The organism is Alcaligenes sp. SJTW-7, assembly GCF_047716895.1.
Classification (GTDB): Bacteria; Pseudomonadota; Gammaproteobacteria; order Burkholderiales; family Burkholderiaceae_B; genus Alcaligenes; species Alcaligenes ammonioxydans.
On record NZ_CP136682.1, the window covers coordinates 971554 to 1029224 of the forward strand.

Here is a 57671-nt window from a genome sequence, read left to right on the forward strand (position 1 = left end):
TGGCATGGGTGTTATCCTGACTGAAGAGCCTGGCGCCAAGTCCTGGCCCATCACGTCGGCGACCTTCATCCTGATGCACAAGGTGCAGGACAAGCCTGAAAATGGTAAAGAAGTGTTGAACTTCTTTAACTGGGCCTTCGAGAACGGCGCCAAGTCTGCTGAAGAACTGGATTACGTGGCTCTGCCCAAAGACGTCACCGACAAGATCAAGGCGGCTTGGGCTGCTGAAATCAAGACCAAAGACGGCGCTGCGGTCTGGAAGTAAGATTCGTGTTCAAATATAGGTCAGTTGTAAATTGATCTTGCGAGACGGCCCACCTCTAGGTGGCGCCGTCTTTATTATGTAAAAATTACGGTTTTGTCTTGAACGCACAGCGCGTGACCTTATCGGTTTGCCGGACCTGTCCAGCCCTGGCTGTTACAGAATCCATAAATCGGTTGCAGTGCGTTTGTCCCATTCCGGCCTGACCCTTCATCTGTCTACATGAAATCAAATCAGAACGCCTTTATGGACGGCATTTTCAAGAACATGACGCGCTCGTTTGCGTTTCTCGTGTTCATTTTGCTGGCTGCCATCTCTATTTCCCTGATCTATGGAAGCCGGGAATCCATTGCCGAATACGGTTTCTCTTTTCTCTGGACGAATAATTGGGATCCGGTCAATAACGAATATGGCGCATTGGTACCTATTGCCGGTACCTTGCTGACCTCTTTTATCGCCCTGTGTATTGCCGTGCCAGTCTCGTTCGGGATTGCCATGTTCCTGACGGAACTGTCGCCGGCGTGGTTGCGTCGTCCCTTGGGGACGGCCATTGAAATGCTGGCTGCCATCCCGTCCATTATTTATGGCATGTGGGGCCTGTTTGTCTTTGTGCCCCTGTTTCAGCGCTATGTTCAGCCTGGCCTGATCTCCTTTTTTGAGGGGGTGCCCGTGCTGGGCCAGATCTTTGCGGGTCCTCCCTTCGGCATCGGTGTGTTCACCGCGGGGCTGATTCTGTCAATCATGGTGATCCCCTTCATTACCGCGGTGATGCGTGACGTGTTCGAGCTGGTTCCTCCCATGCTCAAAGAGTCCGCCTATGGTTTGGGCAGCACTACCTGGGAAGTGATGTGGCGGGTGGTTCTGCCATTCACCAAGAACGGGGTGATTGGCGGGATCATGTTGGGTCTGGGGCGCGCATTGGGTGAAACCATGGCCGTCACCTTTGTGATTGGGAACTCCTTTAACTTGCCCAGCTCGCTGTTTTCGCCCTCGAACTCGATTGCATCGGCACTGGCCAACGAGTTTAACGAAGCCGGTGGCATGCAGAAATCCGCCTTGCTGGAGCTGGGTCTGATCCTGTTCCTGATCACCACGGTTGTGTTGGCGATCTCCAAGCTGCTCTTGTTGCGTCTGGCCAAGAACGAAGGCACCTCGCGCTAAGGATCACCTACCATGTTTGATAAAAAATCTGCAATTAGTCTGAGCAACCCGATCTACAAACGCAGGCAGGTATTTAACCGTCTGATGCTGGGTGTGTCTTTTGCTGCCTTGATCTTTGGCCTGTTCTGGTTGTTCTGGATTATCTGGACCCTGATCGAGAAGGGCAGCAGTGCCATGGCCTGGTCCCTCTTGTTTGAAAGCACACCGCCTCCGGGTGGCGAGGGGGGGCTGCTCAACGCCATCGTCGGCAGTGTCATGATGGCTGGCGTCGGTACCCTGATCGGCACGCCTATTGGCATTCTGGCCGGGACCTATCTGGCCGAGTACGGTCAGCGCGGCTGGCTGGCCCCGGCGACCCGCTTTCTGAACGACGTGTTGTTATCGGCACCGTCCATCATTATTGGTTTGTTCATCTACGCCGTGTACGTGGCTCAGGTAGGACACTATTCGGGTTGGGCCGGTTCTTTGGCTCTGGCCATTCTGGTGATCCCCGTAGTGGTGCGCTCTACCGACAATATGCTGATGCTGGTCCCCAATGGCCTGCGTGAAGCGGCCGCGGCACTGGGCTGCCCCAAGTGGAAGATCGTGATGTCCATTTCCTACCGAGCCGCTTTGCCCGGTATCGTGACGGGGGTTCTTCTGGCCGTCGCGCGGATTGCGGGTGAAACGGCTCCCTTGTTGTTCACTGCCTTGAACAACCAGTTCATGTCCATGAATATGAACGCGCCGCTGGCCAACCTGCCAGTGGTCATTTTCCAATATGCTGCCAGCCCCTTTGAGGACTGGAACCGTCTGGCCTGGGCAGGTGCGGTGTTGATTACCTTGCTGGTGTTGGGTATCAATATCCTGGCTCGAAGCCTTTTCCGCCAAAAATAACGTTTTCACGGAGCGCCCTAGTCGGCCAACGCTATGAGTCAAATTATTACCTCCGACGAATCGACCAAGATTGAAATCCGTAATCTGAATTTCTTCTATGGCAAATTCCATGCCCTGCGCAATGTGAACATGTCTATCAAGGAAAAGAAGGTCACGGCCTTTATCGGACCATCCGGTTGCGGTAAATCCACCTTGCTGCGCACGCTGAACCGCATGTACGAGCTGTATCCCGGCCAACGTGCTGAAGGCGAAATCCTGCTGGACAATGAAAACCTTCTGACCTCCAAACAGGACATTTCCCTGATCCGTGCCAAGGTGGGCATGGTGTTTCAGAAGCCGACGCCGTTTCCCATGAGCATTTATGACAACGTGGCCTTTGGCGTGCGTTTGTTCGAACGCCTGAGCAAAGGTGAAATGGATGAGCGTGTGGAATGGGCCCTGTCCAAAGCCGCATTGTGGAATGAGGTGAAAGACAAGCTGCATCAAAGCGGTAACGGTTTGTCCGGTGGTCAGCAGCAGCGTCTGTGTATCGCTCGCGGTGTGGCGATCAAGCCCGAGGTTCTGTTGCTGGACGAGCCCTGCTCGGCGCTGGACCCTATTTCCACGGCCAAGATTGAAGAGCTGATTGCCGAGCTGAAAACCGATTACACCGTGGTCATCGTGACCCACAATATGCAGCAGGCTGCACGTTGCTCGGATTACACCGCCTACATGTACCTGGGCGAGCTGATGGAATTTGGTGAAACCGACCAGATTTTCGTCAAACCAGCCCGCAAGGAAACCGAAGACTACATCACAGGTCGTTTCGGTTAATCAGACACGGGCAGATCCCCTTGCCTTGGTGGCATGGACGAGCGTCTGTGCCACCGCCCCCTGCCTGTAGATTGCACAAGGGCTTTCCGTCTGAGCAACACCCCATGCATTGGATACGCATCCAGTTATTGGGGTGTTTCTTTATGGGGGAAGGAGAGGGGCAGACCCCGGCAACAGCCTAAAGCAAGGTCTCAACAGGGGCGTTCAGTCATGCTCGCTTCGCGCTTAAACGGGAGCCCTGACGTGCGCAGAGAGAGTCGGCCTCATGAGTGGGCTGGGCTTGCGTCAGGAAGCTCACTGCTCAGTGACCTGTTCCGTGCTGACACGGTAGGTAAGCAGCGTCGGGCTCAGGCGAGCGCTCATCGAGGATTGGCGATCGCCCGGCACCCGTGCGGCTATTGGCTTAATTTGCGTAATGCGTGGCGAATGACCTTGCCGGTGGTCGTCATGGGCAGGGCATCCACAAATTCAATCAAGCGGGGATACTCATGCGCTGCGACCCGTCGCTTGATGTGCTCCTGAATTTCCTTGATCAGATTCTGTGATGGTTCGACGTCCTCTTTGAGGACAATAAAGGCCTTTACGACTTCGGTGCGTTCCGGGTCGGGTACTCCGATCACGGCCGCCATCGCCACTGCCGGGTGCCCCATCAGACCATCCTCAATCGGGCCAGGGCCGATTCGGTAGCCGGAGCTGGTAATGACATCGTCGTCCCGGCCCACGAACTGGATATAGCCGTGCTCATCCTGCGTGCCTTTATCGCCGGTCAGTAGCCAGTTTCCTACAAATTTTTCTTTAGTGGCTTCAGGTCGCTGCCAGTAACCCAGAAACATGACTGGGTCAGGAGCCTGGACAGCAATATGGCCTTCGACACCGGCTTTTTGAATTTGCCCCTGGTCATCCACAATCGCCACCCTGTGGCCGGGCACGGGCTTGCCGATTTTACCTGCCTGACCGGGAAACCAGGCCGAGCAGGAGGACACGATCATATTGCACTCGGTCTGCCCGTAGAACTCGTTGATGGTGATACCCAGTTCCTGTTTGGCCCAATCCAGCAGTTGTGCGCCCAGTGACTCTCCGCCGCTGGCAATGGACCGCAGCTTCAAAGGCCATTGTTCGCGCGACCACTGGCTGCGGCGCAGCATTTTTAGGGCAGTAGGCGGCAGGAAGGTATGCGTTACACCCTGTTCGGACATCAACCTCCAGGTCGCCTCGGCATCGAACTTGGGAAAACGGTATGCCAGCACAGGGATACCGTGATGCCAGGCGGGCAGCAGGACATCGAGCAGGCCGCCAATCCAGGCCCAGTCAGCGGGTGTCCACATCAGCCCCTCGCCTGTGGGCAGGAAGTTGTGGGACATTTCCACGCCAGGCAAATGCCCCAGCAGGACCCGGTGGGCATGCAAGGCTCCTTTGGCCGACCCCGTGGTGCCGGAGGTGTAGATCAGCAGCGCCGGGTCGTCGGCGCGAGTAGTCAGTGTGCGCGGTGCTGGCTCAGGATGGGTGTGAATGGCGTGCCACAAGGACAGAGCCTGCTCCTGATCTTGCTGGCTGTCAGTCTGATAAAGATGCTTGAGCTGCGGCAGATGTTCGCGCAAAGGCAGTACCGTTTCCAGACCCTGTTGATCGGTAATCAATGTGCTGGCGCCCGAGTCATTCAAGCGATAACGCAGGGCCTCGGTGCCGAACAGGGTAAATAAAGGCATGGCGATGGCGCCAATCTTGTAAGTCGCCAAGTGAGCCAGGGCAGTTTCCAGACCTTGAGCCAGGAAAATGGCGATTCTATCGCCGGGCTGAATGCCTTGTGCCTGCCAGGCGGCCGCCAGGGAGTCGGACCAGGCCTTGAGCTGATCGAATGTGTAGCGTTTGACCTGCCCATCGGACAGTTGCTGGATCAGCGCCAGGCGCCCGGAGCCATCGGCCCACTTGTCGCAGGCATCATGGGCAATATTGTAGTGTTCAGGAATGGACCAGTGAAATTCCGAGTAGCTTTGTGAATAGGCAGAATCAGCAGACAGCATGAGAGGCACTTTTCCCGTAGGTAAGACAGACCTTCATCCTAACGTCTTGTGCGGGATGACCCTATCGGTACTAGCCAGTAGACACGAGAAACGGCGCTGGGCAGGCGCCGTTTCTCGTTCCGCTTTTTTTGCGATTAGAGCAATGACAAAGGACAAGCATCGATGGTTGAGGCTAGCCCTGTGTCGCGAGTCGCCCGCGCGGAGGGGGACGTCAGGGGAATCATGCGATTTGCGGGTGGTTTTAGCTCTTTTGCTGCTCGCTGGCAGGGGTTTGAGTTTGTTGACCCTTGCCATCGCGATGGCCGCGGCGGTGCTGGCCATCAGCTTTGCGCTCGACCACGGTGAAAGCACCGTTTTCACCTTCAGAGCGAACCCGGACCACTTTGCCGTCTTTATCCACGACCATGGCCATAATGCGATCGCCCCGCTGATGCAGGCTGCCCACCTTGGTATAGCCGGCCTCTTTCAGACGCTGGTAGGCCGGACCGATATCGGTGACTTCGTCGGCCGTCAGCGGCTTGTGGTCGCGGGCCTGGCGAGTTTGTTTCTGGGTGCTTTGCGTTGGGGCCGCGCCCGTGGTTTCTTGAGCGATGGCAGCGGTGCCGCCCAACAGACTTGCGCTCACTACCAGGGCAGAAAAAAGGGACATACGTTTCATATAAAGCTCCTTCATGTAATCAACAAGTAGTGCTGTCAGATTCCTGGGTAGCTTCCTTTTAAGAGGGAAGATGTGTGTGTCCTGTCAGCTTGGTGCCCATTATGGACAAGGGGCTCTGAATCTAAACTGAAGTTGCTGTTCATGTTATGTTCATCCGCAGCTTGCTATATAAGGGGGGGGTGACTTTTTTGATTCCTCTTTTTTGTTCTGCACGTACCGGTTCGTATGACCTCCATTAAACAGTCCGCACTGCTGATGTGTCTGGCCGCCGTTTGGGCGGCTGTGGCGCCTGGGGCGGCGGCTCACGCTCACGACTCTTCCGCCTGCGACCGTCAGAAACGGCAAGGCGTGCCCGCGTGGGACAGGACGGAGCATTCGGATTGGTCAGGGCATGATTATCTGGGCGATGACGATTGCCTGCGCCGTTTGCCGGCCGCTCCCCCCGCACCCGCAGCACCGCCTCCCAATGAGCGTTTTGGTCCCAGTCCCTACTGGCCACCGGGCCCGGCCTATCGGGGGCATGACCAGGCGCGTGAAGCGGTGCGTCGGGGCGAGGCTTTGCCACTGCGGGAGGTCTTGCGCCGGGTTCGGGAAGATTATCCGGGGCGGGTGCTGCGCGTGCAGTTTGAATATGACGAGCGTCTTGAACTATGGGTGTATGACTTGCGCATGCTGGTCGATGACAACCGCCTGTTGCGCCTGAAAGTGGATGCCTTGAGTGCCGAAGTGCTGCTGGTGCGTGGGGTCAAGCGTTCTCATTCGAAAGGACATTGAATAATGCGGATACTGGTTGTCGAAGATGAACCGACCCTGGCGGGGCAGTTGCAACAGGCTCTGGAGCGGGCGGGCTATGCCGTTCAGGTCGCTCATGATGGCGAGCAGGGTCATTATCAGGGTGAGGTGGAAGCTTTTGATGCGGTGGTGCTGGACCTGGGTCTGCCTGGCATGGATGGCGTGTCGGTGCTGCGGCGTTGGCGCGCCTCGGGCCTGACCATGCCCGTGCTTATTTTGACCGCCCGTAATGACTGGCATGACAAAGTCGAGGGAATGGACGCGGGCGCAGACGACTATGTTGCCAAGCCCTTTCACATGGAAGAGCTGTTAGCCCGCATTCGCGCCTTGCTGCGCCGTGCCGCGGGACAGGTGAATCCGCGCTTGCAACTGGGCCAACTGGAGCTGGATGCGCGTTCGTCTTCAATTACCTGTGCAGGCATGGTGCTGTCGCTGACCAGCCATGAATATCGCTTGCTGGCTTTCATGATGCACCATCCTGCCCAAGTCCTGTCGCGTACCCAACTGACCGAGCATATTTATTCGCAGGACTTTGAGCGCGACTCCAACACCATCGAGGTGTTCATTGGCCGTCTACGCAAAAAGCTGCCGCCCGGCTATATCGAAACCGTGCGCGGCATGGGCTACCGTTTGGTAGACCCGCAAGCATGATTGCCGGGCGTGGTCGGGCCACCCTGGGCTCCTTGCGCAGCCGGCTCTTGCTGGGAACCCTGGCCTGGATCTTGCTCAGTATCATTCTGGCCGGGCTGGGGCTGAACCGTTTGTTTCAGGACCATGTGTATCGCCAGTTCGAGCAGCGTTTGCAGACTCATCTGGACCAGATCATGGCAGACGTCAATCTGGACGCGGCCGATGGTGTCACTTTGCAGTCGCGCCTGAGCGATCCCTTGTTTGAGCAACCTTATTCGGGCATGTACTGGCAAATTGCCCGGCGCGAGGCCGGCAGCCCGCAATGGACGGTGGCTTTGCGCTCGACCTCCTTATGGGATGAGGCCCTGGATGTGAACGCGCCCGATGCGCCCGGGGGCGTGTTGTCTTTGCCCGGCCCGGAAAAGCAGCGCTTGGTGGTGTTGCGCCAGGAGCTGGACGAGGTTAACGACAAGGGCCAAAGCCTGCAGATCATGGTGGCAGGCAACCGGGAGCTGCTGGCCGAGCCCTTGGCCCGTTTTGAGCGGATTCTGTTCCTGTCTCTGGGCGGTTTGGCCGTGGGTCTGATTTTGGCGGCCATCTTGCAGGTGGTGCTGGCCTTGTATCCCTTGCATCTGTTGCGACGCCGTTTGCTGGATGTGCAGGAAGGGCGCGAACCGCAAGTCAGCGGCAATTTTCCTAGCGAAATTCAGCCCTTGGTGGACGATTTCAATGCAGTGCTCAGTGCGAATGCAGGCATGGTGGACCGCGCACGGGCTCAGGCTGGCAACCTGGCCCATGCCGTCAAAACCCCGTTGACGATTATGGGCAACGCTGCTCAGGCGCACGATCCGCATCTGGCAGCATTGGTCAGCGAGCAAGTGGCCTTGGCCCAGCGACAGGTGGACCACCACTTGTCGCGGGCAAGGGCTATGGCGGTACGCGCCATTGGTGTGCGTACGGATGTGTCGGCCTGCCTGCAGTCCCTGTGTCGGGTGATGGGGCGTTTGCATAGCGACAAGCAGATCCATCTGAATCTGCCTGATCAGGAACTGCTTTTTAAAGGCGAGGAGCAGGACCTGCAGGAGATGGCCGGGAATTTGCTGGATAACGCCTGCAAGTGGGCGACGCAGAATGTGTGGTGCCAGGTGTGGCAGCAGGACAATGTGCTGCATCTGGTGGTGGAAGATGATGGCCCCGGCCTGGACCCGGAGCAACTGGAGCGTGTGTTTGGCCGTGGTCAGCGCGCAGATGAACGACACCCCGGTTTCGGTTTGGGACTGGATATTGTCCGTGAGCTGGCGCGCAGCTATCAGGGCAAGGTGCAAGCCAGCGCATCGGAGAAGGGGGGGTTGCGGCTGGATTTGACCTTGGCGAGTTAGGGCAGGAAGTGGAGGTGGTTCGCGGATGGAGTGGCGGGTGCGGTCAGGGCTAGGGGGCGGTACTAATCACCCATGAAAAACGCCCGGCGAAGCGGGCGTTTTTTAAAGATCTGACCTCAGGCCAGCATTAGTTCCACGGGCCAGCATCGCCGCCCAGGCTGTAGCGTCCGGCACCAATCAAGCCTACGGTCAATGCGCCGATCAAGAACATGCCTTGTAGCTCCAGAACCCAGATGCCTTGGGCGTTAAAGCTGCCGATCTGGTTGCTGTGGGCCAGGAGCAAGGCAATAAGCATGTTCATGGCTACAATCAAACCGCCTGCACGAGCATAAAAGCCCAGGATCATCAGGACAGGAGCAATCACTTCGCCTATGTACACGCCCCAGGCCAGAAAGCCGGGCATATTATTGGCGATCAGCATTTTTTCGATGCCTCCAATGCCATAACGTATCTTGGCAACGCCGTGCAGCAGGATCAGTACACCGACCGTGACACGCAGCAAGAGTTTTCCAAGGTCATCGCGAGACATAGAGACGCTCCATTCATGTTGTGGGACAGCAAGGTGCGTTATTGTAGAAGACCGGGTTCTTAAAAGTATGACGGAGCATTTACATGACACAAAAGCAGGCTGTCGCAGCAGAACTGGCCCCCAGCGGGGTTTTGCGTGTTGCCATGAATTACGGCAATCCCGTCCTGGCCCAGCGCGGTGCCCATGAGCAGTCCCCTAAAGGTGTTTCGGCGGATCTGGCTCGCAGTGTGGCTCAGGAGCTGGGCCTGCCGGTGCAGTTCCATGGCTATGATGCAGCCCAGGCCGTGGTTGAGGCGGTGTACCGTGACGAGTGGGATCTGGCCTTTCTGGCGATTGATCCCAAGCGTGCGGAGAAGATCCGCTTTAGCGAGGCTTATGTGCATATTGAAGGCACGTATCTGGTACGCGAGGAGTCTGCCTTTCAGACCGTGGACCAGCTGGATCGGCAGGGCGTGTGCATTGCGGTGGGCAAAGGCGCAGCCTACGACCTGTTTCTGAGCCGACATTTGAACCACGCAGATCTGGTGCGGGCGACAACCTCTGCCGATGCGATTGACCTGTTTGTAGAGCAGGAACTGGATGCCGCTGCCGGTGTGCGTCAGCCTCTGGAGCGCTATGCGCGTTCCCGCAGCGGTTTGCGTGTATTGCCCGATAGTTTCACCGTCATTCGTCAGGCCATGGCGGTGCCATCGGAACGTACGCTGGCCCATGCCTGGATCGAGGCTTTTATTGCCCGGCAGAAAAAAGAAGGGATGGTGGCGCAGTTTCTGGCGGACAGTGGTCAGGCCAACGTCACCGTGCCGGAGTAGGGTGAAGGCGGGTGTGGAGCGCGTTTTGCAGCGCCTGCCTGAACAGGGCTTGAGCCTTGCCGGCTTCCTGACCCTTGGCTTGCAGCAGATAAATGGGCAAGTCCAGGCCATTGCTGCCCGTTGAAAACTGGATTCGTGCCAAACGCCCAGACTTCAATGAGGGACCCAGGCACGACAAGGGAAGATTAGCCCATCCCAGCCCCCGTTCCACCAGTTCCAGTGTCATGGCCAGACTATCCGTTTTCCATTGACGAAGGCTGAGCATGGATCGGTCTTTGCCGGTGTCGTTCTGCGGGCTGCTGATCACGATTTGTCTGTGGGCTTTCAACTCTTCCAGCGGGCGGGGGCCATTTTGCAGCAGGGGATGGCCGGGCGCAGCCACTGCGCTGATCGTTTCGGTCCACAGGGACTGAACAATTCCCACACTTTCCAGCTCCAGTCCGCCATAGGCAATGCACAAGTCCAGCTCGCGTTTTTTCAAGGCCTCGATCAAGGTGTCTTGCGCTGCCGTTCGCAGTTCGATGTCCAGGCCGGGATAGTGTTGCTCCAGAGCTTGCAGGGCGGTCAACGCGGGCTTGGGGTCGACATCACAGACCAGGCCCAGGCGCAAATAGCTTTCCAGACCTCCCGACAGTTCCTGCAGGTGAAGGCGTAAGGCCTGAAGGCGGCTGGCGATCAGTCTGGCATCGGGCAGCATGGCCAGCAGCTCGGCGGTGGGGACGGGTTCTCGACGGCTGCGATCAAACAGGGTCAGGTCCAGCTCTGCCTCCAGATTGGCGATGGCCATACTGACGGCGGACTGGGTGCGCCGCAACGTCCGTGCTGCTGCGGAGAAAGAACCGTGCTCCACCACGGCTAACAACAGTTCAAGATGGTCACTGGTAAGCATGGCTAAATCATCAGAAAAATTGATGGAATCTGACTTTTTCTAAAAGCTGTACTGCGGATAATCATGCTTTCTACGGTTTTAAGCAAGGATGTGTATCGTGCAGGGATGGAAAAGAAGAGTGGTGTATATCGGCCTGTTTGAATTGCTGGGCATGATGGTAGCGGCGACGGTCCTGGCTCAGTTAAGTGGCGCGGGGCCCATGCAAAGCGGTGTGCTTTCGTTCATGATCAGCACTTGCGCGGTAACGGTAAACCTGTTCTACAACATGATGTTTGAGGCCTGGGAGCGTCGTCGTCATATACAGGCTCGTACGTTCTGGCACCGGGTAGTGCATGTGGCCGGTTTCCAGCTTGTGCTGGTGTCCTTGCTGATCCCCTTAATCGCCTGGTGGCTGGATATCAGCTTGTGGAAGGCGTTTTTAATGGAGGCGGTATTGCTGGCGTTCTTTCCGCTGTTTGCCTTTTTCTATAACTGGGCATTTGATTGTATTTTTGGTCTGCCCGATTCGGTCGGCCTGAGCCCCAGCCAGACCCGCTAAGGACAAAAAGCTCCTATCCCCGTGGTTAAGGTGGGACAAGGCTTAAGAGAACCAAAACAAAAAGGCCTTGCAGATTGCTCTGCAAGGCCTTTGAATTTTTTGGTCGGGGCGGCGGGATTCGAACTCGCGACCCTCTGGTCCCAAACCAGATGCGCTACCAGGCTGCGCTACGCCCCGACTAAGAAAAAAATTATAGCGTGTGAGAGTGAACTTGGCAAGCAAATGAGTTCTGAGTACGTAAGAAACCAAGGGTGACAGGGGGTCAGTGAACCTTGAGTGCGGTAAACGTATGTTTCTATTGAGGGATTAACTATTTTAGGTGCTTATAGTTAAGTGGCAATTTGATAACAAAGCAAGGTGTTCTTTGTTGTTTTCCATAGGGGCAGCATTCATGCACCGGGGGTAGATAAAAAAGTTGGGGGTGAATGCTGCTCATCATTTTTCCAAGAGGAGAACGCACGATGAGCCAAGTTTCACAGGGTGGGAGACTGACACGACGACACTTTCTGACCATGGTTGGGTACGCTGCGGGTGGCGCAGCGATGTATCAAGCCATGATGCGCCTGGGGCATGCCGCAGAGGGTAGTTATGACGGGCCGATTCGCCTGGAGGGTAAACCCAGGCCCGGGACCTCTGTCGTCATTCTGGGAGCGGGTCTGGCCGGTATGGTGGCCGCGTTAGAGCTGCGCAATGCCGGCTATCAGGTCAAGATTCTGGAATATCGCCACAAGGTCGGGGGACGCAACTGGACCTTGCACGGTGGGGACAGCTATACCGAGTTGGGGGGCGCCAGGCAGGATGTCAAGTTCGACAAGGATCAGTACATCAACCCTGGTCCGTGGCGCATACCCTTCCATCACCGGGCCTTGCTGGACTACTGCAAGCGGCTCAAGGTCAAGCTGGAGCCGTTTATCCAGTACAACTACAACGCTTATCTGCATAGCAAAGACCACTTCAATGGCAAGCCCCAGCGCTTTCGCCACATTCATGCAGATTTTCAGGGGCAGGTCTCCGAGCTTTTGTCCAAAGCCATCCATACCCACTTGCTGGATGCCCCCTTGTCCACAGAGGATCAGGAGAAATTGCTGGAAGCCTTGCGGAGCTGGGGCGCGTTGGACAAGAACATGGCGTATGTGAAAGGCCATACCAGTTCCGAGGTACGTGGTTTCGAGCGTGATCCGGGAGGTGGCCTGCATGCTCAACCCGAGTTTTCCGAACCGTTGAAGCTGGCTGATATTGTGCGCTCCAGCGTTTGGCACAATATGGGTATTCATGATTTGTACGAGTTCCAGCAGACCATGTTTCAGCCGGTCGGCGGCATGGATCAGATTGGCGCTGCGTTTGGTAACGAGCTGGAGGGGCTATTTACGTTTAATGCCAAGGTCACGGCCATCAAACAGAACGATGGCAAGGTGACGGTCGGCTACAAGGATCAAATCACGGGCCGTGAGCACACCGAAATGGCCGACTGGTGTGTCTGCACGATTCCCTTATCCATCCTCAGCCAGATTGATCTGGATGCCAGCAAGGCACTGCATGCTGCCATCGATGCTGTCCCTTATGCCCCTTCAGTCAAGGTCGGACTGCAGTTCAAACGCCGTTTCTGGGAGGATGACGAAGCGATTTATGGAGGTATCAGCTACACCGATTTGCCGATTACACAGATTTCCTACCCGAGCGCGGGCATGATGGCGGGCGGAAAAGGTGTTTTGCTGGGCGGTTACATGTTCGGGCCCAGCGCGGTGGAGTGGACGTCGCTCAGTCCGGAGGATCGGATCAGGAAAGCCGTGGAGTATGGCGCGCAGATTCATCCTCAGTACAAGGACGAGTTCGAGAGCGGGGTGGCCGTAGCCTGGCACCGCGTACCCTGGACACTGGGTTGCTACGGCATGTGGACGGATCAGACACGGGCTGCTCATTACGAGAACTTGTGCCAGATTGATGGTCGCCTGGTCCTGGCCGGTGAGCACGCCTCTTATGTCAACGCCTGGCAGGAAGGGGCCGTGCTGTCGGCCCTCAATGCCATTACCCGCCTGCACAGTCGGATTGTGGGCGAGCAACACGCTGATTCCCAAGGAGGGCAGTCATGATGATACGAGCACTCACGGTTTTTCTGGCTTGGGGTCTGATGAGCGCCAGTCATGCTGATACGGCAGTAGTGGGGGGCGATAAAGTGGTATTTACCCAGACTAGCGGTCAGGAAATTTATGAGCAAGTGTGTGCTTCCTGCCATATGATCGATGGCAAGGGCGCTCAGGGGGCCGGAATTTATCCGTCTTTGTCCCAGAACCCGAAACTGGGCGCACCTGCCTATGTGGTGTTTATGGTGAATCAGGGAAACAAGGGTATGCCTGGTTTTGGTGGTGTGCTCAATGACGAGCAGATAGCCAAGGTCGTCAATTACGTGCGCTCCCATTTGGGTAACGAGTTCAATGACACGGTCACGACCAAGGAGGTGGCCGCGCAGCGCCCCAAGGAGCATCAGTATTTCGACCTGAACTAAATATGGATGGTTGACGCTATGCAGGCGATGGGTTGGAGCACGGTCTTTGCTGTGGAAATCCCCGTGATGGAGTCGGTGTTGCGGGGCACCGTGGTTTATTTCGTTCTGTTTATTCTGCTGCGCCTGGCGGGGCGGCGTGAGCTGGGGTCGTTAGGCGTTGCCGATCTGCTCATACTTTTGTTGATTGCCGATGCCAGCGGCAATGCCATGACGGGAGGCAGCAACTCCTTGACTGACGGCTTGCTGGTGGCGGCGACGATTGTAGGGTGGGGATTTGTGGTCGATTGGCTGATGTATCAGTTTCCAGCGCTCAACAAGCTGGTTACACCCCGCAAAGTGTGTGTGGTCAGGGATGGGCAGTACCAGTGGCGGAATATGCGTCGGGAGTTTGTGACCCGCGACGAGATTCTCAGTGAAATGCGGCTGGCTGGCATCAAATCGCTCGATGAGGTCTGCGCCGCGTACATTGAGCCCAATGGCAAACTCAGTTTCTTGAAGGCGGAGCCAACTGAGACGGGTCCAGGGTAAAAGCCAAGGGCCGCAGGCAATAAAAAAGCACCGTTAAACGGTGCTTTTTTAAAACAGTGGTCGGGGCGGCGGGATTCGAACTCGCGACCCTCTGGTCCCAAACCAGATGCGCTACCAGGCTGCGCTACGCCCCGACTAAAGACAAGCATGATAGAACGAATAGCGGAGACGGTCAAGCCCCTGCTGGCAATTTTCAGCGTTTTTGCAGATGGGACAAGGTGTAGGCCTGGGCGTGATACGCCCAACTGGGCCACAGCACATGGGCCAGGGCTTCTCGGGCCAATGTCTCATCAATCTGTTCCAGCGCTTCGTACTTGTCGGGTGCGGTATAGCGATATTGGCAAGGAGGCAGATGGGGCATCAGCACGGTCAGAATGTCGCCTTTCAGATAGCCGTAATTCTCGAAGTACTGCATCATGGCCCGGTCGCACTCTTGACGGGTCAGGTCGCGTCCGATCATGGGGTGCTCACTGTCAATACCCATTAAAGACAGCAGGGTGGGAGCCAGATCGATCTGGCTGATAATGCGTTCGTCCTGGCGCTGGGGAACGCCGCCACCCAGAATCAGGGCAGGAATATGAAAATGGCGCAAAGGCACCAGGTTGGCGCCGCCTACGCGAGAGTCATGATCGGCAACAATGAGAAATACCGTATTGTCCCAATAGTCTGATTCGCGCGCCTTGTTAAAGAAGTCGCCAATGGCCCAGTCGGCGTACCTTACGGTATTTTCGACGGTCGCGGGATCTCCCTCTACCGGAAAGCGCCCCGCGGGGTATTCCCAAGGTGAGTGGTTGCTGACGGAAAAGGCCAGTGTCAAGGTAGGCTGCTCCTTGTCCTGACTGAGCAGCTCGTGCAGCTTGTTGAACATGTCCTCGTCGCTGGCGCCCCAGGTGCCTACAAACTCAGGAGACTCGAAGCTGGATTGCTCATACAGCTCATCAAAGCCGTTACCCAGAAAAAAGCTCTTCATATTGTCGAAGTGAGCTTCGCCACCATAGATGAAGCGCGAGCGGTAGTTGTGTTCCTTGAGCAATTGGGCCAAGGTAAAAAAGCGGGTTTGTGAGCCGGGCAGGCGTAAGACCGCATCGGCCACCGTAGGGGGGAAACCGGCTGACACGGCTTCCAGGCCGCGTACTGAGCGAGTCCCGGTGGCATAGGCACGTCGAAAGTTCCAGCCCGTTTGTGCCAGCTTGTCCAGTTCGGGCGTCAGATTGGCCCCGCCCAGATTGCCGACATACTGGGCTCCAAGGCTTTCCTCCACAATCAGGACCAGATTAGGTTTGCGTGAGCGGGTTTGGCTGGGCGTTTGACGATGCAGCGTGGGCAGGCTCTCGGGGCCGACCGGCAAGGCAGCCGCATCACACACGATCTGGTTGATTTCTGCTGGGTCCATGCCGCCGTAAATATCCTCGGCAGAACGCTCGTTTTTCATGCTGTAGATAGCGTAGGCCACGTTGTACAGTGAATTGAGTGGCAGCGTGTTGAGCATGCTGTCGCTGCTCCAGGCTACCGAGGAAGGGTTGATGGGGCGGTGCGCCAAGGTACCGCGTATGGCCAGCGCGCACAGGGCGGCTCCCACCAGCATCCAGATGGGGCGCAGCCACCAGCTCATTACCGGATCGGGGGATACCTGCCCGAAGATGGCCCAGCCTGAATACACAATCAGGCCCAGTCCGATCAGGGCGATGCCGATCATCAGTCGGTAGCCTTTCCACAGCATGCCCACCACTTCCTGCGGGTGCTTCAGATAGTCCACATACAGCCGGTTGGGGCGTGTGTCGTACTCAATGATGAACTGGGGCGTGGACACTTCCAGCAAGGTCAACAGGAACCAGGCGAAGGTAAACCAGACGGCGGCGACCGTCGTCATGAGCGGATAGTGTCCCACCCAGGGGGCCAGCAAGACCACGGGGGCGCTCAGGGCGGCAATCATCAGGGCATCAATGCGCAGGCCGCCAATCAGGATAGGCAGCAGGCCACCGGCTTGGCGTACACGTGGCCATTGCCACAATGCGAAGGCCAGCCGAAAGGCGGTCAGCAAGATCAGGGCTGAGGGAACAAATACATAAACTAGATGGCGCATAAGAGTGGGGTCCTGAATCGACCTGAGAGCCACAGGTGGCGGCACGGGCATCGAATTGCACGATTGTATGTCAGTTTGCCAGGCAAGCCATGGGGTGGCGGGGCTTCATACCCTTAACGGCAGGGGACGGTGCCTGTGTGACTGGGGAGTGCCAGATAAAAAAAGCAGCTCGCCGGAACGGACAAGCTGCTGTCAAGGAGGAGACAAAAGAGCCGGCCCCGCGCTCAGGGCCGGCTGCGGGTTCAGGCGACGCGCTGGCTAGGTTCCGTACGCGCACGGAACTGGCTGCGCTGTTGTTCGCGCAAGGCGTAGGCTTTTACCTGGCCCGCATCCTTGACATGACCATAGCCTCGGATCAGGTCGGGATAGTTGAGCCAGCGCAGAGCCACTTCCAGATTGTCTGTATCCAGGTGCGCACTGACCTCATTCAGGTCGGCCAGATAGTCCTGAATGTTTTGGCGCTCCTGACGACGCTCCTGGGTATAGCCAAATACATCCAGCGCGGTTCCCCGTAAACCTCGCAAACTGGCCAGAATCTTGAACAAGTGGCGGGTTGACGGGCCAAACTTGCTTTTGACGGGCTGGCCCTGACTGTTTTTGCGCCCCAGCAGCGGAGGGGCCAGATGGTACTGAATCTGGTAGTCCTTGCCGGGTTCACCTGCAAATTGCGCTCGCAGCTTGTCCAGAAAGGCCGGGTCGGTGTAGAGACGGGCCACTTCGTACTCGTCCTTGTAGCTCATCAGCTTGGCCAGTTGCGTGGCCGCGATACGCGTCAGCGGCAGTGTCTTGTCCTGGTCCAGACGCGACTCGCGTTCCATGATCGGCTTGAGGGCGTCGCGATAACGTTGGGCCCAGGCCGGGTTCTGGTAGGCGCTCAGATGCGCTTCCATACGCTTGATCAATGCCTGCACGCTTTCGGGAAAGGTGACCGCGCGGGCTTTGGGCGTGGCCCCTTCCATCAAGGTTTCTATGCCTTTTTCTGCAGCAAGACGACCCCATTGGAACGCTTCGCGGTTGGCTTTGACGGCCACTCCGTTCAGTTCGATCGCGCGTAGCAGACTGTCCATGTGTAGTGGAATCCAGCCGCGCTGAAAGGCATAACCCAGCAAGATCGGGTTGGCATACAGGGCGTCTCCCATGACATGTACCGCCAGGGCGTTGGCGTCCAGATAGCGGATGTCTTTGCCTACGGCGTTCTCAATGTCCGTGCAGGCGGTTTGCAATGGAAACTTCCAGTGTGCATTGCCGATCAGATCCGAGGTCGGGCTGGCCGCCGTATTGATAATGGTGTGCGTGCGGTCGCGGCTGACCCGACTCAGGACGTCGGTAGAGGCGCTGACCAGAGCATCACTGCCAATCAGCAAGGACGCCTCGCCGGTTGGAACACGGGTGGCATGCAGTTGATCGGGGCGGCGCGCAATTTGCACATGGCTCAGGACGGCACCGCCTTTTTGCGCCAGACCTGCCATATCCAGAACGCTGACCCCTTTTTGTTCGATATGTGCAGCCATGCCCAGCAAGCCACCGACAGTCACCACCCCGGTGCCGCCAATGCCAGCGATCAAGATGCCGTAGGTTCTGTCCAGGTCAGGCAGTTTGGGTAGGGGCAGGTCCGCCAGATTGAAGGACTCCAGGGAACGACCCTGGGCCTCGGGTTTGCGCACTTGCGCCCCTTTCAGCGTGACAAAGCTGGGGCAAAAACCGTTGACGCACGAAAAGTCCTTGTTGCAGGAAGACTGGTTGATACGACGCTTGGAACCCAGGGGGGTGTCCAGAGGTTCGACAGACAGGCAGTTGGATTTGACCGAGCAGTCACCGCAGCCCTCACAGACCGTGTCATTGATAAAGGCCCGCAAGGCCGGGTCCGGGTACGTTCCCTTTTTGCGGCGACGGCGCTTTTCGGTCGCGCAGGTCTGGTCATAGACCAAAATAGTGGTACCCGGTATTTCGCGCAGTTCGCGTTGGACGCGGTCCAGTTCATCGCGGTGATAAACCGGCGGATTGCCCGCCAGAGTGACGCCCTTGAATTTTTCGGGCTCATCGGTCACCACGACAATTTTGCGCGCGCCCTCGGCATGTACCTGGGCGATGACGTCTGTGACCTTCAAAATGCCATCGACAGGTTGACCGCCCGTCATGGCCACTGCGTCGTTGTACAGAATCTTGTAAGTGATATTGGAGTTGGCGGCGATGGAGGCGCGAATAGCCAGGATGCCGGAATGAAAATAGGTGCCGTCGCCCAGATTGGCGAAAACGTGCTTTTCGTCTGTAAAGGGTTGCTGGCCAATCCACGCGACCCCTTCACCTCCCATATGACTGAAAGTGGACGTGCTGCGATCCATCCAGACGGTCATGTAGTGGCAGCCAATACCGGCCATGGCGCGGGAGCCTTCGGGCACGCGCGTGGAGGTGTTGTGCGGACAACCCGAACAGAACCAGGGTTTGCGCTCGACACTGACGCGGGGCATGCGGGCCTCGCGGTCCTTGGCATCCAGAATCGCCAGGCGGGCTTGAATGCGGGCACGCAATTCCTCGGAAATATCCATGGTGCAGAGCCGACGGGCAATAGCGCGCGCAATAATCGCCGGAGACAGTTCGCCTTGCGGGGGCAGCAGCCAGGGGGAGCGCGATAGCGACCACTCGCCGCCGCCGTGTTCGGTCTCGTCAAACTTGCCGTAGACCTTAGGGCGTACATCATCGCGCCAGTTGTACAGTTCTTCTTTCAGGGCGTATTCCAGGATCTGGCGTTTTTCTTCTACCACCAGAATTTCGGTCAGACCTGTTGCGAACTGGCGAGCATCCTGGCCGTCCAGAGGCCAGATACAGCCTACTTTGAACAGCCGGATACCCAGCTCGGCACACAGCTCGTCAGACAGGCCCAGATCGGCCAGGGCCTGCCGCGTATCCAGGTAAGCCTTGCCGGCAGTCATGATGCCAAAGCGGGCGTCGGGCGAATCAATCTCGACGCGGTTCAGCTTGTTGGCGCGCACATACGCCAACGCGGCGTACCACTTGTGATTCATCATGCGGGCTTCTTGTGCCAGCGGTGGGTCTGGCCAGCGGATATTCAGGCCGTCGGCGGGCATGTCCTCGATTTCGGGCAGGACAATGTTCAGGCTGTCCGGGTCCAGATCCACCGAGGCATTGGATTCCACTACTTCGGTGACACACTTCAAGGCAACCCACAGGCCCGAGAAGCGGCTCATGGCCCAGCCGTGCTGGCCAAAATCCAGATATTCCTGCACGTTGGCCGGGTATAGCACCGGGATGCCTGCCGCGGCGAAAACGTGATCGGACTGATGGGCCACCGTGGAGGATTTGGCGCCGTGGTCATCGCCGGCCAGTACCAGTACTCCGCCGTAGCGTGAGCTGCCTGCCGAATTGGCGTGTTTGAAGACATCCATGGAGCGGTCCACGCCTGGGCCCTTGCCATACCACATGGCAAAGGTGCCATCGAAGCGGGCGCTGGGATACAGATTGGTCTGCTGGCTACCCCAGACAGCAGTAGCGGCCAGATCTTCGTTCAGACCGGGCTTGAACACGATGTCGTGTTCCTTGAGATGTTTGCTGGCCTGCCATAAAGCCTGGTCTACGCTCCCTAATGGGGAGCCCCGGTAACCAGAGATAAAGCCGGCCGTGTTCAGGCCTGCGCGCCGGTCACGCTCTTTTTGCAGCATGGGCAGGCGCACCAGAGCTTGGGTTCCGCTCATATAGGCGCGCCCCTTGGTGACGGTGTATTTGTCATCCAGGGACACGGATTCCAACATGGCCTTGTAAGGTTTGTTGAGAGGGGCATTCATGAGTTTGTCTCCTGCAGGAAGAAAGGTTTTCGTGCAAGTTGTTTTAGTTTGTGCTTTAGTCTAGGGCAGCTTTTTGTTATCGTAAAATCAAATTTACGAGTACCTGATATCTGAAAAACGGATGGCTATGAAACACGAAGTGACCTTGCGGCAGTTTCGTTATTTCATTGCGGCCGCTGTCAGCGGACAGTTCTCCGCGGCCGCTCAGGCCGAGAATGTCTCGCAGTCGGCGATCAGCAATGCAGTCCAGAGCCTGGAGCGGCAGTTGAATGTGGCGCTGTTTGAGCGTTTGCCGCACGGTGTGGAGTTAACTCCGCAAGGGCAGGCGTTTTTTCATCATGCCCATCATGTGATTGATGCCGTCAGTGATGCGCTGAATCACGCCGATTTGCGGCGTCAAAATATTGAAGGACAGATTCGGGTGGCGGCTGGCTACACGGTTCTGGGCTATTTTCTGCCTGACCTTATCAGTCGCTTCAAACATAGCTACCCCAATATCGATATCGAGCTGGTGGACATGGAGCGTCCCGAAATGGAAGCGGCCTTGCAAAGCGAGCGCATCGATCTGGGGGTAGCGATCTTGTCCAATATCAGTGATCTGGCCATGTACGGGCATCATCGACTGAGCAGCTCCCGTCGTCGTTTATGGGTGTCGGACCAGCATGCCCTGGCCAATGAGTCCAGTGTGTCCTTGGCGCAAATCAACCACTACCCTTATATTTTTCTGACTGTGGACGATGCGGATGCGGCCGCCAGGCGTCATTGGGGCAGCCCAGGCTTTCCGGAGCGTGTCGCCATGCGCACGCGCTCTTTGGAAGCCGTGCGGGGGCTGGTGGCTTATGGTTTCGGGGTGACGATTTTGTCGGATATGGTCTATCGTCCCTGGTCACTGGAGGGCAAGCGCATCCAGGCCATCGGCATTCACGATCCGGTGGAGTCTGTGGAGGTGGGCTTGTTGTGGCCGAAAGAGCGGGAGCCCGAAGGACTGGTCGCCTTGTTTCAGCGCTTTCTGATTCAGGCCTGTGACCACGATATGGCCCGCGCCGGCATGGGGAGCCGACGCGGTGGGGGACTGCTGTAAGGGATCTTAGGGTACCAGAGCCAGACCGATGCGAAATTGTGAAGAGCGGTCACGGTAGCCCAGCATGGTTTCTGCATAGCCAGAGAAGTATTGGCCGTAGATATAACCGTTCATGTTCAAGGGGGTACGGTTCAGTGGCCAGGCGATCGAGAACTCATGTGTATTGCGGCTGCCAGCCCCTTTGTTGTACATGCCCGACAAAACCAGCCCGTTGTCCTGAGCGTAGCGCAGCTTCCAGTCATAGCGACCCCGATAGTGCGCCCAGTCGGCGTTCTCGCCCATGAACACATAGTGTTTGATACGGGGGGCAAACGTCAGGGTGGCACCGTGGTCAAAGCGGTAATTGAACTCAGGCTGGATAAAGACCTCGTTCATGGAGCGGGAATCGTCGCCTGACTTGCCGTTGGAGGAGTGCTCATACCCGCTTGCCAGGCCCATGAACAGGCGTTTTTGCTCGGACTCCCAGATGGAGTCTTTACGCCAGAACAGGCTGGGGCGGTAGGTGGTGTCGACAAAGGGCTTGGAGTCAGCATGCAAATCCCACAACGCGGTTTGGGTATAACCAATATAGAAGTGGTCGTAGAATTTGGGGTTGCTCGGGTCTTGGGGCGAGTGCAGGCGGTATTTGAAGCTTAGCTGGAAGCGGGCATTGTTGCCGCCTTTGTTGCCGACAATAAAATAGGTCGGGTCATGGGCCGAGATGGCATTACTGAAGTTTTCAAAGCTGGAGTTGGCAGGTTTGAGCCCTTGTCCGCTGATGATGGCGGGCCCTTCGGGCTGAGCGCCCGCAGCGACGGCCTGAGCGTAGGGCAGGGCAGGATCGACGACTCGTGGGTCGTTTCCGGCGCCTGCATTCACGACCGCGCCATTGGCTGGCTGCGAGGTAATCGGGCTGCGGGCCTGCGGATTGGTGTCCAGAGCCAGCATCACGCGCTCACCTTCAATATTCACTGCTTGCAGGCCCGTCAGCCCATTGGGGACCACGGCGCGCCAACTGTAAGCGGTGAAGTTGTTGGTGGGGATGGAGGCTCGGGGGCGGGCATTGACCAGTTCAGCCAGACTGCGGATCACGTTACCCTTACCGTCGCGCCACTGCAAAACCAGGTTGCGTGGGGCGGTCCAGGTCATCAGACTGCCTGTGTCGTTGTAGACGATGGCGTCAATATTGACGCTTTCGCCCGAACTGGCCTGCACTTGGCGCAACTGGTAGGTAATACCTGCCTGTGCGGTATTCAGAATTGCGCTCAAGATAAAAAGAGGGGCCGATAGTATTAAAGAGTGCTTGCTTAGTTTCTTTGTGGTCGGCATGAAAAAGAGTCCAGGAAAACGGGTTAATCCGTACACGACTGTACCATTTAGGATTAAAAATACTACTTATAATTGTTTTTCTTACAGTATTGACACTCAGATGAGCTTGCGGCTTATCTAAAACCGCTTTTCAGGCTAAAATACTTGATTGTCTTTTGTAGCCGCTATTTTCTCAACAATAGGGCTGAAATAAATCCTTGTTCATACAGGACTTTTATTTCGAGACAGTGCATCGCCTGATCGTGTGGGTGATGCCGCCATCACCTGGCGGGTGTAGCTCAGTTGGATAGAGCACAGGCCTTCTAAGCCTGGGGCCGGGGGTTCGAACCCCTCCACCCGCGCCAACCTTACCCTTTTCCGTGCACAGTTTGTCCCTTTCCGGTCTGGATCGGGGGCTTGTGGCTGCTCGTGTCAACGGGGTCGTTATTTTCTCCAACCCCATGTTGCATAAGGAATATGACCGACTTTATGGCGATTTTTTCTGGAGGGCATTTAGTCTGTCCTAGGCATAACCCTGAGGAGACGCAGTTAGTAAGTATGGTGTAAGTGTCGAGCTCTAATGTTCACCGCATAGACGTCGGCAGGCGTCTTCATAACGCCGTTTTCAGCCTGTGAGGGCTGGGTCGGTTCAATAAGATACGCCAGCGAACAAGGCGTTCAGAACAATGCGGAGACAAACTATGCAAGACCCCCTTGTAGGTCGGATTACGGCCAATCCTCGCTATCAAAAACTGGTCAAGACCCGGCTGCGGCTGGGCTGGATACTCACCATCGTCATGCTGGTGGCTTACTACAGCTATATCGGCATTATTGCGTTCGACAAGGAGCTGTTTGCCACACGCTTGGGTGAGGGCGTCATGACCCTGGGCATTCCTATCGGTTTTGGCGTGATTGTGTTGGCAATTGTGATTACGGGCATTTATGTCTGGCGCGCCAATACCAAATTCGACCAGATGGCCAAGGAAGTGCTTGAGGAGGTGCGTAAATGAAGCGTTCCTATCTTCGTTCCGGCCTGGCTCTGGGGCTGTTGCTGGCCAGTCCTGCCTTGTGGGCAGCGGGTGGCGATCTGGGCGAGCTGCAAAAGCAGGCGACCAACTGGACGGCCATCGGTATGTTCGCCGTCTTTGTGCTGGCGACGCTGTGGATTACCAAATGGGCGGCAGCGCGCACCAAGTCGGTCTCGGACTTTTATACGGCGGGCGGCGGCATCACCGGCTTTCAAAACGGACTGGCCATTGCCGGTGACTATATGTCCGCGGCGTCCTTTCTGGGTATTTCCGCTGCGGTGATGATCAATGGCTATGATGGCCTGATCTATTCCATCGGTTTTCTGGTGGGCTGGCCCATCATCACGTTCCTGCTGGCAGAAAAGCTGCGTAATCTGGGTAAATTCACCTTTGCAGACGTGGCAGCCTATCGTTTCCGCCAAGGCCCCATTCGTGCCTTTGCGGCGTCCGGCACGCTGGTGGTGGTGCTCTTTTACCTGATTGCCCAGATGGTGGGTGCAGGCCAGTTGATCAAACTGCTGTTTGGTCTGGAGTATTGGGTTGCCGTGGTGCTGGTGGGTGTGCTGATGATGGTTTACGTGCTGTTTGGCGGCATGACGGCCACCACCTGGGTACAGATCATCAAGGCGGGCCTGCTGCTGTTTGGCGCCTCTTTTATGGCCATCATGGTTCTGGCGCAATATGGTTTCTCGCCAGAAAAGCTGTTTGCCGCGGCGGTTCAGGTCAAGACCGAGGCCGCGCTTGCTGCCGGCAAGGATGCTGCTCAGGCGGCGACCATCGGCCAGGCCATCATGGGCCCGGGCAATTTCATCAAGGACCCGATCAGCGCGATTTCCTTTGGTATGGCCCTGATGTTCGGTACGGCAGGCCTGCCGCACATTCTGATGCGCTTTTTTACGGTGCCTGATGCTAAGGAAGCACGTAAATCCGTGTTCTGGGCAACCACCTGGATCGGTTACTTTTACATCCTGACCTTCATCATTGGCTTTGGCGCAATCGTGCTGGTGTCGACCAACCCCCGTTTCCTGGAAGTGGGCGGCGACCTGATTGGTGGCTCCAATATGGCTGCTGTGCACCTGGCTGATGCGGTCGGTGGCGATGTATTCCTGGGCTTTATGTCGGCCGTCGCCTTTGCCACGATTCTGGCCGTAGTGGCGGGCTTGACCCTGTCGGGTACGTCGGCTGTGTCGCATGATCTGTATTCCACGCTGATCAAGAAAGGCGAAGCCAGTAATGAGGAAGTCATGCGCGTGTCTCGTGCAACCACCCTGGCGCTGGGGGTGATTGCGGTGTTGTTGGGCATTATTTTCGAGAAACAGAACATTGCTTTCATGGTGTCACTGGCCTTTGCGATTGCCGCCTCGGCCAACTTCCCGGTCTTGTTCCTGTCCATTTTGTGGAAAGGATGTACGACACGTGGCGCCACGATAGGTGGGTTCCTGGGCCTGGTCGTGGCCCTAGTGCTGACGTTGCTCTCCCCCTCGGTATGGGAAGCCACTTTGGGCAATCCTGCCGGCTCCGCGCCCTTCCCATACGCGTCGGCAGCGTTGTTCTCCATGCCATTGGCCTTCCTGGCAATCTGGTTCTTCTCGATCACTGATCGTAGTCCGCGTGCCGAGATTGACCGTGCTGGTTTCGAGGGGCAGTCCGTGCGTTCCGAAACGGGTGTGGGAGCAGAAGCGGCTTCTGCGCATTAAACCTTCCTGCCAGACCGGGCTGAATGCCTGTGTCTGGCGGCCTTAGCTGGTTTTGTGGGTGTAAGAAAAACCGGTAGGTGAACGACACCTCAAAGGTTGGCGACCTGTCCAACTTTTGGGGTGTTTTTTGTTCGATGTGCGATGCACGCGTCAAGTCGGGCGCGGTAAAGCGCTATTGAAGCGACTGGGCGATGACTGAACGCAATGCGGCCCTGGCGATACGATTGCAACCATGCGGGTCCCAAGCTCAAGCCTCGATCCCAAGCCCAACCGACGACACCCAAACCCAGAACCCGACGGAAAGACCTGGGCTGGGTGTCATGTCACGGCAAGGCCCTTGACGCTGAGTTTGATTTGAGCCGCACAACCTGATGCGGGCTGCTCCGTGATGGCAATCACAGCCGCCCGTTTTTTTCCGCCTCAATGCCTGGGCCGTGCGCCGGACCAAGTCTTGAGTTCAGCTCTGGGTTTCGCAGGGGACAGGCAGGCCGTCAAAGCGTTCGTAGAAGTAGGCGGCGGCCTCGGGCGCCTGCTCATCCTCGGCACGCAAGGTAGACAGGATATAGCGTTCTGCCTTGCCGCAGACCTGACGATATACATCCCGGCACAGCTCGTAAGCCTGTTTTCCTGCCCAGCCCGTCGGCAACAGTTCTATGGGCAACTGGGGGTCGTGCAGTTGGATGCGACGGAATTCGTGAATCAAGAGCGTGCGAATGACAAAAGCCAACTGGTCATCGTAGGGGTGGCCGGCGTCCAGCATGTTCAGGGCAGGCGCGAAACGTTGTATGAACTGCCCATAGCCGCTGGCAACCTGGGCCAGATCCCAGCTGTCTTGAATAAGTTGCGACAGAGGGCGCGTCTGAGGCAGTTGCGAGGGTTCCAACTTGGCCACATAGACTTGCGACTGGGCCTGTGTGGCCTGCAGGATGTAATCCAGAATCGTGTGATCGGGGTTGGGGTGCAGGAAAGCGGTGGGTGATAAGGCGCAAAAACCTTCCCACAGCAGCTCCTTGCGCAGGTCCGCCCGCTGCTTGGAGTTCATCATCAGGCTGGGCATGCTAAAGACCAGCGTCCATTGGCCATCCCACGCCAGATAGGTTGGGGTGTAAATGCGTTGATACGCATGCTCAAAGCGCTGGCTGGCTTCGGGCCGCAAGGTGTACTGGCTGCGCCGCCCTTCACGTTGCGCGCTCAGCCAGCCCTCCTCGGCCAGTCTGTACACGCTGGTGCGTACCAGCCGGTCGCTGATCCCAAAGGGCGCCAGCAACTGGATCAGGCTGCCCAGCCAGAGTTTGCCGCCATGCGGGCGAATCACATCGCCAAACAGGGTCATGACCAGGGACTTGGCACGCGGAGGGCGGTTTTCCAGATGGTGGGCGGCCCAGTGGGCCAGGTCGGAATAAGAAAGCTCGGACATTGTTTTTTTAAAGGCGCTCAAGGCTGTGTGAGAGCGGCACGCCTGTCTGTGTTGACCGGTTAAGCGCTTGATTATAAAGGGTGGGTGTACAAGCGCACTGAAAGATTATGCCAGCCAGGGGCTTTCTTGATCTTTGCAGCAGTTTTGCAGGCACGTACCCTACAAATAGGGACTGGCTAACCAGATCAGCCGATTGCGCAAGCGCTTGCCAAAGCCAATGGCATTCAGGGATTCCAGGCTGACGGCTTCGGCGTCTTCAATTTCCAGGTCAATCAGGTTCTGGATCTGGCGTGCGGTGTCTCGGCTGTAGATTTCCACGTCCAGCTCAAAGTTCAAGCGCAGGCTACGGGGGTCCAGATTGGATGAGCCGATATAGGACCAGACGCCATCAATGGTCATGAGTTTGGAATGATTGAATGGCCCCCGGGCGCGCCAGACCCGACAGCCCGCGCGTAGCACCTGATCGAGCTGGGCCGTCATGGCGTAATTGACCAGACGCAGGTTGTTCTGCCCTGGAATCACGATGTCTACCTGTATGCCACGCCGCGCCGCCGTGTTCAGGGCTCCCAATAGAATCTGGTCGGGCAGGAAATAGGGGGACTGGATACGGATATGGCGTTGTGCGATGGCAAACGCACCTTGCAGCATGTGGTGGGTGCTGGCCATGAAGCGGTCAGGGCCGGAAGCAATGCATCGGGCTGGCACATGAGGCCGGGGGGCGGGCGTGGCGCTGGCATGCCAATAGTCCGGCGACAGATCCTCGCGAGTGGTAAATTGCCAGTCGTGTCGAAATGACGCCAGCAATTGCATGACAGCCGGGCCTTCCAGGCGAAAGTGCGTGTCCTGGGACGGTTTGCCGTCGCTATATTGCGCCATAAAGGACTCGCGCAGGTTCATGCCCCCGGTAAAGCCCACGGTGCCATCCACAATCAGGAGTTTGCGGTGACTGCGCAGATTGGCGTAGGGCATGCGCAAAAAGCCCAGGGGGTTGGTCATGAAGAGAGCGCAGCGTATGCCCTCACGGCGCAATAGTCGCACAATGGGGGTGCGTGAGTATTTAGCGCCAATGGCATCGACCAGCACCCGAATCTGCACGCCTCGCTGGTGCGCGCGTGACAGGGCGCTGACAAATTCCTGGCCCAGGCGATCGCTATCAAAAATATAGCTTTGCAAGGCAATCGTGTTGCGAGCCTGTTCGATGGCTTCCAGCATGGCGGGGTAGGCCTGATCGCCGCCCAGCAAAACCCGCACATTATTGCCGTTGCGTAGTTGACTGCGGCTGACACGGTCTCCCAGGATCTGCAGGGACCGAAACGGGGCGCCTACCAGTGCGCCAATGTCAGAGACTGGGGGGTGTAAATAGGTAACCTGTTCATAAAACACGTCCGCGCTGTGTTCGAGGCGGCTTTGTCTACGTACCCGGTTGATGCCGGCGATCAGGTACAGAAATGGCCCCAACAAGGGCGACATGATGATGACGCCCACCCAACTGATGGCCGCGCGGACATCGTTTTTGGTCATGGCGGCATGAATGGCTGCAGATGCGCCCAGGATCACGCTGAGTGCCAGCGCCAGGTGCGGCCAGTAGTCGTGCAGCAGGGCGCGCAGATGGATCAAGTGCTCTTGCATGGTGTTAGCTGTTCCGCTTCTGGTCGGGCAGGTCCGGGCGTTGGTAAAGGCTGTGCATCCAGGATGGGTTTGGTTTGCCGCGAGCGGCAAACTGTTGCAGACGGGAAGGGGAGCGCCAGACGCCTCCGCCTATTCCAGGACTGGGCTGGACGCCATACCAAAACCATTGGCCGTCTTCATCTTGTGCAAGCCAGTCCCAGTTAGCGGGTGCCTGATCCCAGCAGGGGAAACCGAATGTCATCAGCAAATTTCCAGAAAATGGGACAGATTAGAGTATAAGAAAGCGTGGTTTTGTGCCAGTTTCTATTACAAAGGGCGAGTGCAGAAAAAAAATGAAGAGGTCCGGGCGCCTTGATATGTCGTACTGTCCCTTCTGATAGAGGTGGAGTGAGCCTTGGGTAGGGCGTGTCCGAGGTTCACAATCGAACACAGTTTATTGTCCAGCCCGAACTTGTCGGGAGTGTGCGAAGGTGCCAAACTTGCTACGATGAACCAACGCAAAAAAGCCCGCTACGAGGCGGGCTTTCAAGTATTTTTCCAGTTCCTGATTTTGTCACCCTTTAAGGAGATACGCAAAACCTGGGAAGCGGTAAATTTTGGGGTGACCGATGGGGCTCGAACCCACGACAACCGGAATCACAATCCGGGACTCTACCAACTGAGCTACGGTCACCACTGTTTGGTGCAGTATGTATTAACAGTACATATTAAGTACTTATTAATTTACTGCTTTTACTTGTTGCTCGCCGTTTAAGGCTTGCTGTGAAGTAAAAAATGTATTCTAGCACGCTTTTTTTAAATAGTGCAACACCTGTGCAAGAATACCTCGACCCTGAACCCCGCCCCGGTCTTGCCGGGCAGTGTGTGACTCAGGTTTAATGTTTTTCCCTCGTAATAGCAAGGAAGCGCGATATGTCTCAATTATTCGTCGTTCATCCCGAAAATCCTCAACCCCGCGCATTGGCCCAGGCCGCCGAACTACTGGCTAAGGGAGGGCTGCTGGCCATTCCTACTGACTCCAGCTATGCCGTAGTCGCCCGTCTGGACGACAAGTCCGCCGCTGATAACCTGCGGCGCCTGCGTGGCTTGGACGATCGCCACCATCTGACCTTGCTGTGCCGTGATCTGGCCGAGATCAGCCACTTTGCCAAAGTGGACAACCCGCAGTACCGCCTGCTGAAAATGGCTACCCCCGGTCCGTGGACATTTATTCTGGAAGCGACCAAGGAGGTGCCCCGTCGCGTGTCCCACCCCTCTCGCAAGACGATCGGTATTCGGGTTCCCAATCAGAAAGTGGCTCTGGCTCTGATGGAACAGGTGGGCAGCCCCTTGATTTCCACCACCCTGATTCCCGAGGGCGAGGACGAGCCCTTAAATGATGCCCAGGAAATTCTGGACCGTTATGCGCATCAGTTGGCCGCGGTTGTGGATGGCGGACCGTGCCCCTTGCAGGCAACCACTGTGATTGATCTGACCGGCCCTACGCCGCAAGTGCAGCGTCGTGGTTCGGGTGATCCTGCCACCTTGGGCTTGTCCTGAACTCCGGGTTTGCACAAAACTCGCGTCCAGGTGCCTATCCGTGTTTCAATTCTGAACCTTGAGGCAGCACTCGCTGTCTCAATCAGACGGGCTGTTTGCAGGCGACTGATCCGTGTGCATGCACAATCGGATCAGTTGCCGGCCTGGACCAAGGATCACCATGGACTCTTTTATACAGACCTTGACGGTCTATGCTCTGCCAGTCATTTTCGGCATCACCTTGCATGAAGCGGCTCACGGTTATGTCGCCCGCATGTTTGGCGACCCGACCGCCATGCTGGCCGGACGCATCAGTTTGAACCCCTTGCGCCACATCGACCCTATCGGCACGATTGTGGTGCCTGCCGTGCTCTTGCTGTCCAGCGCACTCATGGGAATGGGCGGCATTTTGTTCGGCTGGGCCAAGCCGGTACCGGTCGATTGGGGGCGCTTGCGCAACCCCAAACGTGACATGCTCTGGGTGGCTCTTGCCGGACCGGCTTCCAATATGCTGATGGCGATTCTGTGGGTCTTGTACGCACACTTGATGGTCAAGCTGGGGCAGGGCGACAGCCGCTTCTGGATGGGTATGGCCATTGCAGGCGTACAGGTCAATCTGGTCTTGATGGCCTTGAATCTGTTGCCCCTGCCGCCCTTGGATGGCGGCCGTATCGTATTTAGTCTCTTGCCGGATCGTTTGGCCTATCATTACTCCCGTATTGAGCCTTACGGCATGGTTATTCTGATCTTGCTGATGTTCACTGGCGTGCTTTGGACACTGATGCGTCCTTTGATTGCCCTGGGCGAAGGCGTATTGAAATGGTTCTTATGATTTAACGGCTTATCCGTTAAACTTGTGAGTCAATATTTTTTTGGGCTGTTGGGCCTTAAACCCGGAGATTCATCTCATCATGGCAAGTTCGGACTCTGCTATTTCCAATTTTCAGGGCAGCATGGTTGCCCTTGTTACACCCATGGATCCCAATGGGGGTCTGGATTTTGCCGCTTACCGAAAGCTGATCGACTGGCACATACAGGAAGGAACACGTGTGCTGGTGGTCGTTGGAACCTCGGGCGAGTCGCCTACGGTGTCGGTCGATGAGCATGCCGAACTGATCAAGGTGGCTGTAGAGCACGCCGCCGGTCGTGTTCCCGTGATTGCCGGAGTCGGTGGCAACTCCACCCGTGAAGCCATCGAGCTGTCGCGTCATGCGCAGGAAGTGGGTGCAGACGCCGGTTTGTCGGTGGTGCCTTATTACAATCGCCCTACCCAGGAAGGGATGTACCAGCATTTCCGCGCTATTGCAGAAGCGGTGGAATTGCCCCAATTCCTGTATAACGTGCCAGGCCGCACGGTCGCAGACCTGCAAAATGACACCGTGCTGCGTCTTGCGCAGATTCCCAACATCATTGGCATCAAGGATGCAACCGGCGATCTGGCGCGCGGTGGACTGCTGCTGCGTGATGCGCCGGAAGATTTTATTGTGGTCAGCGGCGATGATCCTACGGCTGCTTCGTATATCCTGCTGGGCGCCAAGGGCAATATTTCCGTGACGGCCAACGTGGCGCCACGCCTGATGAGCCAGTTGTGTCAGGCCGCTCTGGATATGGATGTACCCACGGTACGCCGTTTGAATGCCTTTTTGGCAGGTTTGAACAAGAACCTGTTTGTCGAGGCTAACCCCATTCCCGTGAAATGGGCCGTTGCAGAAATGGGCCTTACTCAGCTGGGATATCGTTTACCATTGACGCCGTTAAATGCACAGCATCACGAATTGCTGCGTCAATCCTTGAAACTTGCGGATCTTCTTCCATGATTGCTAAGCCAGTTAATAAAAGCCTGATCGGGCTGTCTCTGAGCCTGTTGGTGCTGTCGGGCTGCTCCACGGTGGACCAGATAATGGGCCGGGGCGAGTCGGTGAATTACAAGAGTACGGTTGCGGGCGATCCCTTGAGCATTCCGCCGGATCTGACCCAGGCCAACCGCGATGCCCACTATCGTGCCCCAGAAGGGGTGACCTCCTATTCGGTTTACTCGCAAGGTCAAAATGCGCAGCAGGCCAAAGGCGGAGCCGATCAGATTTTGCCGCAATCCGACGCTATCAAGGTGATGCGTGACGGTGATCTGCGCTGGCTGGTTGTCGACCGCCCCGTGGAGGATCTGTTTCCCCGTATTATTGATTTCTGGGGTGATAACGGTTTCACCATTCAGTCGCAGGACCCCCGTGCCGGCCTGATCCAGACCGACTGGGCAGAGAACCGGGCCAAGATTCCTGAAAGCTGGATTCGCAGCGCCTTGGGTTCCATTATCGATCAGGTCTTTGACAGCGGTGAACGTGACCGCTTCCGTACCCGCTTTGAGCGTGTTGGCGACAAGACCGAAATCTACGTGTCCCATCAACACATGGAAGAGACGCCCACCGCGGATGGCACCGCCTTTAAATGGGTGTTCGCCAAAGAGGATCCGGGTCTGAACGCGGCCATGCTGGCTCGCATGATGGTCTTCCTGGGATCGGATATTGAAACCGCTCGTGAGCAGGTGGCCAACGCCGCCAAGGACCCGTCCAGCGTTCAGGTTCAGGCTTCGGACAAGGGCGATCAGGCAGAGCTGCTGCTGAACGAGTCCTTTGATCGAGCCTGGCGTCGTGTCGGCGTGGCTATCGATTCGGCCGGCTTCTCGGTTGAGGATCGTGACCGCTCTGCGGGTGAGTTCTTTATTCGCTATCTGGATTCGGATACGGGCGAGAAGATTGAACAGCAAAACATTTTTGGCCGCATCTTTGGCAGTCGCAATACGGCCGAAGCCACGCCGTTCCGCATCAAGCTGCGTGCCCAAGGAGCCGGTACCCGCGTGACCGTGCTGGATCAGCAAGGTCAGGAGCAGACGACAGCGACGGCCAAGCGCATTATCAATGTGCTGTCCACCAATCTGCGTCCCGGTAGTTGATTGTCTTGAGTCGGCCTGCGAGCCGTCTGGAAAAAGCCCTGGTTATTGCCAGGGTTTTTTTTTATGTCCGCCATTCGTCCTGACCGGGCTTGATGCTAAGTCATTGAGTCCACAACCAGGCTGTTCACCTCATGAGTCTGCTGCCGCTCAGGTAAAGACCGCTCAATGGCTGCACGGAATGCCGTTGGGTTAGTTGGGAGTGCCGGTGCGTTTCCGGTGAAGTCTATGACTGCTCGTAAGAAGCCTTGCCTTCGTCCGTTTGGGTGGATGAGCGGGGTGGAGCTTTATCGAGGAGGACTGGACTTTCCATAAGACAGTAAAGATAATAGGAACTATTATCGTTTATTGCATTGAGGAGTCGCCCATGCTGAAATTGTTTTTCCGTCATGGTTTACGCTTGTGTTGGCCTACGCGGCGGGGCCAACAAGCTGATGATTCCGCTTCTTCAGAGCCGCAGGCTCGACTGCTGGCGCTGATTGAGGCGTTGCCTCGTCGTCACCGCGAAGCTTTTGTGCTGCATCGTTTCGAGGGCCTGAGCTATAAAGAGATCGCCACTCGAATGGGCACAAGTTCACGAGTGGTGGAGCACTATATACGCATGACCATGCGGGCGTGTCGTCATGATCCGGCGCGGTTCCATCGGGTAGATGGGGCGATGCCACGTTCGGCGGGCTTGTATGTGTAAGGAGGGGCACCTGCAGCACATTGATGAGCAGGCCTTGAATTGGCTGCTCAAACAGCACGAGCCTCAGTATCAGAACGATGCCCGCAGCCAGTCTGCCTTTCGCGCCTGGTTGACGATTGATCCCGAGCATCAGGCTGCTTTTCTGCGCTGGAAGTTGGAGTGGGAAGCCATGGATGCAATCAGTGAGGAGCAGGTGGGTCGCCTGCGTACCCGTTTGCAACAAGAGGCAATGAGCCGCGTGCAGAGACCGTGGCCTCTGCGTTTGTTAAATCGCGGTGTGGACGCCTGGTTCATCAATCCTGCCTGGCGCTTTGCGCTGGGGGGAGCGCTGTGCTTGCTGCTGGGCGTGGCGTTGCTGGGAACCGTGGGCAGCTACTTTGTTTAGGCCTTTTTGAATCTGCCTGGTCTTCATTGTGCCAAGGTGACTGAAGATGCTGTGCCGCTTGCTGAATACGGTCATCCACCCTTGCAGCGCTCAGTCTGGGAATGACGCCCAGGCAAGGGCCGGGTAGATAGTCATGCAGCGTCTGCAGGTTTTCCTTGGCATAACGGATCTCCGGGTCGATGAGGTTGGCCACCCAGCCCAGCACGCTCAAACCGCTGGTGCGTATGGCCTGAGCCGTCAGTAGCGCGTGATTCAAAGCGCCCAAACGCAGACCCACCACCAGAACGACAGGGAGCTGCAAAGCCAGTGCTAAATCGATACCTGTTCGCCCCTGTCCCAGGGGCAGCATGAAACCGCCCACTCCTTCCACGATGGCATAGTCGGCATGTTCTGTCGCCGCTTGAACCATGTTTTTGATCAACGCTGGGTCTAGTTCGATTCCCGCTTGATCGGCCAGGATGTGGGGAGCCGCAGCGGGCTCAAACAGGTACGGTGTGAAGGTTGCCGGTGCCAGCTTCAGGCTGGAGTGCCGGGCCAGCGCGTCCACATCTTCGTTATGCAGACGGCCTTCTATTTCCTCGGCTCCCGACGCAATAGGCTTGATGCCCAGCGTGCGTGCGCCGCTTTGGCTTAGCAAATGAAGTAAGGCGGAACTGACCAGTGTTTTGCCAATCTCCGTGTCCGTGCCAGTCACAAAGCAGGCTTTCATGCGTATTCCCTCAACAAATGACCCAAGCCATTCAGACAATGCTCCACCTCTTGCGTGCCCCATAAATAGCCGGGCATCAGGTATACCGTATTGCCGATAGGGCGCAGCATGAGTCCTTGCTGCAGGGCAGAGCGGTAAAAGCGTCGGGCAAAGCCCTGGTGATCGTAACGAGCCGGGCCTGTGTCCAGGTCAAAGGCCCAGATCACCCCGCAGCGGCGCAGATGCTGCATCTTGGGAGAGTGCAGTTTCAGCGTGTGCAAGCCTTCATCAAGTGCTTGAGCCAGTGTTTTTTGCAGTTCGTAAACGGGGTATTGCTGGAACAGATCCAGGGTTGCCAACGCAGCGCGGCAGGCCAAGGGATTGCCGGTGTAGGAATGGGAGTGTAAAAACCCGCGGCGCAAATCCGAGTCATAAAACCCTTGATAAATCGTGGGGCTGGAGAGTACCACGGACAAGGGCAGCGTGCCGCCGGTAATTCCCTTGGACAAGCACAGCAAATCAGGCCAGATGCCAGCCTGCTCGCAGGCAAAGAAGGTGCCGGTACGCCCGCAACCCACGGCAATCTCGTCCAGAATCAAATGCACCTGATAGCGGTCGCACAGCTCGCGCACCCCGCGCAGATAGTCGGGGGAGTGCATCTGCATGCCAGCCGCGCATTGCACCAGCGGCTCCAGAATCACGGCGGCAATGTCGTGATGACTCTCCAGAATCTGTTCCAACGATTGCAGTGCCTTTGCGGTGACCGGGTGGTGTTCGTCCGGGCTATGGGCCTGGCGCAGATCGGGACTGGCTGCCGTGTAGTGCTGGCCCAGTTGCGCACCGTAATTTTCCCGGAACAAAGGCACATCGGTGACGGCCAGCGCGCCCAGCGTTTCGCCGTGGTATCCCTGCGCGATGCCGACAAAACGGTGCTTGTGTTCCTGCCCCTGGTTACGCCAGTAATGCACGCTCAGTTTCAGAGCAATTTCCACGGCAGAAGCGCCGTCACTGGCATAAAAAGCATGCCCCAGACGATGGCTGCTCAAGGCGGCCAATCGTTCGGAAAGCTGCACAACCGGCTCATGAGTCAGGCCACAGAGCATGATGTGATCCAGTTGCTGAGCCTGATCGCTAATTGCCTGCACCAGATGCGGGTGGCTATGTCCAAACAGATTCACCCACCAGGAACTGATGGCGTCCAGATAGGCATTGCCGTCGACATCATATAGCCATGCACCCGAGGCGCGTTTGATTGCCAGCAGCGGCACACCGTGATCGTGATGCTGCATTTGCGTGCAAGGATGCCAGACAGTCTGCAAACTGCGTTGAGCCAAAGGGGGAAAAGAGTTTGAATTCATGACAAATCACCGTAAAGAGTGGGCGGCTTCATGTAATGCCTGAACCAGTTTTTCAATATCCTGATGCCGGTGGGAAGCAGACAGGGAAACACGTAAGCGGGCTTGATGACGGGGGACGGTGGGTGGCCGTATGGCCGGTGCCCAAATCCCTTTTTGCAGTAGGCCGTCGGACAGCTGTAAAGCAGGTTCCACCTCGCCCATCAGCAGGCTTTGCACGGGCGTGTCGGACGGCGTCAGACGCCAGGGCAGATCCTGGCTCAAGCTTTGCAGCGTTTGAATGTGTTCTTTCAGCAAAGCCCGCTGTGGCTGGGCTTGTTTGATCAGTTGCAGGCAAGCCAGCAAGGATGCGCAATGTGCCGGAGCTAGCCCGGTGCTGTACACATAGCTGCGGGCGGATTGAGTGAGCCAGTCAGCCACGTTGTGGGAGCAGGCAATAAAAGCGCCGCCTTGCCCGGCTGCCTTGCCAAAAGTCCCCAGATAAATCAGGCGCTGACGTTGCGTGCTATTGAGCAGGAAATGCTCAGGCGCGCCGCGTCCGGTTTCGCCCAATACCCCCAGACCATGCGCATCGTCCAGATACAACAGGGCATCGTGGCGTTCGCATAAGGTGATCAGCTCATCGACCGGGGCAACAGTCCCGTCCATACTGAACAGGCTGTCCGAGATCACCAGCTTGAACCCTGTCCTTGGACGACTGAGCAAATCATCCAGACGTGCCATGTCTCTATGGGGATACACGCGTAAACGGGCGCCGGACAGACGGCTGGCATCAATCAGGCTGGCGTGGTTCAGCCTGTCACAGAAGATGGTGTCGCCCGTGCCGACCAGCGCGGGAATCACGCCCAGGCTGGCTTGATAACCACTGACAAAAAGACGGCTGGCCTCAAAGCCGCTCCAGTCTGCCAGCTCTTGCTCCAGTCGCTGAGCCAGCGCATGATGCCCACAAATCAGTGGGGAGGCCGTGGCTCCGGCTACATCTTGTGCTGCCAGCAGTTTGAGTTGCGGGTGCTGGCTAAGGCCCAGATAGTCATTGCCTGCGAAACTCAGCAAGACCTGACCATTGCGCTCGATATGCGCGTCCGGCAAGGGGTGGCAGATTGCTCTTTGTCGCCACAGCTTCCGGGCCTTCAAGGCCTCTAGTTGCTGATCCAGGTGAGCGATAAAAGCACTCATGACGGCATGGCCCGGTAGTGAACCAGCAGGCGGTTCCAGCCCCTGTAGGCGGGAAGCTGAATACGCTCTCTTTGAGCCAATTGCAGGCGAGGCAGCAAAGGCAGGAACTGCTCAAGTACCAATTTGGCCTCCAACTGCACCAAACCCGCACCCAGGCAATGATGAATCCCGTAACCCATGGACAATTCGGCCTGATTGTTGCGGCTGAAGTCCAGGTCGTCGGGATGGGAAAAAACTTCCGGGTCCCGGTTGGCAGCACCCAAGAGCAACAGCAGTAGTTGACCTTTGCGCAAATGCTGACCGTGCCAGTGTTGGTCCTGCATCAAGCGTCTTGCCGTGTATTGAATCGGGCTGTCGTAACGCAGCAGCTCTTTGATCGCTGCGGGAATTTTCTGCGGATTCAACAGCAGGTCCTGCAGCTTGCTGGCGTCGTCAAGCAGCGTTTGAAACAGGGAGCTCAGCAGATGCCGGGAGGTTTCATAGCCTGCAAAGAGCAACATACAGGACTGCGCCAAACGCTCGCGCCTGCCTTGAAGGGAGAGCTGCTCGTCATGCAAAAGTCGCCAGGCCAGCCCACCTTCTTGCAGCTTGGCGCTGTTCCCCAGAAAGTCAGCCATATCCAGCAAGGCGTCCTGCGTATCCATTAACAAAGGTAGGTCCGGCGTGGCTTGCCCAATGAAACGTGCCAGTTGCTCTGACCAGGATTGAAAAACAGCTAAAGGCAGTTGCTGCAAACCGAGCAGATCCATCATGACCAAGGCCGGAAGCGGTCGGCAGACCTGCTCAACCAGATCTGCTGGGCCGTGGCGCAGCTGGTTTGTAAAAGCGCTATGAAGGTGCGTCACGCGATTTTCAATGCTGCGGTCTATGTCCCGCAACGCCTGCGGGCTGAAGGCAGCATTTACAACCCGCCTGACGCGGGTATGACGGGGGCGATCCAGGAAAACCAGCGTCCTGGCCATCAAACCCTTGAAAGCCTGTAGACGAGGGGAGGGAGGGGCTCCTGCCTGAGATACCCACCCGCCAACACGGCGCACACTGAGATCGGGATGGCGCAGAGCGGCCTGCACATCCTGATGTCTGTGAACCAGCCAGGCTCCGCCACAGAAATTCGCATCCCACACCAAGGGCGGACCCTGGCGAAGGCGGGCATAAGCCGCATAGGGAGACGCAAGATTGAAATCGCCAAACATGACACCGTATTCCTGAATACCAAAGCCAGCGCAGGCTAGCATTTGAGCGGAAAAGAGGCAGTCAGGAGATTGTGTCTATTAATTCTTTCAGGGTGTTTTGGGTGAATTAGAAGTCTGTTTGCTGTTGATGGGTGGAATTGCTTTAGCTTGTGTGACTATTTTTTACAATAAACTTGGTCGGTGAGTTCGGGATGATTATCCTCTGCTTGCAGAACCCTTTTTTATTGATTTTGAGATTTTATTTAAAATCAGATGCTTATGAACTGGGCTGGGAAAAGGGTTTCGGTGGCAGAAAAAGTCATAAGGTAGAACCTGTTTGGCGTTTAGGGATAAACGCTCTAGTTTGCTGCCGTGTAGGCAGCTTAGAAAATCAGGTACAGGGCCCGCACGGCACTTGCAATGTTTGCTGCCTAAGCAGCTTTGAAAAGCTTGTGGGTCACTATCATGCACATGCAAGGTTTTCTGCTATATAAGTCGCTGAAAAGTTTTTTAATTTCAGCAGCTTAGCTGGCTTTGAATAATTGGCTATCAAATGTCCAATTGCTAAGCCGTTGCTGGCGGCGGCCCTGTCGCAAATGCAGGTTAAGACCACAGCCCTAGCCTGCATTCATTCCAATTAGTCACCGAGCATCAGAAGCCGCGGGGACTCCTTCAGTAGCCAGCTTTTCCGTTTTACGCTGCGGCAACGTCCCATTCAAAATGAAGTACGCCAGCAGGCCAATCACCAGTCCCCAGAATGCTCCGCCAATCCCGAACAGGGTGATATTGGCCGCTGAAGCTAAAAAGGTGATCAAGGCTGCTTCACGTGATTTGATATCGGCCATGGCCCCCGCCAGGCTGCCACCTATGGTGCCCAACAGCGCTAATCCCGCCAGCGTGGTGATAAAGGTCGCGGGGAAGGTCATGAATACAGCGGCCAGCGTTAGCCCAAACACACCTACCAGAATGTAGAACACTCCGGCTGCCATGCCGGCTACCCAGCGTTTGGATGGGTCCTGGTGTGCTTCCGGGCCCGTGCAGATGGCCGCGGTAATAGCGGCTACGTTCATGGCGTGGGAGCCGAAGGGGGCCATGATGAGCGAGCCTAGGCCGGTGACCCACACAATTGGGTTGGCGCTGGTACGAAAGCCATCGTTGCGCAAGACCAGCATCCCGGGCATGTATTGACCGGTCAGCGTGATCAGAAACAAGGGTAAGGCTACGCTCAGCAAGGCATTGAGCGTGAACACCGGCATGGTGAACACGGGCGCGGCCAGCTCCAGTTTCAGGCCGCTCAGGTCGACGCGCTGCTCCAGGAGTAGAAATGTCAGGCCCAGAATCAGAATGCCGACCACGGCATAGCGGGCCGAGAATCGCTTGATGACCAGATAGGCCAGAATCAGCAGGCCTGCCAGTGTCGGGTCCAGCGTCATGCTGCCAAATGCTCCTATGCCAAATTGCAACAGAATCCCCGCCAGCAGACCGGCGGCAATACCGTTGGGAATCAGGCGGATCAGGCGCTCGAAGTAGGATGACAGGCCCAGGACGACAAACGCCGCTGCCGAGATCAGGTAGGCGCCGATTGCTTCCTGATACGGCGTGCTGGCCAGCGCCGTGACCAGAAAGGCGGCGGCCGGAGTGGACCAGGCGGTGATGATGGGCTCGCGCGAGACCCAACTCAGGAGCAGACCTGTCACGCCCACACCAATAGAAATTGACCAGACCCAGGAGGCAGTCAGCTCGGGGCTGAGGCCGGCGACTTTGGCGGCCTGGAAAACCAGAATAAAAGTGCCGCCGTAGTTGACGATGACCGAGATCAGACCGGCTACAATGGGCGGGATCAAATCGCTGACTAAATAGGATGAGGATGATCGTGAGGTAGACATAGTGCTCTGCGCTTTCCAAAAGGAGAGATGACAAACGAGCACTATTTATAGCGATTAAATGGACTGTTCAGATAGGACGCTTTTTGGTTGTATGGCAGACCGCTTTTGAAGTGGGTGGGTGCCTGACTATACGGACTGGAGTGGCTACGTGATTTTTGGGTGTGGCCCGAGCTGGATTGAAGCTGGGCTGCAAAGCCACTAATGGGGGCTTTATGACGAGTTGCTCGTCTTGTGAATCGCGTTTTTCATAATAGTACTTTTTCTTGTTGTGGGGCGTGAATAATGTTGCCGCAACCGCAACCGCAACCGCAACCGCAACCGCAACCGCAACCGCAACCGCAACCGCAAATAGTGGGCTTTCGATTCTTTGGTGGCTAGAAATAAAAAAGCGAGGCAGCCTGCAAGCTGCCCCGCTTTTTTGCTGAGTTCGCCAGAGCTAGTGGCTCGGTGCTCAGTTTTCCTTGAACTGCAGCCAGCCGTCGTCCAGCCAGGCATTCAGCATTTCCAGTTCGTCCTCATCCAGCTCTGCAAAAGCATCGCCAGAAGTGGGGAGCTCACGCTGATCAGCCAACAGTTTCAGCGCCGGGCTGGCAGGACAGGGGGCGACTTCACCGTTGATATACAGCTCATCGCCGCGGTACATCATGCGCGAGCAGCGGTCCAAAGCCAAGCGGCCTTCAGGCAGCGTGGGATCGTGCAGATCCACCGGGTCTTCGGCAATGTCAAACCAGCTATTACTGGGCAATTCGGTCAGCCAGACGCCCAGGAACCGTGAGGCCAGCGCTTCATCAAAACGAATGGCGTTCAATGCATCCAGCGACTTTTGAATCAGGTTTTCCGGCAAGGCGGCAGGGGTGGTGCTGGCCTGTGCATCCGGGTCGGTGTAGCGCTGCTGCATGGCCTCGGGCATGGGCATCGGTGGGTCGGCGTACAGGCCAAAGCCTTCGCCGCTGGCAGCGGCCAGTTGATCCGATGCGGCATCCATCAAGCCACGGGCCAGCGTTGCCTGAGTAGGAGAGCGAAAGCCGATGGAAATCGTCATGCAGTCGCCAATCGCAATCCCGTCATGTGCTACGTGCGGGGGCAGATACAGCATATCGCCGGGTTCCAGGGTGAACTCTTCTTCTACCTGGAAATTGCGCAAAATCTTCAAGGGCAGGTCAGGCACCAGGCTTAGGTCTTTTTGCTGGCTGATGCGCCAGTGACGCTTGCCGTGGGCTTGCAGCAGGAACACGTCGTAGCTGTCGAAATGCGGGCCTACGCCACCGCCATCAGAGGCGATGCTGATCATGGCATCGTCCAGACGAGCATCACCGATGAAGCGGAACTGTCGCATCAGCGCGGCAGTATTGTCATCGTGCAAATCCACGCTTTGGGCCAGCGCAGTCCAGTTGGGTTGGGAGGCAGGCGGCAGCTCGTCAAATGGTCCGGTTTCCATTTCCCAGTCCTCACCGTCATGGATAATCAGACGGGACTCGACTTCTTCGCGTGTCACCAGTTCACGGATATTGTCGATGCTCAGCGAGTGCTTGAAATTAGGGATGGCGCCGCGTATCAATAAGGGTTTACGTTGCCAGTAGGTTTGCATGAACTCATGCGCGCTGATGCCGCCCAAAAGGGTCAATGCCTGGTCGATATTCATGGACTGCCCGAACAAGAATTAAGTAAGTCCGTAGCTTAACTGATCCGGTCTGTCCCGGTGTATGGCTAGCCTGCGTATCAGGCGTATCCAGCGCAAAGAATCCAGAGAAATACTCACGAAATAGAGTGATTGATTCACGGTGGGGAGGCTAAGAATGATTGATTGTCGATCTGCTCGCCAACGGCCCTCGGAAAACTGCATAAAAAAGGGAGCTTCTTGGGCTCCCTTCTGGACTGTTTAACCAGCCGCCTTCATCTCTTTTTTCCAGCGATACAGCAGATCCAGGGCATCGCGTGCGCTCAGGTCATCGACATCCAGTTGCTTGAACTGATCGAGCAAGTCCAGTGCTTTTTCTGTAGTCGGGTCAGGCTCGGCGACCGTGGCTTCCGGAGCGCTGCCCGCATTGAACAAATCCAGTTGTGCACTAGGATCGTTTTGCGCTTCCAGGCGGCTTAGCTCGCGGCTGGCCTGGCGTATAACTGCAGAGGGAATGCCAGCACGCTGTGCAACCTGAATCCCGTAGCTGCGGCTGGCCGGTCCTTCCTGGACCTCATGCAAGAACACGATGCCGGAAGCGGATTCCGCGGCGGCCAAGTGCACGTTGGCAGCGGCAGGCAGCTCGTTGGGCAGGCGGGTAATCTCGAAATAGTGCGTGGCAAACAGGGTCAGCGCCTGGTTGTGGCTGAGCAGGCGATGCGCGATGGACCAAGCCAGGGCTAGTCCGTCATAGGTGGAAGTGCCTCGACCAATTTCATCCATCAGCACCAGGCTGTGGGGGGTGGCGCCAGCCAGAATCGCGGCCGCTTCCGTCATCTCCATCATGAAGGTGGAACGGCCGCCGGCCAGATCGTCGGCGGCACCGATACGGGTGAAGATGCGGTCTATCTGGCCGATACGGGCGCGGCTTGCCGGGACAAAGCTGCCGATGCGGGCCAGCAGGGCAATCAGGGCAACCTGACGCATATAGGTGGACTTGCCCCCCATGTTCGGGCCGGTAATCAAAAGCATGCGGCGTTGCGCATGCATTTCGCAATGATTGGGCGTGAAGCGCTCAATAGTGTGTTCCACCACCGGATGGCGGCCTGCCTCAATCCAGATACCCGCTTGTTCGCTCAGTTCCGGGGCGACCCAGTTATGGTCCAGGGCATGAAGCGCTAGAGAGGACAGGGTGTCCAGCTCGGCCAGCGCGCTCGAGCATAGGGCCAGCGGGCCGGCATAGCTTTGCAGCTTGTCCAGCAGTTCATCGAAAAGGAATTTTTCGCGGCTCAGGCTGCGGTCCTTGGCCGACAGGACCTTGTCTTCCCATTCTTTCAGCTCGGGCGTGATGAAACGCTCGGCATTTTTCAGAGTCTGGCGGCGCCGGTAATCCTCGGGAACCTTATCGGCCTGACCGCGGCTGACCTCGATAAAGAAGCCATGTACGCGGTTGTACTCAACACGCAGCGTGGCAATCCCGGTACGCTCGCGTTCGCGGGCCTCGATTTTCAAGAGGACATCACCGCTGTCGCTGGCCAGGCTGCGCAGTTCGTCCAGGTCAGGATCATAGCCATCCGCAATGACCCCACCATCGCGTATCAGCAAAGCGGGCTCGGCGGCGATAGCGGCCTGCAGCAGACGGGCCAGTTCCGGGTCCAGGGCCAGGCTGAGCAAATGTCGATGCAAGTGCTCGGACTGGGCAAAATTGTGTTCCAGCTCCTGACGCAGCTCGGGCAGCGTGGCCAGTGCATCCCGCAGGCTGGCCAGTTCTCGGGGACGTACGCTACGTAGCGATATACGGGTCGCAATCCGCTCAAGGTCAGGGAAGCGACGCAGTGCCTGGCGCAAGGCGCCCAAGGGGTCGCCCGCATTCAGACTGGCGCTTTGCTGGGTCTGGAAAAATAGGGACACCACGTCCTGGCGTTGTTGAACCGTCTGGTTCAAACGCAAGGGGTGATGCAGCCAACGGCGCAGCAAGCGACTGCCCATGGGAGTCTGACAATGATCCAGCGTCGAGAAGAGAGTGGGGCTGGTTTCGCCGCTGATGGTTTCGGTGATTTCCAGATTTTTGCGGGTGATCGCGTCCAGTACCAGAAAGTCCGAGCTGTGCTGCACGCGGATAGCCGTGATATGCACCAGGGACTGGGATTGTGTGCTGCCGACATAGCGTAGCAATGCACCGGCGGCAGCTGTCGCCGCAGGCAGATCGTCCAGGCCAAAACTGGCCAGAGAGTCCAGATCAAAATGATCGAGCAAGGTCTCGCGCGAGCCGTCGGCGGCAAAATGCCAGTCGGGCAAAGTATGGCAACTGGCCTGGGGAAGTTCGGGAGCAGGACGCTGGGACTCGGGATAGACCAGCTCAACGGGGCCGATACGGTTGAGCTCGGTGTCCAGCATATCGGGCTCACACTGGCTGACCAGAAATTCGCCGCTGGCCAGATTCATCCAGGCCAGCCCCACCATTTCCTGACGTTGCACCTTCATGCGAGTGCAAGCGGCGATCAGGCGGTCTGCCTTGGGGGGCAGCAAGGCATCGTCCGTCAGTGTTCCGGGCGTGACAACACGCATGATCTTGCGCTCGACGGGGCCTTTGCTGGTGGCCGGATCGCCTACTTGCTCACAAATCGCGACCGACTCACCCAATGCCACCAAACGCGCCAGATAACCTTCCATGGCGTGAAAAGGCACGCCAGCCATGGGAATCGGTTCGCCGTTGGAGGAACCCCGCTTGGTCAGCGTCAGATTCAGCAAACGCGCGCCGCGCTCGGCATCGGCGTAGAACATCTCATAGAAGTCTCCCATCCGGTAGAACAACAGATGTGAACCAGCCTCCGCTTTGAGCTGAAGGTATTGGCGCATCATGGGCGTGTGGGCGGACAGATCGGCAGCAGAAGTCATAGCGCAGTACAGGTCAGGGAATTCAACAACAAGGCCGCCCAGAAGGCGGCTGAGTGGATATTGTAGCGAGGGCGGTCAAGAGGGGGGGAGGGAGCGTGCTGAATTAGTCCCGCGTACTGACACCTACGCTTGCCAATGGTTCGAAAGCGGTAATAGAATTCATTCTCATTCAAAATAATAGTCTCCATTTCTGCAGTCAGTGACCGGTCTGTTTGTGTTCGTTGCGTGCTGGGGGATGGTTTTCAACGTTCGATGGACGCACGGCACTATTCCGAGTTGGTCAATTTCTTTGCCCGCTTTCTCAATGACCGGGAGGCGGCACGAGAGGTGGTGCAGGAAAGCTATGCCCGTGTGTTTGCCGGGGTGTCGCCAGCGCGCCCAGCCCGCAATTTGCGTGCTTTGCTGTTTCGTGCTGGCAAGAATATTGTGATTGATGGCGCCAGGCGTCGGCAGGCGGAACAGGTCATGCTCGATACCTTGACCATGATGACGGCCAGGGAGGCTCCCAGCACGGAGTATCTGGTGCAGGTGCGCCAGCAGCTCCAGGCCCTATTGTCTCGATTGGGGGTCATGCCCCGCAAACGGCGCGAGGTATTCGTTCTGGTGCGCATTTATGGTTTTAGCCATCAGGAGGCGGCCAGCCATTTGGGCCTGTCTTTGGCGTCAATTGAAAAACATGTGGTACGGGCGGTGATGGACTGTCTGGACCTGGCCAACGCGTAGTGAGATTTTTTCATGGCGGCACCGGATCGAATCGCGCGAGCGCGCCTGGAGCAAGCCCTGCTATTGCTGGCTCGCCAGCACGGGGGTGATGAGGCCACGGCGCACGCGGCCAAGACGCAGTTTGAGCGGTGGCGTACGCTCAGTGCCGATCATGCAGCCGCTGCAGATCTGGCCCTGCGAGCGTGGGAGAGCACGCAGGGCCAGGGCCTGCAAGACCGGGTGGCCCTGCCCGGCCCATACCGGGAGAGCAAGCCTGCACGGCGGCGGGTATTGGCCATGCTAGGCGTGCTCGGCATTGGCCTGGCGGCAGGTACAGGAGCCCAGTGGTATTGGCAGCAGGCGTTGCAAGTATTGGCGTTGCAGACCGGCCATGGCGAGCAGCGTGAATACGATCTGCATGATGGCTCCCGCCTGTCTCTGGCTCCCCACACCCGACTGGAAGTGCGCATGATGCGTACAGTACGCCAAGTGCAGTTAATGGAAGGGATGATGTATGTGTCGGTGAGTAAAGACCCCACACGCCCCTTTTGGGTAGAGACCCCTCAAGGGCGGGTACGCGTCGTGGGCACGGCGTTTTCTGTCCGGGTCAGTCCTCATGCGTTGCAGGTGGCCGTGGCACGCGGGCAGGTGACGTTTTTCCCCCATCGTGAGCGTGACCAACGAATCGATCTGCAGGCTGGCCAGGCCTTGCGTCTGGATGCTGATACACCCGCGACAAGAGTGGCAGTCAATCCGGAGCAGGTCGGCGCCTGGCGTCTGGGCTGGCTGGTTTTTGATCAGACCCCACTGGACAAGGTGGCTGCTCAGTGGAACGACTATTTGTCCCCGGCGCTCAATCTGGCTGATGATCCGCGCCTGCATGAACTGCGGGTGACTGGCAGTTTCCGTTTGCGCGATCCGCGGGCTTTTCTGGACAGTTTGCCGGGAATATTGCCGGTGCAGGTCCAGCGTAATGCAAAAGGGGCTTGGCAGGTGTCCCTGAAAAAATAATTGTCCGGTAAAGAGGCTCTCGCTCGTCTACACATGCAAAGCCTCTACAAGGACCTCTTGCCATGAAATCCCTTTTACGCCGTTGCGGCGACTGTGTTCGTTCTGTTTATGTGGCCGCTGGCCTGGCCGGGATGGCCTTAAGTGCTCCGGGGACCCCCGTGTGGGCGCAGGCTCGCGGGGCGGCGGCCATCATGCTGGACAGTCGTACACTAGCCGTGCCTGCCCAGCCCTTGAGCGCCACCATCAATACCCTGGCGCATCAGTGGGACGTGGCGATTTTATTGGATGCCACGTTGGCTGCCGGGCGGGCGGCGCCTGCCTTGCAAGGCAGGGTCTCCTTGAATGAAGCACTGGAGCAAGCGCTGGCAGGCACTGGCCTGCTGGCATCGCCCAGTGGCTCGGCTGTAATTATCAGTGCCACGCCTTTGCCACCGACCACCAGCAACAGTGAACAGGCCCAGGAGCTGGCCGCTATTCGGGTACAGGGCAAACGATTGGCGCCCGGGGTCACTGAAGGTTCTGAATCTTACCTGGCCGATTCCAATAGCACGTCTACCCGCCTGAACCTGTCTTTGCGCGAAACTCCACAGTCCGTCAGTGTGATGACTCGACAGCGCATGGATGATCAAGGGCTTACCCAGTTGGCTGATGTGGCCGCCCAGACCCCGGGGCTGGTTTATGTCGCAGGCGGTAACTCTGGCTCGGACAGCAGCATGATTTACGCGCGTGGCTTTGTGGTTGAGAACTACATGGTCGATGGCATGGGCCAGACCTACAGTGGCTATCGTTCGCTGTTTCAAAGCAATGACATGGTGCTCTATGACCGGGTCGAAGTTCTGCGCGGGGCCAGTGGCTTGATGAATGGTGTGGGTGAGCCGGGCGCTACCCTGAACATGATGCGCAAGCGTCCGACGCAGGATTTTCAGTTCAGGGCCAAACTGGAAGGGGGGGCCTGGGATTACTACCGGGGCGAAGCGGATCTGTCCACTCCCTTAAATGAGTCCGGCAGCATGCGTTTGCGTACCGTGGCTGCCTGGCAGGATAACCATTCCTTTATTGATCGTCTGCACGAAAAAAAGCAGATCTTTTACGGTATTTTTGAGGCGGATCTGACGCCATCGACCTTGTTCAGTCTGGGATACACCTTTCAGAACCACAAGAGTACGAATCATGCCGGACGAGGCCTGCCTCTTTTCTATTCTGATGGAGGTCTGGTCGACTGGGACCGTTCTACATCCGGCGCAGCCAGATGGGCCTATTCGTCGCGTCGCAATCAACGCTTGTTTGCTTCCTTGGAGCATCGTTTTGATAATGACTGGACCTTAAAAGGCGTCCTGGATCGCTCCGAGACGCGCTACGACGAGGTACTGGGCTATGCCTCGCAGGGCTTCCCAGATCGTTATACGGGAGCGGGTGTTGGCTTGTGGGCGGGGCGCTGGTCGGGTGAACCCGTGCAGACCAGTCTGGATATCAGTGCCAGCGGGCCGTTCCAATTGCTCGGGCGCGAGCATGAGGCCGTGGTCGGGTTGACCAGCTCACGTACCCGGGATCTGGCGCCAAGCTATACCCTGTGGTGGCACAAGGACTGGAATGCCAGCGTTCAGGATATTTTTAACTGGGACGGTCGCTTTCCCTCGGAACCCGCCAATCCCGCCACCGGCCAGACGCGTTCGGTGGAAAAGATCAACAGCGCTTATGCCACCGTCCGTTTCAAGCCCAGCGACAATCTGGCCGTCTTGCTCGGTGGCCGCATGACCAGTTGGTCGCTCTACAAGAACTCCTTGTCTTATGCCAGTGGCAAACGCACCGAGACAGTGCGTACCGCCAACGACCAGTTCACCCCCTACCTTGGGCTAGTCTATGACTTGTCCGATCACTGGTCGGTGTATGGCAGCTACACCAATATTTTCAAGCCCCAGGAGTATCGCGACGCGGATGGCAACTATCTGGACCCGCGCACTGGCAACAGCATGGAAGTAGGGCTTAAGGGAAGTTATCTGGATGAACAACTGAGTCTGGGCCTGGCCTTGTTCCGTACTCGTCAGGAAAACTTTGCCGTGGTGATTCCCGGCGTATATGGGCCCAGTGGAGATGCCGCCTATGAAGCGGTATCGGGCGCTTTGACCCGGGGGGTGGAGTTGGAGGCCACCGGGCAGCTCAGCCCGCAATGGCAAGCATCGGCCAGTTTTACCCGTGTTCTTGCTCAGGACCGCGATGGCAAGGCATTGCTAACCGGTGTGCCGCAAAACACCTTCAAGTTGTACACCACGTATCACCTGCCCTCGGTGGGACAGGGCCTGACGGTAGGGGGCGGACTGCGTTGGCAAAGTGGTGTGTATGAGGAACAGGCAGGTCCCTTGAAGCAACGTCTGGACCTTCCCAGTGTGGCGGTTTTTGACTTGATGGCCCGCTACACGGTGAACAAGCAGGTCAGCGCCTATCTGAATGTGAACAATGTCTTTGACAAGCATTATCTGACGACCGTCAATACCGCTGTTTACGGTTCGCCACGCGCGATTCGTGCCGGTCTGGATCTCCGGTTTTAAAGGGGACGGTGATGAAGTCCAAAGCAGTGAGGCGCCGCTGGGCGTTTGCCCTGGTGGCGCTGCTGGCGCTCGGTGCGCTGGCAGCGCATGCGGGGCGTTCGTCAGCGCGGTTTGATACGGTGTCTGTGAAACAAGGTGATATTCGTGCCACCGTCGCGGCGGTGGGCACCTTAAAGCCCCGTCGCTATGTGGATGTCGGTGCGCAGGTCTCGGGTCAGATTACCGCATTGCCGGTGGCTCCGGGCGATCAGGTTGAGCAGGGCCAGTTGCTGGTGGAAATTGACCCCAGCGTACAGCAGGCCACAGTCGATGCAGGCCGCGCTTCGTTGGCGGCATTTCGCGCCCAGTTGGCTGAGCAACAGGCCCAGCTTTTGTTGGCACGCCAGCAGTTGACACGTCAGCGTCAGCTGGAGCGTCAGCAGGCCAGCCGTCAGGAAGATATACAGATTGCTCAGGCGAACCTGGCAAGCGCGCAGGCCCGTGTGGCTCATGTGCGGGCGCAGATGGAGCAGACCCAGGCCACGCTGAAAGCCGACGAGGCGCGATTGGGCTACACGCGCATTTACGCGCCCATGAGTGGCACCGTGATTGGTGTGCAGGCCCGTGAAGGCCAGACCTTGAACGCCACGTATCAGACTCCCACCATCCTACGCATCGCTGATTTGAGCACGATGACAGTCTGGACCAGCGTGTCCGAGGCGGATATACGCCGTATCAAACCTGGTATGGCGGTTACGTTCACCACCTTGGGCGAACAGAGTGAGCCCCAGGTGCGCCATTGGCAGGCCACTGTGCGCCAGATCATGCCAGCGCCTGAAGGCAGCACCCAGGAAGAAACGACGGCGGCCACGCCTGCCGCGACGCAGGCCATCATGTATACAGTGGTGTTTGATGTGGACAATGCGGACGGCGAATTGATGCCACAGATGACGGCGCAGGTGCTGTTTGAAATTGCTCGTGCCGACCAGGCTTTGCTGGTGCCCGTGGTGGCCTTGCGGCCTGACCTGCAGCGTGGTCCAGACGCCTTTACAGTGCCTGTGCTGGAGCAGGGCAAGCTGCAGGAAAAGCCGGTCAGCCTGGGGGTGCGCAATCGACATCAGGTGCAGGTTCTGGAGGGGCTGGCTCAAGGTGAGCAGATTGTGTTGGCCGTGGTCGCGGCCGAGCATGGCTGGCGGTGGTTGCAATGGTAGAGGCCGCACCTGCCTTGATTGAGTTGTGCGATATCTGCCGTATTTACGGTGGCCCTCCCAGCGCCAAACCGGCTGTGCAGGTTCTGTTCGATGTCAGCTTTCGCATTGAACCAGGCGACTTTGTGGCGATTGTCGGTGCTTCGGGCTCGGGCAAGTCGACCCTGATGAATCTGCTTGGTTGCCTGGACAAACCCAGCAGCGGCACGTATCTGTTTGAGGGCCGGAATGTGGCGCAGCTAGGCCCGGACGAACTGGCCGCCTTGCGACGGGAAACCTTTGGATTTGTGTTTCAGGGCTATCACCTGATCCCGACCGAAACGGCCTGTGAAAATGTGCAGATGCCCGCAATTTATGCGGGTATGGACGAGGCCAGCCGCGCTGAACGTGCCGCGCGTTTGTTGAGCAGTCTGGGCTTGGTGGACAAGCTGGATAACCGGCCTAACCAGTTGTCCGGCGGTCAGCAGCAGCGCGTCTCCATCGCTCGTGCCCTGATGAATGGCGGCCGGGTCATTCTGGCTGACGAGCCTACGGGTGCGCTGGACTCGGCTAGCGGTGCGGAGGTAATGGCACTGTTGCGTGAGCTGTCCGATTCCGGGCATACCATCATTCTGATTACGCACGACCAGAAAGTGGCCGCGATGGCGGACCGGGTCATCGAGATCCGTGATGGTCGTATCCTGTCTGATAGTCGCCCCGATGCAGCGGCCCCCTCGAAGGCCAGGCAGTCTTTAAGGGAGCCGCAACATCGCTGCTCACCCTGGCTCTCGGAAATCAAGGACGCTGCACGCAGTGCCTTGCGTAGCATGTTCCTTAACCGGCATCGCACTGCTCTGACTTTACTGGGTGTGATTATTGGGGTGGCCTCGGTCATTGTCATGCTGGCGGTGGGCGAGGGTGCACGTCAAAGGGTGATGGATCAGATGGGGACGATGGGCACCACCATCATGTACCTGAGCAGTTCCTCTCCACCCCATGGGCTGCCCAAAGGGCAACTGACGCAGGAGGATCTGGAAGCGATTGGAGAGCTGCCTCTGATACGACGCGTGATGCCGGTGATCGGGGACCCGATTACCGTGCGGCGTGGCAGTGTGGACCGGCAAGTGTATGTGTTTGCCGCCAATGAAACCATGCCGGCCATTCACCGTTGGGAACTGGCCCAGGGCCGTTACTACACCGATGCCGAGGACCGTGATCTGGCGCCTCTGGTGGTGTTGGGGCATCGCGCGGCCCAGCAATTTTTTCCCCATGTCAAACAGCCTTTAGGTCAGCAGTTGCTGATCGGCAATTCGCCTTTTGAGGTGATCGGTGTGATGCAGGAGCGCGGGGCGGATTCGGGGGCGCAGGACTATGACGATATGGTTTTTGTACCTTATCAGGCGGCCCGGGCACGGGTGTATCAGGCCCAGACGCAGCCTGATTATGTGGTGATTGATGCGCAGGACAGTTCCACTGTTCTGGAAGCGGAACAGAGCATGCGTCAACTGCTGATCCAACGTCATGGCGGGCGAGAAGACTTTTCGATTGGCAATGCAGCTGCGCGGTTGCAGGCCGAGGCTTCCACGCGGCAGGCCATGAGCATGATGCTGGGTTTGATTGCCGCGGTGTCTTTGTTGGTGGGCGGCATTGGTGTCATGAACGTGATGCTGATGACGGTGCGTGAGCGTACGCGGGAAATTGGTATACGTATGGCAACGGGTGCGCGACAAAGCGACATCCTGCGCCAGTTCTTGACCGAGGCGGTTCTGTTGACGATTACAGGCGGTTGCCTGGGCGTGCTGGCAGGTGCAGTTGTGGGCATTGGCTTGATCGTTGGAGGGGTGGATGTGGTGTTTTCCTTGCGGGCGGCCTTGGGCGCCTTTGGCTGCGCCGTGGTGACGGGCATGGTGTTTGGTTATATGCCAGCACGCACGGCGGCAGCGCTGGACCCCGTGCAGGCTTTGGCTGGAGAGTAGACATGGCTCATTACCGATGGATAGCAGGGGTCATGAGCACGCTTGTGCTGCAGGCTTGCAGCTCCTTGTCCTCCGACCTGGACAAAACCCCACCGACGCTGCCCCAGGCGTATCAACAGCAGGCCAAGGCGACACCCAGCCCTGTACCGGCTCAGGTAGAGCTGCAGTGGTGGCGTGCCTATAACAGCCCCGCCTTGAACAGCCTGATGCAGGAAGCCTTGAAGGATGTGGCGCTGCTGCGTCGGGCCCAGGCCCGGATCTTGCAGGCGCAGGCCCAGGCACGCATTACCGGAGCCAGTTTGCTGCCGGAATTGCAGGGCAATCTGTCTGCGCAACGAGAGGCGCCGGTTTCTTCGTCTCATGGTGAGTCCCGCTCGCACTATGTGACTGGTGTATTCATGAGTTATGAGCTCGATGTGTGGGGGCGCCTTCGGGCCCAGGCCGACAGCGCTGTATTCCTGGCTCAGGCGGCGAACTACGAGCTGGATGTGCTGCGTGTCAGCGTGCAGGCGCAGGTGGTGCATTTAAGCCTGCAAGCCTTGGGTGATAAACAGCGGGTGGCAATTGCGCGACAAAACCTGGCTGTTGCACAACGCTTGTTGCGTTTGCTGGAAGCCCGCTTGCAGGCAGGGGCGGCATCTCCTTTGGAGCTGGCACAGCAGCGTCAGTTGCTGGCTGTGCAACAGCGCAAATGGTTGGTGATTGAAGAACAGGCGATTCGCACGCGGGTGGAGTTGGCGACTTTGTTGGGTCGTACTGAAATCCTGCCCGAGCCGCAGGAAGACATTGCCAATTTGCAGGTGCCAGAGCTGGAGGCGGGTTTGCCTTCACAGTTGCTATCGCAACGCCCAGATATTGCGCGCATGGAGGCCCAGTTGTCGGCGGCTCATGCCGATGTGCAGGTGGCTCGCGCTGCCATGTTCCCCAGCCTGACCTTGGGGGCCTGGGCAGGAGCATCGGCTAATCATTGGGAAGAAAGCGTGCGCCATCCGGTCTACAGTCTGATCAGCGGGCTGGTGGCTCCCATCTTCAATGCGGGTCGACTGCAGGCAGACAAGGATTTGAACGAGGCCCGTTTACAGGAATGGCTGGCACAGTATCGCCAGACCATTGTGCAGGCCTATATGGAGGTCGAGGGTGTGCTGGCACAGCTGCAGAGCCTGGATGCCCAGGCACAGACCATGGAACGGGAGTGGGAGCAAGCCAAGCTGGCGTTTCAACTGGCCGAAGCACGTTATCGCTCCGGCTCGGAAACCTTGCTGTCTTTACTGGATGCGCAGCGTACCTTGTACGCCGCTCAGGATGTGCGCGTCAGCTTGCTGCAATCGCGTTTGCAGTCCCGCGCCGCGCTCTTTCGAGCGCTGGGCGGGGGTTGGCAAGCTGGCTCAGGCGGCCTGGCTGATCAGGGGACGGTGGCACAGGCTGGGGTCTAACAGGCTGGCTGCCGCCTCGTCGAGCAGGATATGGGTGTTGGCGTGTTGCTTCAAGGCGGTGAAAGGCAGTTCGGGTGTGATGCCGCCTTGCTGGTAATTGAGCATGGTGCGCGCCTTGTGCTCGCCCGTCACTACCAGGGCAATTTCACGGGCGCTCAGAATATCGGCAATCCCCATGGTGATGGCCGAGGCCGGCACTTCGTCCATGGAGTCAAAAAAACGGCTGTTGTCGATACGGGTCCGCTCGGACAGGGCCACCACATGGGTGTGGCTGTCAAACGGCGTGCCCGGTTCGTTAAAACCGATATGACCGTTGGTGCCTACGCCCAGCAGTTGCAAGGCGACGCCGCCGCTGGCAGCAATCGCTGCGGAGTATTGCTGGCAGTGCTGTTCCAGTTCGGTGGCCAGGCCATTGGGCAGATGCAGACGTGTCGCATCAAAAGGCAGTTGGTCAAACAGGTGCTGGCGCATGTAGTAAGCGTAGCTTTGCTCGTGCGTCGCAGACAGGCCTACATATTCATCCAGATTGAAGCTGCTGATACCCGACACATCCAGCCCGTTGGTGCGTACATCCTGTACGAAACGTGCATAAATGGGCTCCATCGTTCCCCCGGTGGCCAGACCCAGCGTCGCTTGCGGGTCCTGACGGATAATGTCCTGAAGGCGGGTGCTCAGGTGTGCTGCAATTGCTGCCGAATCGGGGAAGACTAAAAACATAATCTTGTTCTTCGTAGGGGCGGATTAAGTTGAAAAAAAACTTCGCCGCAAGTACGGCGAAGTTTGATATTCCGAAATTCTAATGGGACAACGATGTAACGTCAGTTTTTTTTTGCAAGCAAGTGACACCTTTTAATCATCTTGCTGGCGACTCTCCCCCAGAAACCCTCCGCTTTGATGTGTCCACAAACGAGCGTACAGGCCTCCCTTTTGCAGCAGCTCCTGGTGGCTGCCCTGTTCGATGATGCGACCCTGATCCAGCACGATCAGTCGGTCCAGCGCCGCAATGGTAGACAGGCGGTGGGCAATGGCGATCACCGTCTTGCCGTGCATCAGGGTATTGAGGCTTTCCTGAATCGCCGCTTCTACCTCGGAATCCAGGGCGCTGGTGGCCTCATCCAGTAACAGGATGGGTGCGTCTTTGAGCATGACCCGGGCAATGGCGACGCGCTGCCGCTGGCCACCGGACAGTTTCACACCGCGTTCGCCTACATGGGCGTCCAGACCCTGACGACCTTCACGGTCATGCAGCTGCGAGATGAAGTCGGCCGCGGCTGCACGTTCTACCGCCTTGTGCAGGAGCTCGTCGCTGGCCTCAGGGCGGCCATACAAAATGTTGTCGCGCATGGAACGGTGCAGCAGGGAAGTGTCCTGCGTGACCATGCCAATGGCGGCCCGCAGGCTGTCTTGCGTGACGTGGGCGATGTCCTGGCCGTCAATGCGGATGGTGCCGCTGTCCACATCATGAAACCGTAATAGCAGATTGACCAGGGTGGATTTGCCTGCGCCAGAACGCCCGATCAGGCCTACCCGTTCGCCTGGCTGGATCACCAGATTGAGCTTGTCAATCACCTGGCGGCTTTTATCGCGGTAGGCAAAGCTGACATCCTGAAACTCGATTCGGCCTTGCCCGATCCGCAAGGGCTTGGCATCGGGCGCATCTACCACCGTGGGCTTTTGCGTCAAGGTATTGATGCCGTCCTGAATCGTGCCCACGTTCTCGAACAGGTTGGTCAGCTCCCACATGAGCCAGTGTGAATGCCCCGAAAGGCGCAAAGCCATGGCGATGACAGCCGCCACCACACCCGCGCTGGACTGGTCTATCGACCACAGGTAAAGGGCCAGGCCCGCCGAGCTGATCAGCAAGAGGGTGGCCAGCACATGGTTGCTCACCTCAAACAGGCTGATCAGGCGCATCTGGGCGTGGCCGGTTTCCTGGAAACGACGCATCGCGTTTTTGGCATGGTCCGCTTCGCGGCGCGTATGGGCAAACAGCTTGACGGTGTTGATGTTGGTGTAGGCGTCGGTGATGCGTCCTGTCATCAGCGCTCGGGCATCAGCCTGCTCGGCGCCCACTTTACCCAGGCGGGGTACAAAAAACACACAGGCCAGTGCATAGCCCACCAGCCAGAACAGGAAGGGCAGAATCAGCAGACGGTCAAAACTGCCGGCCAGAATCAAAATGCCGATCAGGTAGGCGCTCATGCCCACGACCACTTCCACAGCCATGAACAGGGTCTCACGCACTGCCAGAGCGGTTTGCATGATTTTGGTCGTGATGCGACCTGCAAATTCGTCCGCGTAAAAGGACATGCTCTGGTTAAGCATCAGCTTATGAAACAGCCAGCGCAGGCGCATGGGAAAGTTGATGGCCAGCACCTGATGCATGACTACGGTATGCAGACTGATCAGGACCACGCTGCTCAGCAGGATGGCGGCAATGCCCAGAAGTGTGCTGCCGTGCTGGTTCCAGAACTGGGCCGGTTCGATGGAGGGCAGCCAGTCCACGATATAGCTGAGCAGGGCAAACAGCATGGCCTCGTAGGCCGATAAGCCGATCGAGGTCAGCGTCATCAAGCCAATCCAGGCGCGGGAATGTTTTGTGCAGGCCCAGATGAAGGGGAAAAATCCTTTTGGGGGCGGGGCGACCTGCTGTTCGGGATAGGGATTTAATCGACGTTCAAAAAATGACAGCACCGAAGGAGCTCCAGCGGACGGCTTCAGGGATGACAAGCCGTTTGGACAGATGAAAAGCCGCCCTTTGGGTAAGAGGGCGGCGATTTTTTGATGGTACAGCAGTCATTCTGTGTCACGGATGAAAACCTGATAAAAACACAGTTTTTGTGTCCGGGGGGTGTCAGATCTTGGCTACGGTGAACGTTTTCTGATGGGTGGTGCGTGAGCCCGCTTGGGTAGTGAGTGGCTGCTTGCCGAGCCTTGCGGGGTGTTGTGGGAGGCCGAAGGGATAGGGTCTTGACGCAGGTAGCCCTGCTTCGGCCTGCGGTTTGACGAATGAGAGACGAAGACCAAGCGGGGTTTGGGGTCTGAATAAGATCATCCAGACCCCAATCAGAGAGCGGTTGCGCGCTCTGGCAGGGAGGTGGACTTAGTAGGCCACCACCTGGCCGTCTTTACGGGGGTCGGAGCCGCCCACGTAGTGATTGCCCTGACGCAGAATCAACTGCGCACCGCCAAAGGCAAAGACACCACTGCCTGGTTCGACCAGCACCTCATGACCACGTTCACGCAGAGCCTGAACCAAAGCGGGATCGAATGTGGGTTCCACCGCCACGCCACGCCCACCGGTGACGCGCCAGCGAGGCGCATCGGCTGCGGCTTGCGGATTCTGGCCGTACAGCAAGACCCGTAAGGCCATTTGCATGTGGCCTTGGGACTGGAAGGGGCCGCCCATCACGCCAAAGGACATTTGTGGCGTGCCGTCGGCATTCATGGCAAAGGCTGGAATGATGGTGTGCGAGGGGCGCTTGCCACCGGCAACCTGATTCACGTGTCCAGGGCGCAGGCTAAACCCATGGCCTCGGTTCTGCAGGCTGATGCCGGTACCTGGCACGACTACGCCGGACCCAAAACCCATGTAGTTGGACTGGATCAGGGAGACCATCATGCCGCTGGAGTCCGCGGCGGTGACATAGACTGTGCCAGAGGGACCGGGCAGGCCATGCTTGGGGTCCCCTGCCCGGTCCATTTGAATCAGGGCAGCACGCTCGCGCAGATAGGCCGGGTCCAGCAAATGCTCTGGATGATGAATCATGTGCTCCAGATCTGCGTGGTGTTCGTATAGATCGGCAAAGGCCAGTTTCATGGCCTCAATGCTCAAATGCACCGTGTCAATGTGATCCAGTGGCTGCTGACCGATGCCTGCCTGCTCCATGATGCCCAGCGCCATCAGCGCGGCAAGGCCTTGGCCGTTCGGTGGAATTTCATGAATGACGGATTGCGCAAACGGATGGCTGATGGTGCCGCACCAGTGGGCACGGTGCTCGGCCAGATCCTGTTCGTCCATGGCGCCGCCATGCTGGCGGGAAAAGTCGGCAATGCGTTTGGCCAGCTCGCCGGTATAGAAGTCCCGACCCTGTGTGGC

47 protein-coding genes and 4 tRNA genes (2 of these 51 only partly in view) are annotated in these 57671 nt (G+C 57.5%); 28 read left to right on the forward strand and 23 right to left on the reverse strand.

Translation table 11 applies throughout. The annotated features are described in order from the left end of the window. From pstS to pstB, 4 genes are all read left to right on the forward strand, one after another. A protein-coding gene (gene pstS, locus RSQ48_RS04295; protein WP_003803350.1) for a phosphate ABC transporter substrate-binding protein PstS crosses the window boundary here: on the forward strand, window positions 1-265 show its 3' portion. Its footprint begins 779 nt before the window's first position; 265 of the gene's 1044 nt are visible here — the last part of the coding sequence; the start codon falls outside the window, past its left edge; it ends in the stop codon at window positions 263-265. A gap of 219 nt (window positions 266-484) precedes the next feature. Further along, entirely contained in the window at window positions 485-1423 is a 939-nt protein-coding gene (pstC, locus tag RSQ48_RS04300) for a phosphate ABC transporter permease subunit PstC (RefSeq protein WP_003802770.1), read from the forward strand. A gap of 12 nt (window positions 1424-1435) precedes the next feature. Continuing rightward, window positions 1436-2299 (forward strand): phosphate ABC transporter permease PstA, encoded by an 864-nt coding sequence (gene pstA, locus RSQ48_RS04305; protein ID WP_003802768.1) that lies wholly within the window; start codon window positions 1436-1438, stop codon window positions 2297-2299. Between the two features lie 33 nt (window positions 2300-2332). Further along, window positions 2333-3112 carry a phosphate ABC transporter ATP-binding protein PstB gene (pstB, locus tag RSQ48_RS04310; protein ID WP_003802766.1) on the forward strand — a complete coding sequence of 260 codons (780 nt, stop codon included), beginning with the start codon at window positions 2333-2335 and terminating at the stop codon, window positions 3110-3112. Window positions 3113-3507: 395 nt separating this feature from the next. On the opposite strand, the gene RSQ48_RS04315 is transcribed toward pstB, so the two are convergent. Both RSQ48_RS04315 and RSQ48_RS04320 read right to left on the reverse strand, forming a co-directional pair. Continuing rightward, complete coding sequence (locus tag RSQ48_RS04315; RefSeq protein WP_131071353.1) at window positions 3508-5133, reverse strand: acyl-CoA synthetase; 1626 nt, start codon at window positions 5131-5133, stop codon at window positions 3508-3510. Window positions 5134-5374: 241 nt separating this feature from the next. Then, a complete protein-coding gene (locus RSQ48_RS04320; protein ID WP_003802763.1) occupies window positions 5375-5791 on the reverse strand; it encodes a hypothetical protein in 417 nt (138 codons plus the stop codon). 225 nt (window positions 5792-6016) lie between these two features. On the opposite strand from RSQ48_RS04320, the gene RSQ48_RS04325 reads away from it, so the two are divergent. From RSQ48_RS04325 to RSQ48_RS04335, 3 genes are read left to right on the forward strand one after another with little or no spacing between them, the layout of a single operon-like run. After that, window positions 6017-6565, forward strand: a complete 549-nt coding sequence (locus RSQ48_RS04325) for a PepSY domain-containing protein (RefSeq protein WP_003802760.1) — start codon at window positions 6017-6019, stop codon at window positions 6563-6565. 3 nt (window positions 6566-6568) lie between these two features. Beyond that, a complete protein-coding gene (locus RSQ48_RS04330; protein ID WP_003802758.1) occupies window positions 6569-7234 on the forward strand; it encodes a response regulator transcription factor in 666 nt (221 codons plus the stop codon). After that, window positions 7231-8592, forward strand: coding sequence for a sensor histidine kinase (locus RSQ48_RS04335; RefSeq protein WP_003802757.1), 1362 nt, complete (start codon window positions 7231-7233; stop codon window positions 8590-8592). The genes RSQ48_RS04330 and RSQ48_RS04335 overlap by 4 nt, the downstream gene beginning before the upstream one ends. A 127-nt stretch (window positions 8593-8719) precedes the next feature. Here RSQ48_RS04335 and RSQ48_RS04340 read toward each other — a convergent pair whose 3' ends face one another. Beyond that, on the reverse strand, window positions 8720-9121 hold the full coding sequence (locus RSQ48_RS04340) for a DoxX family protein (RefSeq protein ID WP_003802754.1): 402 nt from the start codon (window positions 9119-9121) through the stop codon (window positions 8720-8722). Window positions 9122-9204: 83 nt separating this feature from the next. Here RSQ48_RS04340 and RSQ48_RS04345 point away from each other — a divergent pair, with 83 nt between their 5' ends. Further along, window positions 9205-9930 (forward strand): transporter substrate-binding domain-containing protein, encoded by a 726-nt coding sequence (locus RSQ48_RS04345; protein WP_003802752.1) that lies wholly within the window; start codon window positions 9205-9207, stop codon window positions 9928-9930. On the opposite strand, the gene RSQ48_RS04350 is transcribed toward RSQ48_RS04345, so the two are convergent. Then, window positions 9914-10819 (reverse strand): LysR family transcriptional regulator, encoded by a 906-nt coding sequence (locus RSQ48_RS04350; RefSeq protein ID WP_219235745.1) that lies wholly within the window; start codon window positions 10817-10819, stop codon window positions 9914-9916. The genes RSQ48_RS04345 and RSQ48_RS04350 overlap by 17 nt on opposite strands. Window positions 10820-10916: 97 nt before the next feature. Between RSQ48_RS04350 and RSQ48_RS04355 the strand changes: the two genes are divergently transcribed. Then, the gene (locus RSQ48_RS04355; RefSeq protein WP_039943594.1) at window positions 10917-11357 is read left to right on the forward strand and encodes a PACE efflux transporter; all 441 of its coding nucleotides are present in this window, start codon (window positions 10917-10919) and stop codon (window positions 11355-11357) included. A gap of 100 nt (window positions 11358-11457) precedes the next feature. Here the strand turns inward: RSQ48_RS04355 and RSQ48_RS04360 are convergent. Beyond that, window positions 11458-11534: transfer RNA gene (locus tag RSQ48_RS04360), tRNA-Pro, on the reverse strand. Window positions 11535-11818: 284 nt separating this feature from the next. Between RSQ48_RS04360 and RSQ48_RS04365 the strand changes: the two genes are divergently transcribed. From RSQ48_RS04365 to RSQ48_RS04375, 3 genes are read left to right on the forward strand one after another with little or no spacing between them, the layout of a single operon-like run. Further along, the gene (locus tag RSQ48_RS04365; RefSeq protein WP_131071357.1) at window positions 11819-13447 is read left to right on the forward strand and encodes a flavin monoamine oxidase family protein; all 1629 of its coding nucleotides are present in this window, start codon (window positions 11819-11821) and stop codon (window positions 13445-13447) included. Further along, complete coding sequence (locus tag RSQ48_RS04370) at window positions 13444-13860, forward strand: c-type cytochrome (RefSeq protein ID WP_240209021.1); 417 nt, start codon at window positions 13444-13446, stop codon at window positions 13858-13860. The genes RSQ48_RS04365 and RSQ48_RS04370 overlap by 4 nt, the downstream gene beginning before the upstream one ends. Before the next feature lie 6 nt (window positions 13861-13866). Then, entirely contained in the window at window positions 13867-14388 is a 522-nt protein-coding gene (locus tag RSQ48_RS04375) for a DUF421 domain-containing protein (protein WP_230406260.1), read from the forward strand. 57 nt (window positions 14389-14445) lie between these two features. Here RSQ48_RS04375 and RSQ48_RS04380 read toward each other — a convergent pair. The 3 genes from RSQ48_RS04380 to RSQ48_RS04390 form a co-directional block, all read right to left on the reverse strand. Continuing rightward, window positions 14446-14522: transfer RNA gene (locus tag RSQ48_RS04380), tRNA-Pro, on the reverse strand. A gap of 59 nt (window positions 14523-14581) precedes the next feature. Beyond that, a complete protein-coding gene (locus RSQ48_RS04385) occupies window positions 14582-16471 on the reverse strand; it encodes an LTA synthase family protein (protein ID WP_240209022.1) in 1890 nt (629 codons plus the stop codon). Window positions 16472-16713: 242 nt separating this feature from the next. Further along, window positions 16714-20271, reverse strand: a complete 3558-nt coding sequence (locus RSQ48_RS04390) for an indolepyruvate ferredoxin oxidoreductase family protein (protein ID WP_415302183.1) — start codon at window positions 20269-20271, stop codon at window positions 16714-16716. Between the two features lie 127 nt (window positions 20272-20398). On the opposite strand from RSQ48_RS04390, the gene RSQ48_RS04395 reads away from it, so the two are divergent. Beyond that, on the forward strand, window positions 20399-21352 hold the full coding sequence (locus tag RSQ48_RS04395; RefSeq protein WP_202801533.1) for a LysR family transcriptional regulator: 954 nt from the start codon (window positions 20399-20401) through the stop codon (window positions 21350-21352). A 6-nt stretch (window positions 21353-21358) separates the two neighbouring features. On the opposite strand, the gene RSQ48_RS04400 is transcribed toward RSQ48_RS04395, so the two are convergent. After that, a complete protein-coding gene (locus tag RSQ48_RS04400) occupies window positions 21359-22600 on the reverse strand; it encodes a phospholipase A (protein ID WP_230406261.1) in 1242 nt (413 codons plus the stop codon). A 327-nt stretch (window positions 22601-22927) separates the two neighbouring features. Here RSQ48_RS04400 and RSQ48_RS04405 point away from each other — a divergent pair. The 3 genes from RSQ48_RS04405 to RSQ48_RS04415 all read left to right on the forward strand — a co-directional run bounded on the left by RSQ48_RS04405 (window position 22928) and on the right by RSQ48_RS04415 (window position 25364). Further along, window positions 22928-23004 (forward strand) — tRNA-Arg (locus tag RSQ48_RS04405). Window positions 23005-23340: 336 nt separating this feature from the next. Then, window positions 23341-23649 carry a DUF485 domain-containing protein gene (locus RSQ48_RS04410; RefSeq protein ID WP_003802727.1) on the forward strand — a complete coding sequence of 103 codons (309 nt, stop codon included), beginning with the start codon at window positions 23341-23343 and terminating at the stop codon, window positions 23647-23649. After that, window positions 23646-25364: a cation acetate symporter gene (locus RSQ48_RS04415; RefSeq protein WP_003802726.1), complete on the forward strand. Its 1719-nt coding sequence runs from the start codon at window positions 23646-23648 to the stop codon at window positions 25362-25364. The genes RSQ48_RS04410 and RSQ48_RS04415 overlap by 4 nt, the downstream gene beginning before the upstream one ends. A 457-nt stretch (window positions 25365-25821) precedes the next feature. Here the strand turns inward: RSQ48_RS04415 and paaX are convergent, their stop codons facing one another. The 4 genes from paaX to RSQ48_RS04435 form a co-directional block, all read right to left on the reverse strand. Further along, a complete protein-coding gene (paaX, locus tag RSQ48_RS04420) occupies window positions 25822-26781 on the reverse strand; it encodes a phenylacetic acid degradation operon negative regulatory protein PaaX (protein WP_003802725.1) in 960 nt (319 codons plus the stop codon). 159 nt (window positions 26782-26940) lie between these two features. After that, complete coding sequence (locus tag RSQ48_RS04425) at window positions 26941-28410, reverse strand: phospholipase D-like domain-containing protein (protein ID WP_003802724.1); 1470 nt, start codon at window positions 28408-28410, stop codon at window positions 26941-26943. A gap of 4 nt (window positions 28411-28414) precedes the next feature. Further along, window positions 28415-28651 carry a hypothetical protein gene (locus RSQ48_RS04430; RefSeq protein WP_039943531.1) on the reverse strand — a complete coding sequence of 79 codons (237 nt, stop codon included), beginning with the start codon at window positions 28649-28651 and terminating at the stop codon, window positions 28415-28417. A gap of 356 nt (window positions 28652-29007) precedes the next feature. After that, a tRNA-His gene (locus RSQ48_RS04435) sits at window positions 29008-29083 on the reverse strand. Between the two features lie 239 nt (window positions 29084-29322). Between RSQ48_RS04435 and RSQ48_RS04440 the strand changes: the two genes are divergently transcribed. The 6 genes from RSQ48_RS04440 (at window position 29323) to RSQ48_RS04465 (ending at window position 33945) form a co-directional block, all read left to right on the forward strand. Next, on the forward strand, window positions 29323-29949 hold the full coding sequence (locus RSQ48_RS04440; protein WP_003802723.1) for an L-threonylcarbamoyladenylate synthase: 627 nt from the start codon (window positions 29323-29325) through the stop codon (window positions 29947-29949). Window positions 29950-30109: 160 nt separating this feature from the next. Continuing rightward, a complete protein-coding gene (locus RSQ48_RS04445; protein ID WP_003802722.1) occupies window positions 30110-30760 on the forward strand; it encodes a site-2 protease family protein in 651 nt (216 codons plus the stop codon). Between the two features lie 79 nt (window positions 30761-30839). Further along, a complete protein-coding gene (gene dapA / locus RSQ48_RS04450; protein WP_003802721.1) occupies window positions 30840-31745 on the forward strand; it encodes a 4-hydroxy-tetrahydrodipicolinate synthase in 906 nt (301 codons plus the stop codon). Then, window positions 31742-32875: an outer membrane protein assembly factor BamC gene (gene bamC, locus RSQ48_RS04455; RefSeq protein ID WP_003802720.1), complete on the forward strand. Its 1134-nt coding sequence runs from the start codon at window positions 31742-31744 to the stop codon at window positions 32873-32875. The genes dapA and bamC overlap by 4 nt, the downstream gene beginning before the upstream one ends. Window positions 32876-33239: 364 nt before the next feature. Next, window positions 33240-33560, forward strand: coding sequence for a sigma factor-like helix-turn-helix DNA-binding protein (locus RSQ48_RS04460; RefSeq protein ID WP_240209024.1), 321 nt, complete (start codon window positions 33240-33242; stop codon window positions 33558-33560). Next, on the forward strand, window positions 33553-33945 hold the full coding sequence (locus RSQ48_RS04465; RefSeq protein ID WP_240209025.1) for a FecR/PupR family sigma factor regulator: 393 nt from the start codon (window positions 33553-33555) through the stop codon (window positions 33943-33945). The genes RSQ48_RS04460 and RSQ48_RS04465 overlap by 8 nt, the downstream gene beginning before the upstream one ends. Here the strand turns inward: RSQ48_RS04465 and bioD are convergent. The 7 genes from bioD to mutS all read right to left on the reverse strand — a co-directional run bounded on the left by bioD (window position 33854) and on the right by mutS (window position 44738). Next, window positions 33854-34654: a dethiobiotin synthase gene (gene bioD, locus RSQ48_RS04470; RefSeq protein WP_240209026.1), complete on the reverse strand. Its 801-nt coding sequence runs from the start codon at window positions 34652-34654 to the stop codon at window positions 33854-33856. The two genes, RSQ48_RS04465 and bioD, sit on opposite strands and share 92 nt — an antisense overlap. Continuing rightward, window positions 34651-35991 carry an adenosylmethionine--8-amino-7-oxononanoate transaminase gene (bioA, locus tag RSQ48_RS04475; RefSeq protein ID WP_240209027.1) on the reverse strand — a complete coding sequence of 447 codons (1341 nt, stop codon included), beginning with the start codon at window positions 35989-35991 and terminating at the stop codon, window positions 34651-34653. Before bioA ends, bioD begins: the two co-directional genes overlap by 4 nt. A 6-nt stretch (window positions 35992-35997) precedes the next feature. After that, window positions 35998-37164: an aminotransferase class I/II-fold pyridoxal phosphate-dependent enzyme gene (locus RSQ48_RS04480; protein WP_131071364.1), complete on the reverse strand. Its 1167-nt coding sequence runs from the start codon at window positions 37162-37164 to the stop codon at window positions 35998-36000. Next, entirely contained in the window at window positions 37161-38399 is a 1239-nt protein-coding gene (locus tag RSQ48_RS04485) for a cytochrome P450 (protein WP_240209028.1), read from the reverse strand. The genes RSQ48_RS04480 and RSQ48_RS04485 overlap by 4 nt, the downstream gene beginning before the upstream one ends. A gap of 578 nt (window positions 38400-38977) precedes the next feature. Further along, window positions 38978-40222 carry a benzoate/H(+) symporter BenE family transporter gene (locus tag RSQ48_RS04490; RefSeq protein ID WP_003802709.1) on the reverse strand — a complete coding sequence of 415 codons (1245 nt, stop codon included), beginning with the start codon at window positions 40220-40222 and terminating at the stop codon, window positions 38978-38980. 451 nt (window positions 40223-40673) lie between these two features. Then, the gene (locus tag RSQ48_RS04495; RefSeq protein ID WP_240209029.1) at window positions 40674-41864 is read right to left on the reverse strand and encodes a JmjC domain-containing protein; all 1191 of its coding nucleotides are present in this window, start codon (window positions 41862-41864) and stop codon (window positions 40674-40676) included. Window positions 41865-42101: 237 nt separating this feature from the next. Further along, entirely contained in the window at window positions 42102-44738 is a 2637-nt protein-coding gene (gene mutS, locus RSQ48_RS04500) for a DNA mismatch repair protein MutS (RefSeq protein WP_240209030.1), read from the reverse strand. A gap of 252 nt (window positions 44739-44990) precedes the next feature. Between mutS and RSQ48_RS04505 the strand changes: the two genes are divergently transcribed. The 6 genes from RSQ48_RS04505 (at window position 44991) to RSQ48_RS04530 (ending at window position 53572) form a co-directional block, all read left to right on the forward strand. Continuing rightward, window positions 44991-45461 carry an RNA polymerase sigma factor gene (locus RSQ48_RS04505; RefSeq protein WP_003802702.1) on the forward strand — a complete coding sequence of 157 codons (471 nt, stop codon included), beginning with the start codon at window positions 44991-44993 and terminating at the stop codon, window positions 45459-45461. Between the two features lie 12 nt (window positions 45462-45473). Then, a complete protein-coding gene (locus tag RSQ48_RS04510) occupies window positions 45474-46451 on the forward strand; it encodes a FecR family protein (protein ID WP_240209031.1) in 978 nt (325 codons plus the stop codon). Window positions 46452-46513: 62 nt separating this feature from the next. Beyond that, window positions 46514-48997 carry a TonB-dependent siderophore receptor gene (locus tag RSQ48_RS04515; RefSeq protein ID WP_240209032.1) on the forward strand — a complete coding sequence of 828 codons (2484 nt, stop codon included), beginning with the start codon at window positions 46514-46516 and terminating at the stop codon, window positions 48995-48997. An 11-nt stretch (window positions 48998-49008) separates the two neighbouring features. Then, window positions 49009-50187 (forward strand): efflux RND transporter periplasmic adaptor subunit, encoded by a 1179-nt coding sequence (locus RSQ48_RS04520; RefSeq protein WP_131071369.1) that lies wholly within the window; start codon window positions 49009-49011, stop codon window positions 50185-50187. After that, the gene (locus RSQ48_RS04525) at window positions 50181-52139 is read left to right on the forward strand and encodes an ABC transporter permease (RefSeq protein ID WP_240209033.1); all 1959 of its coding nucleotides are present in this window, start codon (window positions 50181-50183) and stop codon (window positions 52137-52139) included. The genes RSQ48_RS04520 and RSQ48_RS04525 overlap by 7 nt, the downstream gene beginning before the upstream one ends. Before the next feature lie 32 nt (window positions 52140-52171). After that, the gene (locus RSQ48_RS04530) at window positions 52172-53572 is read left to right on the forward strand and encodes an efflux transporter outer membrane subunit (protein WP_240209034.1); all 1401 of its coding nucleotides are present in this window, start codon (window positions 52172-52174) and stop codon (window positions 53570-53572) included. Here RSQ48_RS04530 and RSQ48_RS04535 read toward each other — a convergent pair. From RSQ48_RS04535 to RSQ48_RS04545, 3 genes are all read right to left on the reverse strand, one after another. Beyond that, window positions 53525-54289: a glucosamine-6-phosphate deaminase gene (locus RSQ48_RS04535; RefSeq protein WP_003802691.1), complete on the reverse strand. Its 765-nt coding sequence runs from the start codon at window positions 54287-54289 to the stop codon at window positions 53525-53527. The two genes, RSQ48_RS04530 and RSQ48_RS04535, sit on opposite strands and share 48 nt — an antisense overlap. Before the next feature lie 132 nt (window positions 54290-54421). Continuing rightward, window positions 54422-56266 (reverse strand): ABC transporter ATP-binding protein, encoded by a 1845-nt coding sequence (locus tag RSQ48_RS04540; RefSeq protein ID WP_003802689.1) that lies wholly within the window; start codon window positions 56264-56266, stop codon window positions 54422-54424. A 409-nt stretch (window positions 56267-56675) separates the two neighbouring features. Then, window positions 56676-57671, reverse strand: partial view of a gamma-glutamyltransferase family protein gene (locus RSQ48_RS04545; RefSeq protein ID WP_240209035.1) — the 3' portion only. The gene runs 612 nt beyond the window's last position; only the last 996 of its 1608 coding nucleotides appear in the window; its start codon lies beyond the right edge, outside the window; it ends in the stop codon at window positions 56676-56678.

Bases quoted from the DNA above. Each gene is read 5' to 3' on its own strand.
- RSQ48_RS04410 (WP_003802727.1), top strand. From the start codon at position 23,341: ATGCAAGACCCCCTTGTAGGTCGGATTACGGCCAATCCTCGCTATCAA.
- RSQ48_RS04445 (WP_003802722.1), top strand. From the start codon at position 30,110: ATGGACTCTTTTATACAGACCTTGACGGTCTATGCTCTGCCAGTCATT.
- RSQ48_RS04325 (WP_003802760.1), top strand. From the start codon at position 6,017: ATGACCTCCATTAAACAGTCCGCACTGCTGATGTGTCTGGCCGCCGTT.
- paaX (WP_003802725.1), bottom strand. From the start codon at position 26,781: ATGTCCGAGCTTTCTTATTCCGACCTGGCCCACTGGGCCGCCCACCAT.
- RSQ48_RS04430 (WP_039943531.1), bottom strand. From the start codon at position 28,651: ATGACATTCGGTTTCCCCTGCTGGGATCAGGCACCCGCTAACTGGGAC.
- RSQ48_RS04370 (WP_240209021.1), top strand. From the start codon at position 13,444: ATGATGATACGAGCACTCACGGTTTTTCTGGCTTGGGGTCTGATGAGC.
- RSQ48_RS04385 (WP_240209022.1), bottom strand. From the start codon at position 16,471: ATGCGCCATCTAGTTTATGTATTTGTTCCCTCAGCCCTGATCTTGCTG.
- RSQ48_RS04350 (WP_219235745.1), bottom strand. From the start codon at position 10,819: ATGCTTACCAGTGACCATCTTGAACTGTTGTTAGCCGTGGTGGAGCAC.
- dapA (WP_003802721.1), top strand. From the start codon at position 30,840: ATGGCAAGTTCGGACTCTGCTATTTCCAATTTTCAGGGCAGCATGGTT.
- RSQ48_RS04315 (WP_131071353.1), bottom strand. From the start codon at position 5,133: ATGCTGTCTGCTGATTCTGCCTATTCACAAAGCTACTCGGAATTTCAC.
- RSQ48_RS04340 (WP_003802754.1), bottom strand. From the start codon at position 9,121: ATGTCTCGCGATGACCTTGGAAAACTCTTGCTGCGTGTCACGGTCGGT.
- pstA (WP_003802768.1), top strand. From the start codon at position 1,436: ATGTTTGATAAAAAATCTGCAATTAGTCTGAGCAACCCGATCTACAAA.
- bamC (WP_003802720.1), top strand. From the start codon at position 31,742: ATGATTGCTAAGCCAGTTAATAAAAGCCTGATCGGGCTGTCTCTGAGC.
- RSQ48_RS04480 (WP_131071364.1), bottom strand. From the start codon at position 37,164: ATGAGTGCTTTTATCGCTCACCTGGATCAGCAACTAGAGGCCTTGAAG.
- RSQ48_RS04335 (WP_003802757.1), top strand. From the start codon at position 7,231: ATGATTGCCGGGCGTGGTCGGGCCACCCTGGGCTCCTTGCGCAGCCGG.
- RSQ48_RS04505 (WP_003802702.1), top strand. From the start codon at position 44,991: ATGGACGCACGGCACTATTCCGAGTTGGTCAATTTCTTTGCCCGCTTT.
- RSQ48_RS04490 (WP_003802709.1), bottom strand. From the start codon at position 40,222: ATGTCTACCTCACGATCATCCTCATCCTATTTAGTCAGCGATTTGATC.
- bioA (WP_240209027.1), bottom strand. From the start codon at position 35,991: ATGAATTCAAACTCTTTTCCCCCTTTGGCTCAACGCAGTTTGCAGACT.
- bioD (WP_240209026.1), bottom strand. From the start codon at position 34,654: ATGAAAGCCTGCTTTGTGACTGGCACGGACACGGAGATTGGCAAAACA.
- RSQ48_RS04390 (WP_415302183.1), bottom strand. From the start codon at position 20,271: ATGAATGCCCCTCTCAACAAACCTTACAAGGCCATGTTGGAATCCGTG.
- RSQ48_RS04520 (WP_131071369.1), top strand. From the start codon at position 49,009: ATGAAGTCCAAAGCAGTGAGGCGCCGCTGGGCGTTTGCCCTGGTGGCG.
- RSQ48_RS04465 (WP_240209025.1), top strand. From the start codon at position 33,553: ATGTGTAAGGAGGGGCACCTGCAGCACATTGATGAGCAGGCCTTGAAT.
- RSQ48_RS04515 (WP_240209032.1), top strand. From the start codon at position 46,514: ATGAAATCCCTTTTACGCCGTTGCGGCGACTGTGTTCGTTCTGTTTAT.
- mutS (WP_240209030.1), bottom strand. From the start codon at position 44,738: ATGACTTCTGCTGCCGATCTGTCCGCCCACACGCCCATGATGCGCCAA.
- RSQ48_RS04395 (WP_202801533.1), top strand. From the start codon at position 20,399: ATGAAACACGAAGTGACCTTGCGGCAGTTTCGTTATTTCATTGCGGCC.
- RSQ48_RS04495 (WP_240209029.1), bottom strand. From the start codon at position 41,864: ATGAATATCGACCAGGCATTGACCCTTTTGGGCGGCATCAGCGCGCAT.
- pstC (WP_003802770.1), top strand. From the start codon at position 485: ATGAAATCAAATCAGAACGCCTTTATGGACGGCATTTTCAAGAACATG.
- RSQ48_RS04365 (WP_131071357.1), top strand. From the start codon at position 11,819: ATGAGCCAAGTTTCACAGGGTGGGAGACTGACACGACGACACTTTCTG.
- RSQ48_RS04525 (WP_240209033.1), top strand. From the start codon at position 50,181: ATGGTAGAGGCCGCACCTGCCTTGATTGAGTTGTGCGATATCTGCCGT.
- RSQ48_RS04345 (WP_003802752.1), top strand. From the start codon at position 9,205: ATGACACAAAAGCAGGCTGTCGCAGCAGAACTGGCCCCCAGCGGGGTT.
- RSQ48_RS04375 (WP_230406260.1), top strand. From the start codon at position 13,867: ATGGTTGACGCTATGCAGGCGATGGGTTGGAGCACGGTCTTTGCTGTG.
- RSQ48_RS04440 (WP_003802723.1), top strand. From the start codon at position 29,323: ATGTCTCAATTATTCGTCGTTCATCCCGAAAATCCTCAACCCCGCGCA.
- RSQ48_RS04320 (WP_003802763.1), bottom strand. From the start codon at position 5,791: ATGAAACGTATGTCCCTTTTTTCTGCCCTGGTAGTGAGCGCAAGTCTG.
- RSQ48_RS04535 (WP_003802691.1), bottom strand. From the start codon at position 54,289: ATGTTTTTAGTCTTCCCCGATTCGGCAGCAATTGCAGCACACCTGAGC.
- RSQ48_RS04510 (WP_240209031.1), top strand. From the start codon at position 45,474: ATGGCGGCACCGGATCGAATCGCGCGAGCGCGCCTGGAGCAAGCCCTG.
- RSQ48_RS04330 (WP_003802758.1), top strand. From the start codon at position 6,569: ATGCGGATACTGGTTGTCGAAGATGAACCGACCCTGGCGGGGCAGTTG.
- RSQ48_RS04415 (WP_003802726.1), top strand. From the start codon at position 23,646: ATGAAGCGTTCCTATCTTCGTTCCGGCCTGGCTCTGGGGCTGTTGCTG.
- RSQ48_RS04460 (WP_240209024.1), top strand. From the start codon at position 33,240: ATGCTGAAATTGTTTTTCCGTCATGGTTTACGCTTGTGTTGGCCTACG.
- RSQ48_RS04530 (WP_240209034.1), top strand. From the start codon at position 52,172: ATGAGCACGCTTGTGCTGCAGGCTTGCAGCTCCTTGTCCTCCGACCTG.
- RSQ48_RS04425 (WP_003802724.1), bottom strand. From the start codon at position 28,410: ATGCAAGAGCACTTGATCCATCTGCGCGCCCTGCTGCACGACTACTGG.
- RSQ48_RS04485 (WP_240209028.1), bottom strand. From the start codon at position 38,399: ATGCTAGCCTGCGCTGGCTTTGGTATTCAGGAATACGGTGTCATGTTT.
- pstB (WP_003802766.1), top strand. From the start codon at position 2,333: ATGAGTCAAATTATTACCTCCGACGAATCGACCAAGATTGAAATCCGT.